Here is a 57,671-nt window from a genome sequence, read left to right on the forward strand (position 1 = left end):
GTTCTTCGGTAAATCGCTTCTTCACGTCCAATCTCCGTCAGTAGGGGGATTGGACTCCAAACCTATGTGCTACTCAAAATCGGGGGGGCGTCGCCACTCTTATAGTCCTTGAAAGATTGGTGTTGCCATAGGCCGGAAGAACAGTAGTTGAATGCCGTTTCCCGTGCTCTTTGCATATGCAAGAAGTGGGCATGCCTTTGGGGATTGGCCTGAAGGGCCGGTGTAGCCACTACGGGCAAATGAAACGCCAGTAATAGGTCAATGTGCTTTTCTCCACGGATCAGAGACAGGCGTGCATTCACCCAGCTGGCAAACTTTAGCTTCGAAGCACTATCCTCCGACTCGGATGGGCAGTAACGATTCAGTATGGCCTCGTAGTTCAAAATTGCGATCGAGCCAATTGAGACCTGTTCGTCACGGTAAACCACTTGATGGAGAAGCGCCTTGTCCGCCAGTTCGGCTATGGCAGGCAACAGGTTGCAGAATGGATGCAACGAACTTATCACGAGCAAAAGTCGCCAGAAGCTCATGGCGCAATAGCGTGCGTTCCTCGCATCATCTGCACGCAGAGCCTCTCGCATTAGTAATGCAGTAGCTGCCAGCGCATCGAATGTTCCGAGCTTTTCCAACGGTTGCAGCGGTGCTGTGGTGAGGGTATTGCGTCGCGCTCGAACCTCGATGGCAGAACGTCTGGGTCGAAATATGATGCGTTGCACATCAGGCGCTAAGCGCATTAACCATGCATCTGCGCAGGCAGACACGTCCTGATTCGGGTCGAGGATTTCCCAATAGGGGTGTTCAAGCAGCGCACGTCCCCCGGGATACAGAATCTCGGCCCGCTCCACAAGGTTGGGGCGGGGAACATGTTTGCCGTCCCGATAGTGAAGCATCCGATTGCGGTGTGACAGGGCGCCATCGACCGTGTGGGCGAATCCCTCTGGTAGCAATCGCCTCTCGAGCGCGTAGGCCGTAGGTTCCCCTGAGCACCAACGCAGCCAGCTGTACCACATGCGCACACGTTGCTCGTCGATGGTCTGCTTCAGAGGGCTTCGTGGCTGCTTCAAGCCGCCTTTCCTTCAGTGATCCAAACAGCGTTTCTGATCACCGGATCATGCTTTCAAGTTCAATGGGTTAGGCCGAAATATAGAGTAAAACATACCCCTGGATATACAGGCTGGCGGGATAAGGGGGCCATCCCTAGCATGTGTTGCGATATGACCCAGCGTGACTGTGACCCATGACGACACCCTCCTTGGCTGAGCTGCTCGAACGTGACCTACTGGTTCGCTACGGCACGCCGCTGCTGGGTGGCGACGATTTACGTTCAGCACTCGGCTATCCGAGTGTCGAAGCGCTGCGGCAGGCAATTTCCCGCGGCACCGTACCCGTGCCGATTTTTTCAGTGGAGCATCGCCGCGGCAAATTTGCCCTGACGAAAGATGTGGCCGCATGGCTGGCCGCGCTGCGGCAAGGGGCTGAGCGTCCCGCACCTAACAAAGGTGCTGGTGGGGTGCCGCCATCCAACTAAGTTTGCCAAGTAGCGAGATGGCATCTGCGCAGCAGAGATGTCTGCCCACATACGCCCAAAGGATGAGAAAGGAGGCCACATGACATAGCCTCGGAACCCCATAAATCCGGGAGCCGGATGCACGAAAGCCCAGAACCCTTGCAGGGGTGATCTGGGCTTCCGCGGCGATGCAAGTTTGAGGCCTGCATCCCCATTGTGCGTCACCGCTCAGCTTTCCGCAACACGCCTTTTTGAAGGTGTGCAGTGGTGCTGCGCGCCCGGTGGACTGCTCTCAGTCCGGCGGCCCGTCTCAAGGCGGGCCACTGCATCCCTTTGCCCGGGCTATATGGATGACGCAGCATCACTTGCATTCAAAAGAATCGCGAAATCTAGCTAAAACACTCAACGGCATGAACGCCGAGGCAGCAGCCGAGCAATGGCTGGCCAAGGCTCGATGGGGCGACGATGACAAGCAAGGATGTCCTGCGTGCGGCTTGTTCCGCAAGCACTATCGCCGGAAAGCGAGACAGCAATGGCGCTGTGCCAACCCCAACTGTTCACACGAATTCAGCGTGACCAGCGGCACCCCGTTTCATGGGCATAAGTTGAGCTTTGTCAACATCCTTCGATTGTTCTCGGCGTTCGAAAACGGCGCCAAAGGCCAGTCACTTCTTGAAGCATCGCGTCGCGTAGGGTGCACACCCAAGACCGTTCAAGCTTTCTTCGGGAAGATCCGAGAATGGATGGTGGGCACGATGGATCTGCGCCCTTTGGATGGAACCGTACATATCGATGGTGGCTATTTTTGTGGCAAGCCCCGCAAGCCTAACCGCAAGATCCGTATGCCCAAGGATGCCTTGAAAGTACGCTTCGGAAGGAAAGCTCCTGAGAATGCGAGCCAGCCGTGGATTGAGGCGGGCATGACGTATCGGAACTGGTGCAAGCGAGCCAATAAGCGCGTGGTGATTTCACTGTGCCAATCCGCAGGGCACAGGATGGGCTCCGGTCGTAGCATGGCCTTCATTTGCACTGCCGAGAACGAATCGGAGGTGACGCGGCTGGCAAAGCATTTCATCCATCCCGAGTCGCGCGTGATGACGGACGAGAGCAATGCCTATGGCGTCCTCGGTGCATATGTCGCTGAGCATTACACAGTCTCCCATGCCCATGAATTCAGCACGCCGGAAGGCGTCTCAGACAACATGTGCGAGACGTTCTTCAGCCGCTTTCGTCGAAGCGAATACGGTACGTTGCACGGCTTCCGCCCAAAGTACCTGCAAGACTATGCCTGCGAGTTTGTGTGGCGAGAGAATCACCGCCGACACGCGCAGGACAAGCGGTTCAATATGCTGCTGACGGGATTGATGACTTCTTCGGTATCCCAGTGGTGGGCCGGCTATTGGCAAGGGCGGCATCGGAAGGAAGAGCTCGGGCTCGACTATTTCCTGGCCCGCCTTCCTTCTACTAAGTGACGGGGTAGTCGTGCGTGCAAGTGAACCGCCAATAAGTTTCGCTGCTCCCATCGTTTACACCGATGGCAGAAATGCCATTGGTGTGCCGGTCAAGCAGCCCTTTCCTAGCCAAGGTTCTAAGTCGCTTACGCACGCAATGCCGTATTGGTTCGACGGGAAATCGTTCTCGTTCTGGAAGATGCCACAAGATTCGAGCAACCACTTCCGTCGTTGAAAGCCAGCCACCCGCGAGACGAAGTTCTGTGAAGATGATCCGGCTCAATTGCCCATAGGGCAGTAGTCGCGCGCGCGCGTGTGGGCGAACTGGCCGAATATTCTGGGGGTCCATAGGTATCTCATGGAGACCAATAGTTTGGTCAAGCGCAGCCAATTGCTTAAGCAATGCTCCTGCACGACAGTCAAGCGAGGCTATCCTGTCGTGCAACTTGGCTCGCTCGTCGTCAAGCTTGAGCAGCGCTCCCGACAAGCGGGAGCGCTTGGTAATCAACCACTTCAGTGCCGATGGGGTGCGCCAAGTCATGGCTCAACCTATCGAACTTCAATGCTTGACGCTTGGGGCACTAGCTACCAAATGGCGGTATCAAAGCAAAAGGCCCGTGGAAAACCATGGGCCTTTTGCGTGACGGTCGCTGACGCTGCAACTCAGTTCGGCAGCGACAGATCGTCCAGCATGGCTTTGAGGAAGCGGGCCGCTTCACCGCCGGTGGCGGCGCGGTGATCGAACGTCACCGACAGCGGCATGCGGCGATGCACCTCGATACCGCCGATCACGGCGACGACGTCGTGGCTGAGCTTTCCCGCGCCGATGATGGCCACGGTCGGCGGCACCACCACTGGCGTCGCATAGCGGCCGGCGAACATGCCGAAGTTGGACAGGCTGATGGTGTAGCCGGACAGCTCCGATGCCGGGATGCTGCGATCTTCGACTTGCGTGCGCAAACGCTTGATCGCCGAACGCACGCCGGCCGCGTCGAGCACGTCGGCATTGCGCAGGGCCGGCACGAACAGGCCGTCGTCAGTGTCCACCGCGATGCCGATGTCGACGTGCGGATGCAGGGTGCGCGTGAGGTTCTTACCGTCGAACCAGGCATTCAGCGCCGGCACGGTCTTGCAGGCAAACACAATGGCGCGCACCAGCCGGGCGGTGATGTCCTGCTTGCCGATCCAGGCATGCAGGTCGGCATCGTCGACGAGGGTGGTCGGCACGACCTGCGCATGGGCGTCGGCCATGACGCGCGCCATGTTGCGACGCACACCCTTGAGCTGCTCGGGCTGGCCGCTCGCCTGTGCGCCGGGCGACGAGGTACGCACCGGCTTGCCGGCGAGCGAAATCGGGCCGCGAGCCTGCTCCTGTGGCACGGGCTGCGGCAGCTCGGGGGCGAGATGCCTTCCGGCCGACGCGGGGACCGCGCGTGCTGGCGCGGCACCGAAGCCGGCCGAGCCGCTGGCGGCGGCATCCTTGACGTCCTTCAGCGTCACCACGCCGTCGGCACCGGTGGGCGCGACGCGGGCCAGGTCGATCTTGAGTTTCTTGGCCAGCGCACGCACGGCCGGCACCGCCTTCACACCGCCGACGCTGGCGGCCTGTTCGACGTGCACGTGATTGCCGCTGACCATGGCGCCGACCACGGTGCCCTCGTCTTCGCGCACGGCCGTGGTTTCTTCGACTGCGCCACCTTCATCGGAGGCGACCACTTTTTCGCTCTCCTGTGGTGCCGGGCTACCCACACTTTTCTTCGGGCCATGCTGGTGGCCGGTAGACTCGGCTTCCGCGCGCTGCTTGGCATTCGGGTCGGGCTCGAACTCGGCCAGCGCGGCGCCGGTCTCGATGATGTCGCCCGGCGCGCCGTGCAGCTTGGTCACCTTGCCGGTGTAGGGCGAGGGCACGTCGACGACCGCCTTGGCGGTTTCCATCGAGCACAGCGGCGCGTCCAGCTTGATGCTGTCGCCGACCTTGACGTGCCACTCGACCACGGTCGCGTCGGGCAGGCCTTCGCCGAGGTCGGGCAGGTAGAACGTTTTGATATCAGCCATTGGATTTCATCCAGCAATGGGGAACAAAAAAAGGTGGACGGGAAACGGTCGGGCTACCGAGGACTATACGTTCCTCGTTCCCTGTTCCCCGTTCCCTAAAGATCAGCTTGCCGCCAGCGTGCGCTTGGCCGCATCGACGATGCGCTCCACGCTGGGCAGGTATTTCATCTCGAGGCGGAACAGCGGGATGTGCGTGTCGAAACCGGTCACGCGCTCGACCGGCGCGAGCAGGTCGTAGAGGCATTCCTCCGATAGGCGCGCGGCGATTTCGGCGCCGAAACCGGCGGTCTTCGGGGCTTCATGCACGATGACGCAGCGGCCGGTCTTCTGCACCGACTCGGCAATGGTGTCGAAGTCCAGCGGCGTCAGCGTAGCCACGTCGATCACTTCGGCGCTGATGCCTTCGGCGGCCAGCTCGTCGGCGGCTTCCAGGCATTCCTTCACCTGCGCGCCCCAGGTCACCAGGGTCACGTCGGTGCCGTCGCGCAGCACGAAGCAGACGTCCAGCGGCAGCGCCTCGCCGTCGTCCGGCACCTCTTCCTTGTACTGGCGATAGATGCGCTTGGGCTCGAAGAACATCACCGGATCGGGATCGCGGATCGCGGCGAGCAGCAAGCCGTAGGCGCGCGCCGGCGACGACGGCAGCACCACGCGCAGGCCGGGGATATTGGTGAACAGGTGCTCGTTCGCCTCGGAGTGATGCTCCGGCGCGCGGATACCGCCGCCCCAAGGTGCGCGGAACACCGCCGGCACGGTGATGCGGCCGCGCGTGCGGTTGCGCAGGCGCGCGGCGTGGCAGGCGATCTGCTCCATCATCGGATAGATGAAGCCCTCGAACTGCGCTTCGGCGACGGGCTTCATACCGGCAGCGGCCAGTCCCACCGTCACACCGGCGATGGTGGTTTCGTCCAGCGGCGTATCGAGTACGCGCAGCTCGCCGAATTTTTCCTGCAGCCCCTGGGTGGCGCGGAACACGCCGCCGTTCAAGCCGACGTCTTCGCCGAGCACGACGACGCTGTCGTCGTGGGCCATTTCATACGCGAGCGCCTGGGTGACGGCTTCGATAAGAGTGATTTGTGCCATGACTTTAATGGGCCCTGTTTTTATTGGATGCGGATTCGAGGGAAAGGACGTAATCCCGCTGTTTGGCGAGATCGGCAGGGATTTCGGCGAAGATGTAGTCGAACATCGCCGATACCGGCTGCGTCTTGGTTTCGAGGTAGGCGTTCACCTCGTTGTCCATCCACTCGTCGCACTCGGCCTTCCAGGCCTCTTCTTTCGCGTCGTCCCACACGCCCTTGGCCACCAGCCAATTGCGCAGGCGCTTCATCGGTTCGCGCTCCCAGCCGTCCTTCACTTCCTGCTCGCCGCGGTAGCGACGGGCGTCGTCGGCGGTGGTGTGATCGCCGAGGCGATAGGTCACCGCCTCGATCACGCTGCCGCCCTGGCCGCTGCGCGCGCGTTCGAGTGCATCTTCCATCGCCTTGCGCACGGCGATGATGTCGTTGCCGTCCACCTGGATGCAGAACAGGCCGGCCGCAATGCCTTTCTGTGCCAGCGTCGGGGCGCCGGACTGGATCTTGCGCGGCACCGAGATCGCCCACTGGTTGTTGACGATCACCGCCACCAGCGGCAGGTTCTGCGCGCCGGCGATATTGATGGCGCCGTAGAAGTCGCCCTTGGACGAGCCGCCGTCGCCGATGGTGCACACGGCCACGCGCTTTTCGCCGCGGATCTTGAAGGCCAGTGCAGTACCCGCCGCGTGCAGGCACTGTGTGGCGATCGGCACCGACCAGGCGAAGTCGTGTCGCGCGGGCTCCTTCTGATAGTCGTTGCCGCGCTCGTCGCCGCCCCAGTACATGTAGACCTCGCGCGGCTGCACGCCGCGATAGAGCTGAGCGCCGTATTCGCGGTAGCTCACCGCGAGGACGTCTTCGGGCCGCATCGCGCTGCCGATGCCGACGTGCGAGGCCTCGTGGCCCAGGCAGCTGGCGTAGGTGCCCAGCTTGCCGGTGCGCTGCAGGGCGATGGACTTGGCGTCGAACACGCGGGTCGACAGCATCAGTTTGTACAGCTCGACCATATGCGGCAGGTCTTTGGCAAATTCGGGAAGGTCGTCACGAACTTCCTTGCCCTCGGCGTCGAGGTATTGCAGGTATTCAATTTCAAACTTGGCGGCGATGGTCACGACTCGCTCCGGCGTGGGGGGATACGGGAAAGGCGGCTGAAGATCATGCGCGCGGCGGCTGCCCGCGCGCGCAAACGATCAAACAAGACCGCGCTTGATAACAGGCTCCCATGTTGCACTGCAAGGTTCGGCGCAGCAATGCGGCAGCGTATCGGGGCTGTTGCATCGACTCCCTGAAGTGCCATGAAGTTCGGTAGCAGGGGGAACTATTCAAGCCAGCACAGGCTTCGTTGGGTCGAATCAAGACCCGGCGCGGGCGTAACCGCTAACATGACTGCTTTATAAAGTGCGTTGACCTGTCCATGGCTGAAAACCAGCGTGACCTCGAAGCCGGCATCGAAACCGATCTCGAAGGCAAGATGACGTACGGCGGCTATCTACGGCTCGATCTGCTGCTGGCCGCCCAGCAACCCCGCAGCCAGCCGCCGCATCACGACGAGCTGCTGTTCATCGTGCAGCATCAGGTCAGCGAGCTGTGGATGAAGCTGATGATCCACGAACTGGGCTCGGCGATCGATTTTCTGCGCCGTGATCAGGTCTGGCAGACGCGCAAGGTGATCGCCCGCTGCAAGTCGGTACTGCGCCAGCTGACCGAGCAGTGGGCCGTGCTGGAGACGCTGACGCCCTCGGAATATCTCGAATTCCGCGAAACGCTGGGCCCCTCGTCGGGCTTCCAGTCGCTGCAGTACCGGGTGATGGAGTTCATGCTCGGCAACAAAAACGCGGCCATGCTGAAGGTGTTCGAACACGATCCGGACGGGCAGGCGGCCTTGCGTGAGGTGCTTGTGGCGCCCAGCCTTTACGATGAGTTCTTGCGTTATCTCGCGCGCTTCGATCATGCGATCCCGGCCAAGCACCTCGATCGCGACTGGGCCGAGCCGCATGCTTCCGATTCAGACCTGCTGCCGGTGTTCGAACGCGTCTATGGCGATACCGACCGCTACTGGCGCGAATACGCGCTGTGCGAGGACTTCGTCGATCTGGAGACGCAGTTCCAACTCTGGCGTTTCCGCCATTTGCGCACGGTGCAGCGGATCATCGGGTTCCGCCGTGGTACGGGTGGTTCATCCGGTGTGTCGTTCCTGAAAAAGGCGCTGGAACTGGAGTTTTTCCCTGAACTCTTCGAGGTGCGTACCACCTTGCGGCCCAAAGGAGCTTAGTCGGATGGACCTGGCGATGTGCCGGGCCGTTGCCGGTCTAGTTTTCGAGCGGCGCCGCCTCAGCTCTGCAGCTTGTCCAGAATGCGGTTCAGCCAGAGGCGCTCCTGCTCGTCGAGCTTGGCCAGCACCTCGCGTTCGCGCTGGCGGGCCATCGGCGCCACTACGTCGTGGATGGCCCAGCCCGCATCGGTGAGATCGAGTACGGAGCGCCGCTTGTCATTGTCGTGCGTGTGCCGGCTGACCCGACCGGCGTCGACCAGTCGCGACAGCGCCCGGCTGACGGCCACCTTGTCCATCGCGGTGCGTTCGGCCACTTCACGCGCCGACAGGCCCGCGAAGCGGGCCAGCACGGCCATGACGCGCCATTCGGTCACACCGATGTCGTAGCGTTGCTGATAGTCGTCAGCGATGGCCTGGCTCACCCTGTTGGAGAGGATCGAAAGCCTGTAGGGCAGGAAGTTTTCCAGCTCGATGGGCGCGTGCTCCCCGGGTTTTCTTGCATGCGGCGGTTTCCCGGTAGCCGGTTTGACGGATGCAGGTTTCGGTATCGGAGAGGCGGGCATGCTGCAATCGTCCTTGCAAATGGTTTCATATGTAACTATAACGTCGGTTACGCAGATTCTTTGCGCAAGCTCGCGCATGCTTGCGTCGGTCTTCGCCATCATCCAACGGATAGCGGGGGAGCGCCATGAATGGCGTAGCCCGCCGCGTAAAGAGCTAGCCATGAATGGCGTCTTTAACTTCGGGAGCTTGCCATGAATGGCGTTGTCGACTTTTTAGAAGCTTGCCATCAATGGCGTCATCAACTTTAGGAGCTTGCCAATGAACGCCCAGCCCAATCTCGGTATGCAAGTCACCACCTTCGACAACCCCATGGGTATCGACGGATTCGAATTCGTCGAGTTCGCCGCGCCGGTCGGCCGCGCGGCCGAGCTGCACACGCTGTTCGGCAAGATGGGTTTCAGTGCGGTGCTCAAGCACACGTCGCGGCCGATCACCGTGTATCGCCAGAACGGCGTCAACTTTCTGCTCAACGAAGATCCCGATTCCTTCGCCGCGGATTTCGCCAACGCGCACGGTCCCTGCGCCTGCGGTTTCGCTATCCGCTTCAAGCATCCTGCCGCGGACGTGCTGAAAACCGTGCTCGGCAACGGCGGCGAAGAGATCACCCACAAGGCGGCCAGCAAGGCGGTCGATGCGCCGGTGGTCAAGGGCATTGGTGACTGCATGCTGTATCTGGTCGATCGCTACGGCAGCGCCGGCAGCATCTATGACGGCAACTATGCGCCGATCGTCGGTGCCGAGCCGAACCCCAGCGGTTTCGGTCTGACCTTTATCGACCACCTGACGCACAACCTCTACTTCGGCAATATGCAGAAGTGGTCGGACTATTACGAGCGGTTGTTCAACTTCCGCGAGATCCGCTACTTCGACATCAAGGGCGTCAAGACCGGCCTGGTATCCAAAGCCATGACCGCGCCCGATGGCGTGGTGCGCATTCCGCTGAACGAGTCGAACGATCCCAAGTCGCAGATCAACGAATACCTCGACGCGTATAAGGGCGAGGGCATCCAGCACATTGCCTGCTTCACCGACGATATTTACGAGACGGTGGAGAAGATGCGCGCGCAGGGCGTGGAATTCCTCGACACGCCGGACACGTATTTCGACGTGATCGACCTGCGCGTACCGAACCATGGCGAAGACGTGCCGCGTCTGCGCAAGAACAAGATCCTGATCGACGCCGACAAGGAAACCAAGCAGCGCAAGCTGCTGCAGATCTTCACCCAGAACAATATCGGCCCGATATTTTTCGAGATCATCCAGCGCAAGGGTAACGAGGGCTTCGGCGAAGGTAATTTCCAGGCCTTGTTCGAGAGCATCGAGCGCGATCAGGAGCGTCGTGGCGTGCTGTAATTCCTGGCCCGACACGAGTGGCGGCGCTGCCGTCACTTGGCCCTCCTTTTTTGGCACCGCGCGCGTCGTCTAAACCAGGATTACCGACCATGAATTATCAGTCCGGCTTCGGCAATGAATTCGCCACCGAGGCGCTGCCCGGCACGCTGCCGGTGGGACAGAATTCGCCGCAGCGCGTAGCGCACGGCCTGTATGCCGAGCAGCTGTCTGGTACGGCGTTCACCGCGCCACGCCACGGCAATCGTCGCAGCTGGTTGTACCGCATTCGTCCGGCTGCCGTACACGAACCGTTTGCGCCGCTGGCGCATGCCACGTTACACAACCGTTTCAACGAAGCGCCGGCCACGCCGAACCAGCTGCGTTGGAATCCGCTGCCGCTGCCAGACGCGCCGACGGATTTCATCGATGGATTGGTCACGCTGGCGGGCAACGGCGGCGCTGACGAACAGGCGGGCGTGGGTATCCACGTCTACACGGCCAATCGCTCGATGCAGGGGCGTTTTTTCTACAGCGCCGACGGCGAACTGGTGATCGTGCCGCAGCTCGGCAAGCTGCGGCTGGCCACTGAGCTTGGCGTGATCGAGATCGAGCCGCAGGAGATCGCGGTGATTCCGCGCGGCGTGCGCTTCCGCGTGGAGTTGCCGGATGCCGAAGCGGCCGCTACTGCGCATCCTGCACCCGCGGCACTTGCACATCCATGTGCGCGCGGCTACGTCTGCGAGAACTTCGGCGCCTTTCTGCGCCTTCCCGATCTGGGTCCTATCGGCTCGAACGGTCTGGCCAACGCGCGCGACTTCCTGACGCCGCATGCGGCCTACGAAGACGTCGACGGCGCCTTCGAGCTGGTCGCCAAATTCCAGGGCGCGCTGTGGTCGGCGAAGATCGATCACTCTCCGCTGGACGTGGTCGCCTGGCACGGCAACTACGCGCCCTACAAATACGACCTGCGCCGCTTCAATGCGATCGGCTCGATCAGCTTCGATCATCCCGACCCGTCGATATTCACGGTTCTTACGTCACCCAGCGATACTGCCGGCACCGCGAACGTGGATTTTGCGATCTTCCCACCGCGCTGGCTGGTGGCGCAGCACACGTTCCGTCCGCCGTGGTTCCATCGCAACGTGGCCAGCGAATTCATGGGCCTGATCGCCGGCGTCTACGATGCCAAGGCGGAAGGTTTTGTGCCGGGCGGTGCGTCGCTGCACAACTGCATGAGCGGCCACGGTCCGGATGCGGCTACGTTCGAAAAAGCGTCGACGGCGGATTTATCCAAGCCGAACGTCATCGAAGGCACCATGGCTTTCATGTTCGAAACGCGCAAGGTCATCCGCCCTACGCAGCAGGCGCTGGATTCGCCGCAGCTGCAGGGCAACTATTACGAGTGCTGGCAAGGCATAGCCAGGCATTTCGATCCGTCGCAGGCATAAGCACCATCCATTCTGTCGAGAGAAAAACATGAAGCTGGGAAGTCTCAAGGAAGGCGGCCGCGACGGTACGCTCATCGTGGTAAGCCGCGATCTGACCAAGGCCGTCAAAGCGAGCGGCATCGCCAACACCCTCCAGGCCGCACTCGACGACTGGTCGAACAGTGCGCCGCGCCTGAATGCGCTGTACGAGCAGCTCAATGAAGGTCAGGCCAGCGGGAGCTTCGCACTCGACATGAGCCTGCTGGCATCGCCGCTGCCGCGTGCTTACGAGTTCGTCGACGGCAGCGCCTATCTGCCGCACGTCGAGCGGGTGCGCAAGGCGCGCGGCGCCGAGGTGCCGGCCAGCTTCTACACCGATCCGCTGATGTATCAGGCGACCAGCGCGGGCTTTCTCGGCCCGCGCGATCCGGTGATCGTGCCCAGCGAGGACTATGGCATCGATCTGGAAGCCGAAGTCGTGGTGGTCACCGACGATGTGCCGATGGCGCCGACCGCCGCGCAGGCTGCCGAACACATCCAACTGATCGGGCTGGTCAACGACGTCAGCCTGCGCGGGCTGATTCCCGGCGAGCTGGCCAAGGGCTTCGGCTTCCTGCAGAGCAAGCCACGTTCGGCCTTGTCGCCAGTACTGGTCACGCCCGACGAACTCGGCGATGCCTGGCAGGGCGACAAGCTGCACCTGCCCATGCGTACCTGGTTGAACGGCGCCTGGTTCGGCGAGGCCGAATGCGGCGTGGACATGCAGTTCAGCTTTGCCGAACTGGTGGCGCACGCGGCAAAAACCCGGCCGCTGACCGCTGGCACCATCGTCGGTTCGGGCACCATCGCCAACCAGGACACGAGCAAGGGCGCCTCCTGCCTGGCCGAGCAGCGCACCGTGGAAACGCTGCGTGACGGCGAAGCAAAGACCCCCTTTTTGAAGTTCGGCGACAGCCTGCGGATGGATGTCACGGATGCCGCAGGGGCCAGCATTTTCGGCGCCATCGAGCAACGTATCGCGCCGCTGAAACCATGATGCGGTCGGACTGACCCAGCGCGCGGCGGTCGGGATAGGCGCGGGTCGCGCCGACGCGGTATCGTGACGGTTCCTTCCCCTTCGTTCTCTTCGTTCAAGGAAAACCTCATGTCTCAAGTCACTCTCCGCGGCAACCCGGTCAAGGTCGACGGGACCTTTCCCACCGTCGGCAGCAAGGCACCGGCATTCAAGCTGGTCGGCAAAGATCTTGCCGATGTCACGCTGTCCAACTTCAGCGGCAAGCGCAAAGTGCTGAATATTTTCCCAAGCGTCGATACGCCGACCTGTGCCACCTCGGTGCGCCATTTCAACGAGTCCGCCAGCCAACTCGACAACACTGTGGTGCTTTGCATCTCGGCGGACCTGCCGTTCGCACAGGCGCGCTTCTGTGGCGCCGAAGGCCTGGATAACGTGGTGACGCTGTCCACGCTGCGCGGCCATGAGTTCATCAACAACTACGGCGTCGCTCTGGCCGAGGGTCCGCTGGCCGGCCTGACCGCGCGGGCTGTAGTGGTGCTGGATGAGCAGGACAAGGTGATTCACACCGAGCTGGTCGGCGAGATCGCCAACGAGCCGAATTACGAGGCGGTGCTTGCCGTACTGAAGTAACCGGCGGTTGCTCCGCATGTCGTCGCTCCAAGAAAAAAGCGCCTCATGGGCGCTTTTTTCTTGGTCAGTTTGAAGCCCAATTACTTGGCGACAACCCGTACCATTTCCAGGCACTTGTTCGAATAGCCCCACTCGTTGTCGTACCAGGACACCAGCTTGACGAAGGTCGAGTCCAGCGCGATGCCGGCGTTGGCATCGAACACCGAGGTGCGGGTTTCGCCGCGGAAATCGGTGGCGACCACGGCGTCTTCGGTATAGCCCAGCACGCCCTTCAGCGCGCCTTCGCTCTGTGCCTTCATTTCGGCGCAGATCTCGGCGTAGGTGGCCGGCTTTTCCAGTTCGCAGGTCAGGTCGACCACGGAGACGTCCGAGGTCGGTACGCGGAAGCTCATGCCGGTCAGCTTCTTGTTGAGTTCCGGAATCACCACGCCCACGGCCTTGGCCGCGCCGGTGGAGGAAGGAATGATGTTTTCCAGAATGCCGCGGCCGCCGCGCCAGTCCTTGGAGGACGGGCCATCGACGGTTTTCTGCGTCGCGGTGGTGGCGTGCACGGTGGTCATCAGGCCGCGCTTGATGCCCCACTTGTCGTTGATCACCTTGGCCAGCGGGGCCAGGCAGTTGGTCGTGCACGATGCATTGGAGATGATCGCTTCGCCCTTGTAGCTCTTGTCGTTGACGCCGTAGACGAACATCGGCGTGTCGTCCTTCGACGGCGCGGACAGGATCACCTTCTTGGCGCCGGCATCGATATGCTTTTGCGCGCCTTCCTTGGTCAGAAATATGCCGGTGGATTCGATCACCACCTCGGCGCCGACTTCGTCCCACTTCAGCGCGGCCGGGTCGCGCTCGGCGGTGAGGCGAATTTTCTTGCCGTTGATCACCAGCGTGCTGCCCTCGACCGACACGTCGCCCTTGAAGCGGCCGTGCACGGAGTCGTATTGCAGCATATACGCCAGGTAGTCGGGTTCCAGCAGATCGTTGATGGCGACGATCTCGATGTCGTTGCCGAAGTTCTGCACGGCGGCGCGCAGTACGTTGCGGCCGATGCGGCCGAAGCCGTTGATGCCTACCTTGATCGTCATTGCTGGAAACTCCCGCGCGCAGCGCAGCTCGTTGAATGAACCCCGGATTCTAACAGGGCATGCGGGCGAGGCCACCTGCCTGCCGAAAGAACGTACGGGTCGAGAGCTGTCATGCGCCTGTGGCAGACTTCTCAGCCCGTCTGTTGCCATCGTGGTCGAACTTCATGAACCTGCGTCCGAATTGCCTTGTCGTCGCTGCCTGTGCTGGCCTGCTCGGCCTAGCCACGCCTTTGGCCATGTCCTGGGGCCCTGAAGGGCATGCCATCGTGGCGGATATCGCTCAGGCACATCTGGACTCGGCCGCCGCGGCCGAGGTGGCGTCATTGCTGAAGCTGGAGGGGCTGGACCGGTTGGATCAGATTTCCTCGTGGGCCGATGGCAACCGCAAGGAGTTTCCGCACACCGGCACCTGGCACTACGTCGATATTCCCCTGAAAGCCGAGCGCTACGATGCCGCACGCGATTGCAAAGAGGGCAATTGCGTCGTCGCCAAACTCGATGAAAACGTCCACGTGCTGGCCGACAAATCGGCCTCGCCGCAGGCGCGGCTGCTGGCGCTGAAGTGGGTCGTGCATCTGGTTGGCGACATTCACCAGCCGCTGCATGCCGAAGACAATGACGACAAGGGCGGCAACACCGTGCAGGTGCAGTTTTTCGGTCAGGGTACCAACCTGCATGCCATGTGGGACGGCGGCATTCTGCGCCACGCGCTCAACCTGCAGCCCGGGCCGAATTACAGCTTCGATCACGCGGCGGTGCAGGCCGATGCGATGACGCTGGACGCGGCTATCTCGCCAGTGCAGCGTGCGAACTGGGCGACGCACAACCTGTTGCCCCAGATTGCCGATGCTTCGATCGTCTGGGCCGACGAGTCGCACATGCTGGCGCGGAACGTGGCTTACATGGATATCGACAAGCCGTCCGGCGAGGCGTGGTCGCAGCGCTATCAGCAGAAGGCGTGGCCGGTCGTTCAGACCAGGCTGGAGCAGGGTGGCGTGCGGCTGGCCGAGGTATTGAACGAAGCGTTGGACTGACGGGAGAAAACGTGACGTCGTGACCGATTGACGTGTCGATTCGCTAAAAGCCTCTGTAGAGCGGCGGCTGATATTTTTTCTCACCTGCATTTATGAAAAGCCTCGAAAAGTCTGGGTTGCGGTGCTGCATCGTGGTAACGCCGGACCGAAATTGCTAAGTTGTGCGGATGACTAACGAACTCATCCAGACTCGCCGCACCAAGATCGTCGCCACCCTTGGCCCCGCCACCGATGCACCCGGCATGCTCGAACGCATCATCAGCGAGGGCGTCGATGTGGTTCGCCTCAACCTCTCGCACGGCCAGCCGGACGATCATCGTGCACGCGCCGCGGCGGTCCGCGAAGCGGCCGCGAAAGTAGGCAGGGAGGTCGGCATTCTGGCCGATCTGCAGGGTCCGAAAATTCGCATCGAGCGGTTTGCCAACGGACCGATCGAGCTGCAGACGGGTGCAGCTTTCGTGCTTGAATGCCGACCCGATGCGGCTCCCGGCACGATCGACCATGTGGGTGTCAGCTACTACGGCCTGCCGCACGACGTGCATGCCGGCGACGTGCTGTTGCTCGACGACGGACTGGTCGCGCTGGACGTGATCAGCGTGCAGGGCGCGGACATTCACTGCGTCGTGCAGATTGCCGGCAAGCTGTCCGATCGCAAAGGCCTCAACCGCCAGGGTGGCGGGCTTTCGGTGGAGGCGTTGTCGGACAAGGATCGCAACGACATCAAGCTCGCGGCCGAGATCGGTGCCGACTTTCTGGCCGTGTCGTTCGTGCGCTCCGCCGCGGACATGAATCAGGCTCGCCAGCTGCTGCACGAAGCCGGTGGCAACGCTGCACTGGTGGCAAAGATCGAGCGCGCCGACGCGATTCCCGTGCTGGGCGAAATCATCGACGCGTCCGATGTGGTGATGGTGGCGCGCGGCGATCTGGGCGTAGAGATCGGTGACGCCGAATTGCCCGGCCTGCAGAAAAAGATCATCCGCGAATCGGTGGAGCGTAACCGCGCCGTGATTACCGCGACGCAGATGCTGCAGTCGATGGTGCGATCGCCGATTCCCACCCGCGCCGAAGTGCTCGACGTGGCCAATGCGGTGATCGACGGCACCGATGCGGTGATGCTGTCGGAGGAGACCGCCGCCGGTGCCCATCCGGACAAGGCCGTAGCTGCGATGCGCCGTATCTGCCTCGGTGCCGAACGCCAGTTCGAACCCAAAGACGATCTGGCCGGCCAGGGCCGCACGATCGATCGCACGGATCAGGCGATCGCGCTGGCTGCCATGCTGCTGGCCAGCGAGCTAGGCGTGCGGGCCATCGTCGCGCTCACCGAAACCGGTGCGACGGCGCAGTGGCTGTCGCGCTATCGCAGCGCCGTGCCGATCTACGCACTGTCGCCGTTCGACGATGCGCGTCGCCGCATGCTGATGCTGCGCGACGTGCAGCCGGTCAAGTTCAACCATGTGGGGTTGACCAGCGCATCGTCCGCGCGGGCGGCCGTGCAGCAGCTGTTCGGCGCGGGCAAACTGAGTGAGGGCGATCGTGTCGTGCTCACCCACGGCGACCACGTCGGCCGCGGTGGCGGCACCAACACGCTGAAGCTGCTTTCCGTGGGTGCCGAAGGCATGGTCGAGAGTCTGCGCGATCTTTGATGAATGGGGCGCTCGATCTTTATGCCGGCGGTTTCGCCAGGTATCGAAGACGCGACTACACTTCGAGTATCAGCTTGTCCCGCGCCCATTCAGGAGATCGCCATGAAATCGATATTTTGCCCGCTTGGTAAAGGCCTTTTGTTGGCACTGGCACTGGGGAGCGCCGCGCCGGTGATGGCGCAGGCGCGCAGGCTGGACCCGGAGCACCTCTCGCACGATTGGATTCTGCTCAATACCAATGTGCAGATGAATACGCCCAACAGCGGCCTGAATCTGGACAAGCCCGGTTGTGTGGCGGTGACTTACACCGTGGGTTCGGGTGGCGTGCCGATGAACGTGAAGGTGGCCAAGGTCGTGCCGCGCAGCGATCTGGGTCCGGCGGCGGCCAGTGCGGTGGCCAATTTCCGCTACGGGCCGTCGCTGACCAACCGCCAGGGTGATCCGGTGGATACCTATTACGTCGTAGCGTTCAATTCCCCCGACGACAAGGCCAAGCGCCAGGCGCTGACGGATGCCTGCAAGCTGCCGGGTTACGGGCAGTAATCAGCTAAGCCGAGCCGCAAAACCCCGCCGGCGAATTGCGCGCGAAGCCTTGATACGGCGCCTGCAGGTCGGTTTTGCCGATCTGGCCTATAATTGATGTTTTGAACCACGCCGCTTCGATCCCGAAGCGGCGGTCTTTTTTGCGGTCCCGCATCGCCTTCGCACTACGGAGTCAGCATGAGTATTGAAGATCTCGAAAGCATCGCCCTGGCAATGGTCGCGCCCGGCAAGGGCATTATCGCCATCGACGAGTCGACCAACACGATCGCCAAACGCTTCGACGCCGTGGGCATCGAAAATACCGAGGAAAATCGTCGCGCCTACCGCGAATTGCTGCTGACCACGCCCGGTCTGTCCGAGCATATTTCCGGTGCGATCCTGTACGACGAGACGATCCGCCAGTCGACCAAGGACGGCGTGCCGTTTACCCAGATCATGAAGAAGGCCGGCATCATTCCCGGCATCAAGGTCGACAAGGGCCCGCAGCCGCTGGCCGGTTTCCCGGGCGACGTCGTCACCGAAGGCCTCGATGGCCTGCGCGAGCGCCTGCAGGAATACGCCAAGCTCGGCGCGCAGTTCGCCAAGTGGCGCGCCGTGATCAACATCAGCGAAGACAACCCCAGCTCCAGTGCGATCGAAGCCAACTGCCACGTGCTGGCACGCTACGCCGCGCTGTGCCAGGAGGCGGGCATAGTGCCGATGGTCGAGCCGGAAGTGATCATGGACGGCGACCACAGCATCGAGGTGAGCTACGAGGTGCACGAGGCCGTGCTGCGCAGCCTGTTCAACGCGCTGTACGAGCAGAACGTGATGCTGGAAGGCACCATTCTGAAAGTCAGCATGGTCATTCCCGGCAAGGATTCGGACGAGCAGGTCGATGTCGAGGAAGTGGCCGAAGCCACCGTGCGCGTGCTCAAGACCACCGTGCCGGCTTCGCTGCCGGGCATCGTATTCCTCTCCGGCGGTCAGACGGATGAGCAATCCACTGCGCACCTCAATGCAATGAACCGCATCGGGCCGCATCCCTGGCCGCTGTCGTTCTCGTACGGTCGCGCCATGCAGCAGGCGGCACTGAAGCTGTGGGCCAAGGACATGAAGGCGAATTACGTCGAAGCCCAGAAGACCGTGCATGCGCGAGCACGCGACAACGGCTTGGCCGCCTTGGGCCAGTGGCACGCCAAGTAGCCGAGCGCTTCTTGTCGAACGCGATAAAAAACGGGCGCTTTGGGCGCCCGTTTTTTTTACTGCTTTCAGAAAGCGCGTCGACGATACCCGACGCGCATCGAGAGCTTCTTTTTAGAAGCGGTACTCGGCGCTGGCCGTCAGCGTATTGGTGTCCAGACCCACGCGCGTGCCGGCGATCTGGCCGTTGGTCAGGCTCGGGTCGCGGTTGATGCCGTAATAGGTGTAGTTCACACCCACCGACCAATTCCGGTTGATGTCCCAGCCCGTTCCCAAACCGGCGTAGTAGCCGATGTTGTTGGAGAAGCTGCGACGCACCGGGAACTGCGTGTCTTCCGACAGTGCCGAGCCGTGCGCGTCAAACACACCGCCGCGCAGGTTGATGTACCAGGCCTGCGTGAGGTTCAGGCGCATCGCGCCGCCCAGGGTAGCGCCGCGCAGGTTCGAACGTGCACCACCGATGCTGCCACCGTTGGCCAGATAGTTCTGGTTGACATCGGACTTGGCGTCGAACTTGCCCAGATACACGTAACCCAACTCGGCACCGACCGACATGTCAGGGCTCACGGCCCAGCGGTAGCCGCCAGTCAGCGCGCCGGCATAGTTGGCCTTGCGGTAGGTCTGGTTGTCGTTGGCGCGGCTGGTGCCGAGATCACCATCGATATACCAACCGGAATGGGACTTCCAGCCAGCCTGGGTGCTGCTGTCGGTGGAAGCATCTTGCGCAAAGGCGGCAGGAATGGCGAGGACGCCGGCTGTGGCGAGTGCGATGGCAAACAGTGTCTTTTTCATGGGGGCGTACTCCTAACTTTTTTGGGTCCGTCCGCGCTGCCGGGGGTTCGGCTGGCGCAGACGTCGCACCTGCTCTGGGCGGTGCTGGCGTATTAGATGGGAGTGCACCTGAAGAGTTTCAATACCGTTAAGTACATAATTAAGCCGGCGTTAATGTCAATATTTTTTAAGGCTTTGTAGCCAATTTCTTGAGGCGGTCGAGCAGTTCAGGCTGATGGCAATGCGAGGTACGGGAGATCATGAACAGGCTCTTAGGCATCCAAAAAAACGGGCGCCTGTGGGCGCCCGTCAATATCATGTGGTTCGTTCTTTAAAGCGTTTCAAAACACAGCTTAGAAACGGTATTCCGCATCCAGCGACACGATGCCGGTGGTGCGACGGACCGCAAAGTCCGAGTTCGTCGGCGTGTCGTGAATGTTGCCGGCCGACACGTGGTAGTAGTCGTACTTCACGCCAATGCCGAAGTGCTCATTGACATCCCAGCCGGTGCCCAGGCCGGCGTAGAAACCGCCACGATCGCCGCCGTGGAACAGGTCCTGGCTCAGCGTGTCGTTGTAGGCGCCGCCGTTGTTATTGGCATGGAAGTAACCACCGTGAGCGCTGATGTACCACTGCGGCAGCAGGTTGATGCGGCCGTTGACGCCGGCCACCCAGCCGCGCAGGGCATTCTCGCGGTTGCTCTGATTGACCGAGCCATTGCCGCCACCGATATTGCTCAGCTTGTAATTGCCCAGATCGGTGTAGCCGGCTTCCAGACCCAGACCGAGATCCGGGCCGACCTTCCAGCGGTAACCGCCGAGCAAGCCGTAACCCGTGCGGCGGCCGTTCCTGTTGCTGAACAGGCTGCCGGAGCCGTTGCTGAAGCCGCTGCCGAAGTCGCTGTTCTTGCTGTAGCCATCGGTGCGTCCGGCGCTGAGGTCGACAAACCAGTTGCCGCTGCCGACAGCCTGGCTGGACTGATAGTTGCCGGTGGCAGGGGCCGCGGCGTCTTGCGCGAAAGCGGGCGCAGTCACCAGGCCGGTCGTCACGAGGGCAAGGGCGAGTAGTGTCTTTTTCATGGGAAGCTCCTTTCTTGAATTCTTATGCTTGGTTTAGGCAACTACCCGTCGAGCGCCTGGGGATGCGTTCAACGGTGGTGCGCGGGGATCGCACAACACGCATTTAACACTTGGAAGTCTGAAGCCAAGCGATATCCGATTCGGAGAAATTAAGGATGAGTTAATTCGCTAATTTTTTGTTGTCGTGCAGCAACATGCACGTGCAGCGGGCGTGACGGTGGCTGACCAAGCGGCGCGGTTTGCAAATACGCGCGCAGCGGGTCGGCGACAGCGCACGGCCGATCGGCGACAATTCACGTTTGCCGAATCTTCTGGAGATCTGCCGATGACTAGCCGACGCGAACTGGCCAACGCCGTGCGTGCCCTTGCCATGGATGCCGTCGAGGCCGCCAATTCCGGCCATCCGGGCATGCCTATGGGCATGGCCGATATCGCCGAAGTGCTCTGGAACGACTTTCTGCAGTTCAATCCAGGCAACCCGAAGTGGGCCAATCGCGATCGCTTCGTGCTTTCCAACGGCCACGGCTCGATGCTGCAGTACGCGCTGCTGCACCTGACAGGATTCGATCTGCCGATCGACCAGCTCAAGCGATTCCGCCAGCTGCATTCGCATACCGCCGGGCATCCGGAGTTCAACGAAACGCCGGGCGTGGAAACTACAACCGGTCCGCTCGGACAGGGCTTGGCCAACGCTGTGGGTTTCGCTTTGGCGGAGAAGGCGCTGGCGGCGCACTTCAATCGCCCAGGGCATGCGGTGGTTGACCATCATACTTACGTCTTCCTCGGCGACGGTTGCCTGATGGAAGGCATTTCGCACGAAGCCGCTTCGCTGGCCGGTACCTGGAAGCTCGGCAAGCTGGTGGCCGTGTATGACGACAACGGCATCTCGATCGACGGCGAGGTACATGGCTGGTTTACCGACGACACGCCGGCGCGCTTCGAGTCCTACGGCTGGAACGTGATCCGCCACGTCGACGGCCACGATGCCGAAGCGATCAAGCAGGCGCTTGCCCAAGCCACCTCGCAGCACGACAAGCCGACCCTGATCTGCTGTAAAACCATTATCGGCTTCGGCGCACCGAACAAGCAGGGCAAAGAAGAAAGCCACGGCGCCGCGCTAGGCAAGACCGAGATCGCCGCGGCCCGCGAGCAGCTCAACTGGCATTACGCACCCTTTGAAATTCCCGCCGACATTTATGCCGGCTGGAATGCGAAAGAGGCCGGTGCCAAGCGCGAACAGGACTGGAACACGCTATTCGACGCCTACGCCGCGGCGCATCCTGAACTGGCGGCCGAGCTGAAGCGTCGCCTCGCCGGTACGCTGCCGGCCGACTGGGCGGAAAAATCGGCCGCCTATGTGGCAAAGGTGCAGAGCGACGGCCCGGAGGTCGCCTCGCGCAAGGCCTCGCAGATGACGCTGGACGCGTTCGGCCCGCTGTTGCCGGAACTGCTCGGCGGCTCGGCCGACCTGGCCGGATCCAACCTGACCAAGTGGAAGGGCAGCGTCGACATCAGCGAGAAGGACGGCAACTACGTGCACTACGGCGTGCGCGAGTTCGGCATGACCGCGATCGCCAATGGCGTGGCCCTGCATGGCGGCTTTATCCCGTACGACGCCACGTTCCTGGTGTTTTCCGACTACGCGCGCAACGCCGTACGCATGAGTGCGCTGATTCCGGCGCACAACATCCACGTCTACACCCACGACTCGATCGGCTTGGGCGAAGACGGCCCGACCCATCAGCCGGTCGAGCACATGGCCAGCCTGCGCTACATTCCCAACAACCATCTGTGGCGGCCGTGCGATGCGGTGGAGTCGGCGATGTGCTGGAAGCTGGCGATTGAGCGCGCTGGTGCGCCGAGCTGCCTGATCTTTTCCCGGCAGACGCTCAAGCATCAGCAGCGCAGCGAGCGGCAGGTCGCCGACATCGCGCGCGGCGGCTACGTGCTGTCCGATCCGCTCGATACCCAGTTCAAGGCCATCATCATCGCCACGGGGTCCGAGGTGGAGCTGGCGATGGAAGCGATGCGCTCGTTGGCGCAGCAGGGCGTGCCCGTGCGCGTGGTTTCGATGCCGTGCGCCGAGGTCTTCGATGCGCAGCCGCTGGAATATCGCGAGGGCGTGCTCCCCGGTTGGTGCCGTGCGCGCGTGGCGGTGGAAGCGGGTATCGCCGACTACTGGCGCAAGTACGTCGGCCTCGATGGCGACGTGATCGGCATGACCACCTTCGGTGCCTCCGCACCTGCCGCGCAGCTTTACGACTATTTCGGCATCACCACGCCCAAGGTCATCGACGCGGTGAAGCGGGTCGTCGGCTGAGCTCGATGAGCGAGCCGACCAAGGAGCCTTTCCTGATTTTCGGCGCCCCGAAGATCGGCGAGGAGGAAATCGCCGAAGTCGAGGCCTGCATGCGCTCGGGCTGGCTCGGCACCGGTCCGCGCGTCGCCCGGCTGGAAAAGGATTTCGCCGCCTACCGGCGCGTGCAGGCCAGCCAGGTCGCCGCGGTCAATTCATGTACCGCGGCTCTGCACGTGAGCATGGTGGCCGCGTCGCTGGAGCCGGGCGCCGAAGTGATCACCACGCCGTTGACCTTTTGCGCCACGGTCAATGCGATTTTGCATGCGGGGTTGTCGCCGGTGATGGCGGACGTCGATCCGCGCACGCAGAACATCGATCCGGCCGCGATCGAGGCGGCGATTACGCCGCGCACGCGGGCCATCGTGCCGGTGCATTTCGCCGGCCGGCCGTGCGACATGGACGCGATCATGGCGATTGCCGCCAGGCACGATCTGGTGGTGATCGAGGATTGTGCGCACGCGATTGAAACCGAGTATCGCAGCCGGCCAGCCGGCACTTTCGGCGACTTCGGCTGCTTCAGTTTCTACGTCACCAAGAATGTGACCACCGGCGAGGGCGGCATGATTCTGGGGCGCGACGAGGAGCGTATTGCGCGGGCTCGGATTCTCGCCCTGCATGGTATGAGCAAGGACGCATGGCATCGTTTCGGCGACGCCGGCTACAAGCATTACCAAGTCGTCGAGTGCGGTTTCAAATACAACATGATGGATCTGCAGGCGGCCATCGGCCTGCATCAGCTGGCCAAGGTCGATACGCACTGGCAGCGCCGACGCGAGATCTGGGCGTTTTATCAGCAGGCGCTGGCGGATCTCCCGCTGGAATTGCCCTCGGAGCCCGACGCCGACACCCGTCACGGTTTCCATCTGTACACGGTGATGATCGACGCCGCACGCTGCGGGGTGACGCGCGATGCATTTCTCGACGCGATGAACGATGCGCGTATCGGCACCGGCGTGCACTACCTCTCGGTGCCCGAACACCCGTATTACCAGCAGCGTTTCGGCTGGCGCCCCGAACAGTGGCCGCACGCGATGCGGCTGGGCCGGCAGACAGTCAGCCTGCCGCTGTCGCCGGGCTTGAGCGATGGCGACATCGAACGCGTTGTCGCCGCGGTGCGGCGCATCGTCGGCTGACGTTGCCTCTGAACTAGCGTGGTATTGAGCCAGGCGGCTGCGGGGCGGCTCAAAGACGTCCCAGCTACTGGCCCTTCATTCCTCGCTACGCTATTACCGAGCCCGCGCCTTCAGCGCCGTGACCGCCGGCAATTCCTTGCCTTCGAGGAATTCCAAAAACGCGCCGCCGCCGGTGGAGATGTAAGAAACGTCTTTGGCGATGCCGTATTTTTCCACCGCTGCCAGCGTGTCGCCGCCGCCGGCAATCGAGAACGCCTTGGACGCCGCGATCGCTTTCGCCAGCGTTTCAGTGCCCTTACCGAAGGCGTCGTACTCGAACACGCCAACCGGGCCGTTCCACACCACCGTGCCCGCCTTGGCAATCAGCTCGGCGTAGCTCGCGGCGGTTTCTGGTCCGATGTCCAGAATCATCTCGTCGTCCTTGACCTGATGCACCGGCCTGATGGTGGCGGTGGCATTGGCCGAGAACTCCGTCGCCACGACCACGTCGACTGGCATCGGCAGGTCGACCTTGCGACGCTTGGCGTCGGCGATGACCTTTTTGGCGGCGTCGATCAGGTCGGGTTCGCACAGCGAGTTGCCGATCGAATGGCCTAGCGCGGCGATGAAGGTATTGGCGATGCCACCACCGACGATCAGCTGATCGACCTTGCCGATCAGGTTTTCCAGCAGGGTCAGCTTGGTCGACACCTTGGAGCCGGCGACGATCGCCAGCAGCGGATGCGCCGGATGTTCAAGCGCCTTGCCCAGCGCGTCGAGCTCGTCGCACAGCAGCGGGCCGGCGGCTGCGATGGGCGCGAACTTGATCACACCGTGCGTTGAGGCCTGCGCACGATGCGCGGTGCCGAAGGCATCCATGACGAAAATGTCGCACAGTGCGGCATAGCGTTTGGCCAGCGCCTCGTCGTCCTTGCCTTCGCCGACGTTCATGCGGCAATTTTCCAGCAGCACCACTTCACCGGCAGCCACCTCGACGCCATCGAGATAGTCCGCGACCAGCCGTACCTCGCTGCCGAGTTGCTTGCTCAGCCACTCGGCGACCGGTGCGAGCGAAGATTCGGCGTCGAAGCGGCCTTCCTTCGGCCGACCCAGGTGCGACAGCACCATGACGCGCGCGCCGGCGTCGCGCGCCGCGACGATCGTCGGCAGCGAGCTTTCCAGGCGCTGGGTGGAGGTCATATGGCCGTGGTCGTCGATCGGCACGTTCAGATCCTCGCGAATCAGCACGCGCTGGTTGCGCAAATCAAGGTCGCTCATGCGAATAACGGACACGGCGTAACTCCGGTGAAGGTTGAAAGCTGAGGTTGGAAAGAGAGCGCTGAACGGCTGTTCAGCCGGCTATTGTCGGCCGCCGCGGAAGTCGATGCAAACCGATTCGATGCATGCGCGTCTGGAACGGGGCTTTATCGACGCCCGCGCTTGGCTACACTGCGCCTTTGGGAGGGCGGCCGGCAATGACGACGATGGGCTTTGTGCTTTACGACTATTGGCGCTCCAGCGCGGCCTATCGCGTACGTATTGCGCTGAATCTGAAAGGACTGAGCTACGCCTCGCGTCCCGTGCATCTGGTTCGTGACGGCGGCGAGCAGCATTCGGCCGATTACCAGGCGATCAATCCAAGCCAGCTGGTTCCCTCGCTGCTCGACGGCGAGCGGGTCGTCACCCAGTCGCTTGCGATCATGGAATACCTCGACGAAACGCATCCCGAGCCGGCGCTGCTGCCGGCCGATGCGCGGGGCAGGGCGCGCGTGCGGGCGCTGGCCATGACGGTGAGCAGTGACGCCCATCCGATCGGCAATTTGCGCGTTTTGCAATATTTGCAGTCGACGTTCAATGCCGACGAGCTGCAGCGTGCCGATTGGTCGCGGCACTGGATCGCGGTGAGCTTCACCGCGCTGGAAACCATGCTGGCCAACAACGCGGCGACCGGCCGTTACTGCCACGGCGACGTGCCGGGCATGGCCGACGCCTGTCTAGTGCCGCAGTTCTACAATGCGCTGCGCTGGAAGCTGTCGCTGGAGCCCTACCCGACGCTGCAGCGCATCTACGACGAGTGCAGTGCGCTGGAAGCGTTTCGGCGGGCGGCGCCCGAAGCGCAGCCGGATGCGCCGGCTGCGGCGCCCGCTTAACGCAGGTTCGGCTGCGGTCGCAGATGCGGACTGCCGCAACAATCCGAACCTGGAAGCAGGCTCCTCAAAAGCCCATGCCGTATGGGTCGTTGCCGGCCAGTTCCTGGTTGTCCGTACCGCCTTCGGCCAGTCGAATCTTCAGCGACAGGCCATCGCGCGAATCGGACTTGTTGAGCGCTTCCTCCAGCGACACCCGGCCATCCTTGTACAGCCGGTACAGAGACTGATCGAAGGTCTGCATGCCTTCCTGCAGGCTGCGATCCATCGCCTCTTTGATTTCGTGGATCTGGCCGCGGCGGATCATGTCGCGGATCAGCGGCGTGTTCAGCAGCACCTCGGCCGCGGGAATGCGCCGGCCGTCCTTGCCCACCACCAGGCGCTGGCTGATCACAGCGCGCAGGTTCAGCGCCAGGTTCATCAAAACGTTCTTGTGCGAGGCCTCGGGGAAGAAGTTGAGGATGCGCTCCAGCGTCTGGTCGGCGTTGTTCGAATGCAGGGTGGCCAGGCACAGGTGGCCCGTTTCGGAAAACGCGATCGCCGCTTCCATGGTTTCGGTATCGCGGATCTCGCCGATCATGATCACGTCGGGCGCCTCGCGCATCGCGTTTTTCAGCGCCTCGTTGTAGCTGTGCGTGTCCAGGCCCACTTCGCGCTGGTTAACGATCGATTTCTTGTGCCGATGCAGATATTCGATCGGGTCTTCGATAGTCAGAATATGGCCAGGCGAATGGATATTGCGATGGTCGATCATGGCCGCCAGCGTGGTCGATTTGCCCGAACCGGTGGCGCCGACGACAAGAATCAGCCCACGCGGCTCCATGATCAGGTCGCGGAAGATATTCGGCAGCTGCAGTTGATCGACGCTGGGAATCTCGCTCTTGATCGCGCGAATCACCATGCCCACTTCGCCGCGCTGCTTGAACACGTTGATACGGAAGCGGCCCGCCTCCTTCACAGCCAGCGCCATGTTCAGTTCCAGCGTACGCTCGAACTGCGGCACCTGGCCCTCGTCCATCAGCGAATAGGCGATCTTTTTGACCATGCCGGCGGGCAGCCCGGTATTGCCCAGCGGGTAAAGCCGGCCCTCGACCTTGATATTCACCGGTGCGCCGGTGGTCAGGAACATGTCCGACGCACCTTTGTCTACCATCAGCTTGAGGAAGTAACCGATATCCACGTCTAGCCCCTGTTAGGAATGCGCCGGTTACGATGATCGCCTGATTCGATCTTGCGTAATCTCACGCTATGTAGCCATTGTGCGTGTAAATGATGCATCAAGGCGACGCGTCGAGAAATTGCGCGTTGCAATCATGGATTATGCCCGCCCACAATACGTCGCGACACTCTATGAGGAATGTGATGGTGCACATCTTTTTCCGAACGGCTGGTTCTACGAGCCGTCTTCCGGCAGCCACGGCGCTGTTGGCCGTGGTCTTTGCTTTGGGTGGCTGCGCCTCCGCGCCGCCGCCGAATGACTCGATGAACGAGGCGCAGGCTCGTCTGCAGAGCGCGCGCGATGCCGGCGCGGCGGATTACGCGCCGGTCGACCTGGGTTTTGCCCAGGACAAGTTCCAACAGGCGCAGGCGGCATTCGCCAATCGCAAATATGCCGATGCGGAAAATCTGGCCGAAGAATCCCGCGCCGACGCCGAGTTGGCGACCGCCAAGGCGCGCCTTGCCGCGGCACGGTCGCAGATCCAGAACAAGACGCAGGAAAACGCCAGCCTTCGCGCCGAAGGCCAGCAGGTGGTAGCGGCGGCTGCGCAGCGCGAACAGCAGGAACAGGCCCAGCTACAGCAGCTCCAGCAACAACAACAGCAGCAACAGGCCGATCCGGCCGGCGCGACATCGAGCAGCATCCCGACGCCGCCGCCGCCGGATATGCCGGCGCCGTCTTCGTCAACGCTTTCCCAGCCTTCGCAGGGTGGCGGCTTCCAGACGATGCCAGAACAGCAACAGCAGACCTTGCCCGACCAAACGCTGCCGCAACCAGGCCAGTCGCCTGCGTCGGGTCAGCCAGCGGATTCGAACAACCCCGATACCGGCAACCAGGGAGGCCATCCATGAGGCGTTTCACGGTTACCTTTGCCGCCGCGGCAATGGCCTTGGCCGCCGCCGGTGCGCATGCCAAGAACGACGATATCGACATCAACCGCCTGAACGGCAACCTCGACCAGCTGGCCAGCGATCCTGTACTCGGCAGCTACGCGCAAGCAGAGCAGGCGCGCGCGCGCGATGCCATCAATCGGCTGGCCCAGGCCAAGTCGCGCGATCGCGCGCACGATCTCTATCTGGCCGAACGTCGCGTGGATCTGGCCAGAGCGGCCGCACAGTTGCAGGACGCTCAGGTCAAATCGACCCAGCTGGATCGTGAGCACGATCAGATCCTGCTTGAGAACAGCCGCAACGAGGCCGACATCGCGCAGCGCGAGCTGGAGCGCCAGCGCATGCAGTACCAGCTGGCGCAGGAAGAGTCCGCCCGCCTGCAGCAGCAGGGTGAAGCCGCTTCGCAGGCCGCCGAACAAGCCCGTGCCGAGGCAGATCAGGCGAAGAAGCTCGCTGCTGCCCAGAGCAAGGTTGCCGGTGCCGCCAAGCGCGAGGCTGCGCTGGCCGCGCAGGCGGCCAAGGCGATGCGCTCTCAGATGCAGGGCGACTCGTCGTCGTCCGATACGCCAGCACCGGCGACGCATAAAAAAGCCAAGAAGCCGCCGGCGGACGATCAGCAGTGAAACGACGCGTGGCGGCCTTTGTCCGCCACGCAATACCTGTATCGAGCGTTTTCTCGTTGTTGCGTCTAGCGCCAGCTCTGGCGGCCTGTATACCTGTATACAGCGTTTGCTTGCGCGCCTGATTCGGCCCAGGCCATATGTCATCCACGCCTCGGAGCGGCCAACTTGCGCGCTCCAGGTGGGCGGAGTACGGTCGAATTCCCATCGCGGCTTCCCCAAGTATGGGTAATGCTTGATTTGCTGAAGGTTTTGGTTTTGCATCGGTGCTCAATCCAGCCCGCTACCAAACAAGCCGCGGCAGGTATTCCACGCATTGGCGGATGCCCGGTTTCAGGGCATCCGCTCATCCACTCCCAAGGAGGTCGGATCATGTTCGAAAACCAGCATCGCGATGATGTCGAAGCATTGATGAAAACAGACGCCGAGTTTCGCCGGCTCTACCAGCACCATCAGCATCTGGACAGCAAGGTGCACGACGCCGATATCGGCGTACTCCCGATCGACGACGCCACTCTCAGCAGCATGAAAAAAGAGAAGCTGCAGGCGAAAGTGCGGCTGGAGCGCATGTGGGCAGCCAGGGCACCGCTCATCCACTGATTCGCGCTGTGCGCGAGTCATCACATACCGCCTGACTCGACGAAACCCTGGCCGCGGTTCTCCGCGCGACTGGAGAGGCCGGGCCGCTGCGTTTGGACGCTGTGAGCGGGCATTCGCGTGGCTCGGTTATCATGGCCGTCTTTTCGGGCCGCCGCAGCACGTGTCGGCCCAGCCCTTTCGCGGAGTTTTCATGACGGTCCACCAGAGTGTTCTCGAACTGATCGGACGTACCCCGGTGGTGCGTGCGCAGCGGCTGGATACCGGGCTGTGCGAGCTGTTTCTCAAGCTCGAAAGCACCAATCCGGGCGGCTCGATCAAGGATCGTATCGGCCTGTCGATGGTCGAGGGCGCCGAGAAGGCCGGCAAGATCAAGCCCGGCGACACCCTGGTCGAGGGTACGGCGGGCAATACCGGACTCGGGCTGGCTCTGGTCGCGCAGCAGAAGGGTTATCGGTTGATTCTGGTGGTGCCGGACAAGATGAGCCGGGAGAAAATCTTCAATCTCAAGGCGATGGGCGCCGAAGTGGTGCTGACCCGCTCGGACGTCGCCAAGGGTCACCCCGAGTATTACCAGGACATGGCCGAGCGCATCGCGCAGGAAACGCCCGGGGCGTATTTCATCAACCAGTTCGGCAATCCGGACAACCCGGCCGCGCATATTCAGACCACCGGTCCGGAAATGCTCGAACAGATGGACGGCAACGTGGATGCGGTCGTTGTCGGCTGCGGCTCGTCGGGCACCATCACCGGTCTGTCGCGCTATTTCGCCGAGCACTCGCCGCACACCGAGCTGATTTTGGCCGACCCGGTCGGCTCGATCCTGACCCAGTACATCAATGAAGGCACGCTCTCGACCAAGTCGGCCAGCTGGATGGTCGAAGGCATCGGCGAGGATTTTCTGCCGTCGATCAGCGACTTCACCCGGGTGACCAAGGCCTTCGCGATCACCGACAAGGAAAGCTTTCTGACGGCACGCGAGCTGTTGGCGAAGGAAGGACTCCTTGGCGGCTCGTCCACGGGCACGCTGGTGGCGGCGGCGCTGAAATACTGCCGCGAGCAGACCCGGCATAAGCGCGTGCTGACCTTGGTCTGCGATACCGGCAACAAGTATCTGTCCAAGATGTACAACGACTACTGGATGCTCGACAACGGTTTCCTCGAGCGTGAGCCGCAGGGCGATCTGCGCGACCTGCTGCTGCGTCCGTTCGCGCAGCGAGACACCGTGGTGATCGGCCCGCACGAGTTGTTGATCACTGCCTACAACCGCATGAAGCTGTACGACGTGTCGCAGCTGCCGGTCATGGACGGTCACAAGCTGGTCGGTATCGTCGACGAGTCGGACGTGCTGATGCACGTGCACGCCGACGAGACGCGCTTCCGCGATCCGGTATCCACCGCGATGATGAGCAACCTGCAGATGCTGCCCGTCAGCGAACCGATCGAATCGCTGCTGCCGGTGTTCGAGCGCGGTCACGTGGCGATCGTGGTCGATGGCGATCAGTTTCTCGGCCTGATCACCCGCATCGATCTGTTGAATTATCTGCGGCGCAAGGTGAACTAGCGGCGTTGCTGGCCGGCGCAGGGATGAAAGCTGGCAGCAATGCGCGCTCGCCAAACTCAGTACTTCAAGGGAGCCGCGCGCTCCGTCAAACCATCAAGGTCGCCCATGTGTGGAATCGTTGCTGCCGCCGCCCAGCGTGATGTTGCGCCGCTGCTGATCGTCGGACTGAAGGCGCTGGAATATCGCGGCTACGATTCGTCCGGCGTGGCCGTGCTCGACCACGGCACGCTTCGGCGCGTGCGGGCCAAGGGCAAGGTGCGCGAGATGGAAGCGCTGTATCTCGCCGATCCGTTCCCCGGTGGCACCGGCATTGCGCACACGCGCTGGGCCACACACGGCGTGCCGAACGAAGCCAACGCGCATCCGCATGTCGCTGGACGCGTCGCCCTCGTGCATAACGGCATCATCGAGAATTACGTCAGCCTGCGCAGCGAGCTGCAAGCGGGCGGTCACGTGTTCACCTCGGAAACTGACACCGAAGTGATGGCCGCTCTGATCGAGCGCCATATCCTGCAAGGCCTGAATCTGCGCGAAGCCGTGCTCGCCACAGTGCGCAGTCTCGAAGGCGCTTACGCGATCGCTGTGATCAGCCGCGACGAACCCGGCCACGTGGTCGGCGCCCGCCGGGGTGCGCCGCTGCTGGTCGGCCTGGGCATCGGCGAGAACTTTCTCGGCTCCGATGCCCAGGCGCTGATCCAGGTAACCAACAAGATGCTTTATCTCGACGAGGACGATGTGGTCGAGATCACCCGCGACAGCGTGCACGTCTACGGTCTCGACGGTAGCCCGGTTCAACGCGCGGTGCATGAGAGCGAGCTGTCTTCCGATGCGGTGGAGCGTGGCGAATATCGCCACTACATGCAGAAGGAAATCTTCGAGCAGCCGCGCGCGGTGGCCGACACGCTCGAAGCTCGCATCGGTCCGAAAGGCGTGCTGCCGAATATCTTCGGCATCGACAGCGACGCGCTGCTGCAGCGCACCCGCGCCCTGCACATCATCGCCTGCGGCACCAGCTATCACGCCGGCCTGGTGGCCAAATATTGGATCGAGGAATACGCGCGGTTACCCGTCAGCGTCGAAGTGGCGAGCGAGTATCGCTACCGCGATGCGGTGGTGCCGGCGGACTCGCTCTTTGTCGCTATCTCGCAGTCCGGCGAAACCGCCGACACGCTCGCCGCGCTGCGCGAGTCACGCCGGCGTGGCTACCTCGGCACACTGGCGATCTGCAACGTGCCCGAGTCGTCCTTGGTGCGCGAAGCGGACCTAAAGCTGATGACGCGTGCTGGTCCTGAAATCGGCGTCGCATCGACCAAGGCCTTCACCACGCAGCTTGCCGCATTGGCGCTGCTGGCGCTGGAGCTGGCTCGCCGCAACGGCTTGGATCCCGATCGCTATGCCAGTCTTTGCACTGAACTACAGCACCTCCCGCGCGCGATCGAAAACGCGCTGAAGCTTGAGCCCGCGATCATGGCGCTGGCCGGCGAATTCATTCATCACGAGCACGCGCTGTTCCTCGGCCGGGGGGCGCAGTATCCGGTGGCTCTGGAAGGCTCGCTCAAGCTCAAGGAAATTTCCTACATCCACGCCGAGGCCTATCCCGCCGGCGAACTCAAGCACGGGCCGCTGGCACTGGTCGACGAAAACATGCCGGTGGTCGCCGTCGCGCCCAACGGTCCGCTGCTCGACAAGCTCAAATCCAACCTGCAGGAAGTCCGCGCTCGTGGCGGCCGGCTGATCGTCTTCGCCGATGGCGCCGCCGGCATGGACGATATGGCCACTTACGGCGCCATGCTGCGCGTCGACGCCGGCGGCAGTTTCATCGCTCCAGCCGTATTTACCGTGCCGCTGCAACTACTGGCTTATCATGTTGCCGTACTGCGCGGCACCGATGTCGACCAGCCGCGAAACCTGGCTAAATCGGTGACAGTGGAGTGAGGTGGATTGAAGTGCCGATGGGGTCTGGCGAGTGAGACAGGCAATACCCGTCCGAGAAATTTCGCATGAGTAAGACGCGCCGCATTTTCGTAGCTGCCGAGAGGGCGGATCGTTGAAAGAGCATGTCGATAGTCCGAATGCTGAGGATTTCCCTTTGCCGGATCAGAAAGCCGGCTCCGCGAACTCCGAAACCGGGATCCCCGAATTCGACGTCAGCTGGCTAGGTCTGGTCGATGCCGGGCTCAGCGGCTGGTATCTAAACGACAGCGATGAAGTATTTCGCGGTGTTCACATCAGCGCCGACGACGTAGTGGTTGATGTGGGCTGTGGCGACGGTGGCGCAGTTTTGTTTTGTGCCCAACGCGGCGCGGAAGTCGTCGCGGTGGATATCGATGCCAATGTCATTGCCGACATTGCTGCCCGCTTGGTGAATTCGTCAGCGAGAGCTCACGCGACCCACGTCAGCGACTCGGATCCGCTGCCGCTGGCCGATGGCATAGCCACTCGCGTGATCTGCTCCGAGGTACTGGAGCATGTCGACGATCCGAGTCGGGTATTGTCCGAACTGGTCAGGATCGGCAAGCCCGGAGCGATCTATTTGCTGACGGTACCCGATCCGTTGCATGAGGCGATGCAGAAACATGTTGCGCCCGATTCTTATTTCGAAAAGCCGAATCACATCCGCATTATCGAAAGAGAGCAGTTCGCCGAGATGGTTCGCCAGGCCGGACTGATCGTCCAGGAACAGACCTATTACGGATTCTATTGGGGTATGTGGTGGGCACTTTTCTGGGCTTGTGGCGTCGAGCTGGGCGAGAGCCATCCCATTCTGGATAACTGGAACACGACCTGGAAAATGGTGCTCAAGACACGGCGGGGGTTGGAGCTAAAGCGGAAACTCGACCAGTTCATGCCCAAGAGCCAGCTGATCATTGCCCGCAAGCCCCAGGTTGATATGTCCCTCTGATCTCCGATGGACGGTGGTTGATCACACTGGCTGAAGTAACTCTGGGTCTTTTCAGGATCGACCGTAGACATCGTCAAAACGCACGATGTCGTCTTCCCCGAGATAGCTGCCCGATTGCACCTCGATCAATTCCAGAACTACCTTGCCAGGGTTGCGCAAACGATGCACGCTTCCAAGGGGAATATAGGTGCTTTCATTCTCAGCGAGCAGGAAAACTTTTTCATCGCATGTCACCTCTGCGGTGCCCGACACCACGATCCAGTGTTCGGCGCGATGATGATGCTTTTGCAGGCTCAGCGCGGCCCCCGGCTTGACCACGATGCGCTTGACCTGAAAACGGTCACGCGATTCTAGTGAGTCGTAGCTTCCCCATGGCCGGTGCACGACACGGTGCAGCGAGTGCTCGGTGCGGCTGGATGCCTTCAGCTGCTCCACGACACGCCTTACGTCCTGTGCCGCGCTGCGGTGGGCGACCAGTGTGGCGTCTGGCGTGGTCACCACGATCAGATCATCGATGCCGACCGTGGCCAGCAGGTGGCGATCATGCGAACGCAGCAGGGAATTATGGCTATCGATGCTCAGCGTGTCGCCTTCGCTCAAGTTGCCGTCGGCGTCCTTTTCCCCGGTCAGCCAAAGTGCTGACCATGAGCCAATGTCGCTCCAGCCGCAACTCACCGGAATAACCGCTGCGCGCAGGGTTTTTTCCATCACGGCATAGTCGATCGAGCGATCCGGCACCAGAGAAAAAGCTTCCTGATCGATCCGCACAAAATCCAGATCGGCTGTCGTCTTCGCGTCGGCGTCGCGTACCGCAGCCAGCATCGTCGGCGCATGCTGTGCCAGTTCCTCCAGGTAACGCGATGCCTTGAACAGGAACATGCCGGAATTCCAGTCGTAGCGTCCATCGGCTAGATAAGACTCAGCTGTCGCCAGATCGGGCTTCTCAACGAATTGCCCCACTTGGTAGCCGTCTACGTTGATCGCCTGCGCACGCCGTATATAGCCGAAGCCGGTTTCGGGTCGATCCGGGCGAATGCCGAAGGTTACCAACCAGCCCTGTTCGGCCAGAGGCGTGGCTTGCCGTACCGCATTCAAGAAGGCGTCCGTGTCGCCGATCAGGTGGTCCGCGGGCAGCACCAGCAGCAAAGGATCGCCGCCGCGCCGCAATGCCTGCAGGGCGCCCAGGGCGATCGCCGGGGCGGTGTTGCGCGCCAGCGGCTCGAGCACGATCGTTGCATTATCGATACCCAGTTCGAGCAGCTGATCCGCGGCTAGAAAGCGATGGTCATCGCTAGCCACGACGATGGGCGCAGCCAGGTCAGGCAGTTGTCGCGTCCGTTGCAGCGTTTGCTGGAACAAGGTGCCCTTGCCGGCCAGGGCGAGAAATTGCTTCGGCAGGTTTTTGCGCGACACTGGCCATAACCGAGTGCCGCTACCGCCGCTGAGGATCAGTGGAATCAACATGGTTGCCGGGCCCCGAATCAGTGGCTGGAAACAGCAAGCTTCGACATGACCTCATGCAGGCCTTGCTGCCAATCGGGCAAGCTGAAGTCGAAGCTCTCCTGAAAACCGCGGTTATCCAGAAGTGACCAAGCCGGCCGAGCGGCTGGGGTGGGGAACTCGGCACTGGAAATTGACGTGACCTTGGGCCGGCGAGCCAGTATTCCCAAGCTCATGGCAGTGTCGAAGATCGCTTCAGCAAAGCCATGCCACGTGGTTTCGCCGCTGGAAACCAGATGATAGGTGCCACCTTTAATGTGTCCGTCATCATCCGATAGCCACCGGTCAAGTGCCGCGAGGCTGCCTTTGACGATGAGTGTTGTATCGGTAGGCGCTCCGTGCTGATCGGCAACGACGCGCAATTCATCGCGCTCGCTGCCCAAACGAAGCATGGTGCGCAAAAAGTTTTGCCCGTGCGCGGCATAGACCCACGCGGTGCGCAGGATAATGTGGTCCGCGCCACTGTCGCGCAGTAGCTGTTCCCCGCGCTGTTTGCTGCGTCCATAAGCGCCGAGCGGCGCTGTATGCGCATCCACGGCGTACGGTTGAGATTGCAGCCCGTCGAAAACGTAATCGGTGGAATAGTGAATGACCTTCGCCGAATGAGCGACGGCCCACTGCCCGATTTCGCCGACCGCTTGACCATTCACGCGATCAGCCAATTCTTCTTCCTGCTCGGCGCGATCGACCGCGGTGTACGCAGCGGCGTTCACGATGATCTCGGGCTGCACTCGATCAAGCAAGGCAGCGAGTGCTTCTGGCGCAGAAAGATCGCCGATCTCGGCTCGGCCACCATCTACCAGCGTGCCGTCACGGCTGGCGACGACCAATTCGCCGCGAGCGGCAAGGTTGCTTTCGCCGATAAAGCTACGGCCCAATTGTCCGTTGCCGCCAAGCAGCAGGATCCTCACTGTTGAAACACCGGCAGTCGATCGTCTGCAATATCTTTCAGCAGCGGCGTCTTACCATCCTTATCGGATAACAGGGGCTCACTTACAGGCCAGTCGATGCCGATATCTGCATCGTTCCAGCGAACGCCGGCATCCGCCGCCGGGTCATATAGCGCGGTACACTGGTAGGTAAACGTGGCAAATTCCGACAGCACGCAGAAGCCGTGTGCAAAACCTTCCGGTATCCAGAAGTGGCGGTGATTGTCGGCCGTGAGCATTACGCCGACCCACTGTCCGAAATTCGGCGAGCCACGCCGGATATCGACGGCGACATCGTATACCTCACCTTCGAGAACGCTGACCAGTTTGCCCTGTGGCTTCGGCCACTGATAGTGGAGACCGCGCAATACGCCCTTGGCTGAGCGCGAGACATTGGTCTGGACGAAGTCTCCTAGGACGCCGGCGTCTCGATAACGGGCTTGATGATAGCTCTCATAGAAAAAACCGCGGCTGTCGCCAAACACCTGTGGCTCCAGAATCAGCGCCCCGGGCAACGTGGTTTCGATCACTTTCATCGGGCGTACTCTTGACGGGTCAGTTGCTGCAGATACTGGCCATAGCCAGTCTTGATCAGCGGGGCGGCCAGTTTCAGCAACTGCTCCGCGTCGATCCAGCCGTTGTTGTAGGCAATTTCTTCGGGACAGCACACTTTGAGCCCCTGTCGATTTTCGATGGTCTGAATGTAGTTGCCTGCTTCCATCAGGGAGTCATGGGTGCCCGTATCCAGCCACGCGAAGCCGCGGCCCAACTGCTCCAGATGCAGCGATCCGTCGTCCAAGTAGCAGCGATTGAGATCGGTGATTTCGAACTCACCACGGTGCGATGGCTTGAGATCGGCAGCGTAATCGCATACGCGACCGTCGTAAAAATAGAGGCCAGTGACGGCATAGTGCGATTTTGGCTGGCCCGGCTTTTCTTCCAGGCCGATGACCTTGCCCGTGGCGTCGAATTCCGCCACTCCGTAACGCTCGGGGTCTTTCACCCAATAACCAAAAACGGTGGCGCCACGGTCGCGCGAAGCCGCGCGATGAAGTTGTTCACTCAAGCCGACGCCATAAAAAATATTGTCGCCAAGCACCAGGCAACTGGATTTGCCGTTGACGAAATCGCGACCTATAGTGAAAGCTTGTGCCAGCCCATCGGGTGACGGCTGTACGGCGTAGTGAATATCGATACCCCATTGCGAGCCATCGCCTAGCAGGCGTTGAAACATCGCTTGCTCATGCGGCGTATTGATCATCAATATCTGACGAATGCCCGCCAGCATCAGGGTCGCCAGCGGGTAATAAATCATCGGCTTGTCGTACACCGGCAGCAGTTGCTTACTGACGGCGCGCGTAATGGGATAAAGCCGAGTGCCGGAACCGCCCGCTAGAATGATGCCTTTCTCGGTCTGACTGACGGTATTGGTCTTCACGAGCCAAGGCGCTCCATGCGGTAGCTGCCATCGAGTACGCGCCGGGTCCAGTTTTGGTGCGATAGATACCAATCGACAGTCTCGCGAATTCCTGTTTCAAACGTCTGCGACGGCCTCCAGCCGAGTTCGTTTTGTAGCTTGCTCGAGTCGATCGCGTAACGGCGATCGTGCCCAGGACGATCTTTCACGTAGGTGATCAGCGATTCGCGCGTGCGCCCATCAGTCAGCGGCTGGAGTTCGTCCAGCAGCCCACAGATAACTTTCACCACGACGATGTTTTCACGCTCTGCGTTGCCGCCGACGTTATAGGTTTCTCCCACACGTCCAGAGTCCAGTACGCGACGAATCGCGCTGCAGTGATCGCCGACATATAGCCAGTCGCGGATATTCAGGCCATCGCCGTACACCGGAAGCGCCTCCCCGGCCAGCGCCTTTTGAATGATCAGCGGGATGAGCTTTTCAGGGAACTGGTAAGGGCCGTAATTGTTCGAACAGTTGGTCGTCAGCGTGGGCAGGCCATAGGTGTGATGAAACGCACGTACCAGATGATCGGAGGCGGCTTTCGACGCGGAGTAGGGCGAATTGGGAGCGTAGGCGGTCTGCTCGGTGAAACTGCCCTCGGCGCCCAGCGAGCCGTAGACCTCATCGGTCGATACGTGCAGGAAACGAAATGCGTCGCGTTTAGTCTCATCAAGGCCGCGCCAATAGTCGCGCGCACTCTCCAACAGCGCGAGGGTGCCAACGACGTTGGTTTGCACGAATTCGGCAGGGCCGTCTATTGACCGATCGACGTGCGACTCGGCAGCAAAGTTGACCACAGCATCCGGCCGATGCTCTGCAAGGAGTCTGGCCACAAGCTCACGGTCGCCGATATCGCCCTGTACAAAGACGTGCTGGCGATTATGCTGCAACGAGGATAGGGTGTCGGGATTACCCGCATAGGTAAGTTTGTCAAGATTGACGACCGTCAGCCCGTCGCTGACAGCCTGCAGGACAAAATTTGCCCCGATGAACCCGGCTCCACCGGTGACCAGCAATGTTTTCATCTATATCTCCAAGGTCAACTTGGCCATTTTGACATAGGAGGGCGTGCCGCGCTGCGTGCTTCTTCTGGTCTTGCGGGGTTTGTTCACGCCGGATAATTTAAAAACGCAAAATTTCCGAACCTCGGCGTGTATCAGGTCAAGCCGTTTTCGTAATTATCATGACCGCTCCACTTGGAGCGATGCGTATATTGCTCAAGTTTCAGTTTTGCTGAGGTAGTTTGCCGTTGACACAACGCCAATCGATACGTTCCCCATTGCGTGCGCTGCTGATTCGGGCGGCATCGAGTGCTTTCATGGCTCCCGTGCGCCGGTTGCTGCCTTTTTCCTTCAAACACTCGATGCGCCAAGCGCTGGAGCGATCGGCCGTGGATGCGCTCCAATTTCGGCGTACCGGTGAGTGGTTGAAACGTTCAGCATTGGCGCAGGCCCCGACGCTCTCTGATTCGTTTAACAAATGGCGGTATGACAGTAGTGCGGGTATCAACCTATATGGCTATTTTTCCCGCTGGCTCGGCCTAGGAGAATGCGCGAGGCTTTATGCAAACGCCATGCTTGTGTCGGGATATCCGGTTGCCATCCACGATGTCGATATCGATATTCCGCATGAGCGCAACGACAATACGCTGGCTCCCCACCTTGGCGGGGCGGTCCGGTTCACGCATGACCTTATTTTTGTCAATCCCGATCACTGGAAAGATACCCAAATAAGCATCGGTCGAGATGCCACATCCCGACAGCATGTGATCGGATTTTGGTTCTGGGAGCTGGAGAATTTTCCTGAGGGATGGCTGCACGCGCTTGATGACGTTGACGAAGTGATGGTGTCTTCGGCCTTCGTCGAACAATCCATTCGCAGGATTTGCAACAAGCCAGTGACGCGCGTGCCTTTGCCCGTCGTGCCGGGTGAGGATAGTGGCCTGCAGCGAAGCCACTTTGGTCTTGATGAAGACAGCTATATCTACTTTTGCGCCTTTGATTTCAATTCAACGATCGCGCGAAAAAATCCCCGGGCGGTGATTGAGGCTTTTTGCCTTGCTTTCCCCCGGGGCGATGAGAAAGTGACCCTGTTGATCAAATCCAGCAACGGGCATCGCCATGCGCCGCAGCTGATTCAGCTGCTGGCAGCGGCATCGGTGGACCGACGCATTATCATTCGCGATGACATGCTTGAGCGGGCTCATCTTCAGGCGTTGCACCGCTGTGTCGATGTTTACGTCTCATTGCATCGCAGCGAAGGTTTTGGTCTCGGCATCGCCGAAGCCATGTGCATGGGCAAGCCGGTGGTGGCAACGGCCTATTCGGGGAATATGGAGTTCATGACACCGGCAAACAGCTGTCTGGTGAATTATCGGATGATCCCGGTTGGGGCGAGCGACTATCCACATGCAAAGGGACAGCAGTGGGCCGATCCCGATCCAGGCCACGCGGCGCATCATTTCAGAAGCTTGCATTATGATCGCGCACTGGCCAAACGCCTTGGTGCGCAAGCTTCGATCGATATAGCGCGCGATTTTTCTATCGCCGCTTGCATGCGTGTCTTGTCGGAACGACTGCGATTCGTTGGAGCCTCTCGCGATGTGATCATATGAACGGTATTCAATGTCGATCTACCGTAAGTCTGCTCATTCAAGCGCGTAATGTTGTTCTATCGCTGGTGGTGATAAACGGTGCGGCGCTACTGCCCTTACGGAAATACGAATCATGAGTGACGAGCATGGCGAGAGGATCGACACGGCTGAGTCAGGGGTGCCGCGTATGCTGGATTGGAAGGCGCTCGCCGATCAACGGCTCAACCGTCTGGTGAAAGTGGAAAACGATTGCTCGGTGATGCATGATCGCCTCGATCGGCTTCGCAGCGAGCACGATGCGTTGCTGCTGGTCAATCACGATTATCTGAAGCGCTTGCATGCGCTTCAGAAATCGGCTGAGCGATGCCATCAGGCCCTGATCGAACTCGATCGGAGATGCGCTTCCATGGAGGCTAGCCGTTCCTGGCGCATCACAGCGCCGCTGCGCAACTTCTCGATGCGAACGCGGCGCATAAAGCCTGTCATCTTGGATGCTGTGCGTTGGGTGATACGTCGCACGCGTCTGGGTCCTGCCTTTTCGCGCATTGCACCGGCTCTTCATGCGCGTGCTCGGTCCAGACTGTATCCGTAATCGACTTGCTCCCGATGGCTAAAATCACTGGCTCGTTCACCCTGTCGATCGTAGGAAAGACTTCGCCAATCGCTCCATGGACATCCGAAGGGTGCCGATGAAAATCGTGCTTGACCTCCAGGGCGCACAGTCAAACAGCCGGTATCGTGGCATCGGACGCTATACGTTGGCGATGGCGAAAGCCTTTGCTCAAGAGGCGACGCATCACGAGCTTTGGTTGCTGCTCAATGGGCGTGAAAATGAAACGTCGCTCAGCCTGATGGAGCAGTTCGAGGAATTTGTCCCGCGTCGGCGAGTGGTGATCAATGAGTTGCCAGTTGGCATAGCCGGTTTCCACGTCGGGAATGGGTCGAGTCAGAGGATCGCGGCGGCCGCACATGCCGCCGCCCTGGATGGCATGCAGGCGGACTGCATTTGGCACAGCAGCCTGTTTGAAGGCTGGGGCGATGATTCGACAGCGGCACTGGGCTCGGGCCATACGGATTGCAAGCATGTCGCCACGCTTTACGATCTGATCCCTTTTTTGCACTCCCATCGATATCTTCAGAATTCCCTATATCGGGAATGGTATTTGCGGCGTGTGGGTTTGCTGAAACGCTGCGATTTGCTATTGGCAATTTCGGAATCTTCCCGTCATGAGGCCGTCGAGCATCTGCATATTCAGGCAGATAGCATTGCCGTCGTACATGGGGCCGCAGATCCCGTTTTCTATCGTCGTCCAGCAGATGCAATGACCTGGGATCGATGGAAGCAGCAGTGGAACTTGCATCCGGGTTTTCTGCTCTACGCCGGCGGTTTCGACAGTCACAAAAATGTGGATACGTTGATAGCTGCGTTTGCCGATCTGCAGGCATCCGCTAGGTCAAGTCATCAGTTGGTGCTGGCCGGACGCTGCAGCGACGAAGACAAAAAAAGGCTGGCCCTGATAGGCCGTCAGAACGGTCTGTCAGGGACAAATCTCGTCTTCACTGGTGCGCTGGATGACAACGACCTGACCAGTCTGTATTCGAGCTGCGAGCTTTTCATATCGCCCTCGTTGCACGAAGGACTGGGGCTTCCGGTACTTGAGGCCATGGCCTGTGGAGCCGCAGTCATCTGTTCGGATGCCGCCAGTTTGCCGGAAGTGGTGGGGCGATCGGATGCATTGTTCGATCCGCGCAGCCAGAGCGCGATAGCGAGCAAGCTTCAACAGGCGCTCTCGGACAGCGGTTTTATCGATAGTCTGCGAACTCACTCCGAAGTACAGACGCTTCAGTTCACCTGGCCGGCCAGCGCGCGCAAGGCACTGGCGGCCATCGAGCGGTTTTCGAATCGCTCAAAAACAACCGAGTTTCGTACTAGACCACGGCCTAGGCTGATCTATGTCTCGCCACTGCCGCCTGCACGTTCGGGGATTGCCGACTACAGCGCTCGCCTTTTGCGTGAGCTGGCTAGCCACTATGTGATTGACGTGGTGATCGACTCGGCAGAGGTGGTCGATCCATGGATACAAGCCAACTTTCCGGTCCGCTCAGTGCGCTGGTTTAGCCAGCAGGTAGATCCCTGCGCAAGAGTTTTGTACCACTTCGGCAATTCGCCGTTTCATGCCCATATGTTCGGTCTGTTGGAGCAGCATCCGGGAGTCGTCGTATTGCATGACTCCTGGCTGGGGGCCGCCCGGAACTGGATGGCGAATCAGGCGGGAGACGCGGCCGCCTTTTTGCGGATGCTTTACGAAAGCCACGGTTATGCGGGACTTTCGCACGACTTGATGCACGGGCGCTCGTCGACACTGAATACCTACCCGATCAATCGCGATGTCATTGATGGGGCGCTGGGCGTGATCGTGCACTCGCGTTATGCCATACAGCAGGCAGCGCGCTTCTTTGGCCCAGCCGCCGCCGACAAATTCCGGATCGTCCCCTTCCCTCAGGGGCAAAGGTTATGTCAACAGCCAGCAGCGCGCCGGTTGCTGGGTATCGGGCAGGATGATTTCGTCGTATGCAGTTTCGGCATGCTGGCGCCCACGAAGTTGAATCATCGCCTATTGGAGGCATGGTTGCAGTCTTCGCTGGCCAGAGATGTTCGCTGTCATTTGGTTTTTGTCGGTGAAAACCATGGGGGTGACTATGGCGATGCGTTGACGGCAGCCATCCGGGTGGGCGGTAGCGGGCGTATCCGCATCACAGGCTTTGTCAGTGCCGATACCTATGCCGATTATCTGGCAGTTGCCGACCTTGCCGTGCAGTTGCGGACCGATTCGCGTGGGGAGACGTCTGCAGCCATCTTCGACGTGCTTGGCCACGGAGTTCCTGCCATCGTCAATGCAAATGGTTCTGCTGATGAGTTGCCTGACACCGTAGTCTTGAAGATCGGCGATCGCTTCAGCGACGCAGAGCTGGTGGCCGCTTTGCAGTCATTGCGCAAAGATGCATCGCGCCGGGCGGAATTGGCTGAGGAAGCTTCCCGCTGGATTGAGCGAGAGCATCATCCCTCCACCGTAGGTTTGCACTATCGCGATGTCATCGAACAGTTCACGCTCGATTCGCCTTCGGCTTCCCGGCAGCGTCTGATGGCGGAGGCGATGCGAACATCCGAGGCGTTCGCCGTTGGCAGTGTGGACTGGCACCGCATGCGTCGTAGCTTGGTTGCGAACCTGCCACGTGTGGAGTTGCCGAGTCTATACGTCGATGTCACGGCAACGGCGTCCAGCGTTCTGCATACCGGTATAGAGCGTGTCGTGCGTGGCGTACTGCTGTCGTTGCTTCAGATCGACCAGAAGCACTACCGGATCCAGCCGGTGCGTATGGAGGGCGGACGCTATCTTCTGGCCAATCGCTATGGCTTGAAGCTGCTCGATTGCCTCACGCTCGAATTACCGGAAGATGAGGTAGTACCGCGTGCCGGAGACCTGCTGCTGGGGCTGGACTGGGTGGCGGATATCCTGCCGACGCAGACGGCGTTGCTTGATGCTTGGCGAGTACGCGGCGTTCGGATGTTTTTTGTGGTTTATGACCTGCTGCCGGTGCGGATGCCGGCACGGTTTCCCGAAGGTATTGCCGAGATGCATGCCGGCTGGCTTCGGTGCATTGGCAGTTATGCCGAGGGATTGATTGGTATATCGAAGTCGGTGACCGAGGATCTGCGTCGATGGTTCGACGAACATCCGCCGAATCGTCGGCGCGACTTACGCCTGGGCTATTTCTACCCCGGCAATGACCCAGACTCTACGCGCCCAAGTTTGGGCGTGCCTGAAGATGCATCGCGGGTTCTGGCTCGGCTTCGTGCCGCTCCAACCTTTCTGATGGTTGGCACTGTCGAGCCCCGCAAAGGCCACGCGCTGGTGCTGGATGCCTTCGAAGAGTTATGGGAAGAGGGTTCTGCGGCTTGCCTGGTCGTCGTTGGACGACAGGGCTGGATGGCCGACGAGGTAGCGGCCAGAATGCGCTTGCACAGTCATGCTGGAAGCCAGCTGATCTGGCTGGAGCATGCCAGCGATGAATATCTCGCGCAACTATACGATGTCGCGCGCGCCCTTGTGGCGGCTTCGGAAGGCGAGGGTTTCGGGCTACCGCTGGTCGAGGCCGCGCAGAAAGGGTTGCCCGTGATTGCGCGGGATATTCCGGTTTTCCGCGAGGTTTCCTCCGCATTTGCCGAGTACTTCGATGCAGAACAGCTTTTTACTCTGGTGGATGCGCTTCGATCCGCGGCCGCCTCGGATCGTCCCGCCGAGCAGCCTCGCGCCGACGCGACGCTCAGCTGGAAAGAGACGACCGATCGGCTGCTTAACCTGCTTCTCGACCGCCATCATGAGCAATGGCAGGAACCTTGGAAGCTTGCTTGAGATACTGGCCCGTCTCCTGATTTGCGCGATATGTGGTTTATCCCTTCCTTGGACGCCTGCCTGTCATCCCCGTAACATGCGGGGATCGAAAAGGTGCAGGAGTGCTAGATGAAGTCGGCTTTAATCACGGGTATCACCGGACAAGACGGCGCCTATCTGGCGGAGTTTCTTCTGCATAAAGGCTATCGTGTGGTGGGCGCGTACCGTCGCACCAGTTCCACTAATTTCTGGCGCGTTGAAGAATTGGGGATTTCCGATCATCCGCAGCTGCAGCTGGTGGAATTCGATCTCAATGACATGGGCTCTGCCATTCGACTCTTGGACAAATACGCGATTCGAGAGGTGTATAACCTCGCGGCACAGAGCTTTGTCGGCGTGTCGTTCGATCAGCCGGTCACCACGGCGCAGATCACCGGTGTGGGAGCTCTGAACCTTCTTGAGGCGATACGCGTGGTTGATTCAACCATACGTTTCTATCAGGCCTCGACATCCGAGATGTTCGGCAAGGTCCACGCCATACCTCAAAATGAGGAGACGCCCTTCCACCCCAGAAGCCCCTATGGTGTCGCCAAGCTTTACGCGCACTGGATCACGGTCAATTATCGCGAGTCGTACGGGCTTTTCGGCGCCAGTGGGATTCTTTTCAATCATGAATCGCCGCTGCGTGGGCGTGAGTTCGTGACTCGGAAGATCACCGATTCGGTGGCCAAGATCCGGCTCGGCAAGCTTGGTGTCCTTGAGTTGGGCAATCTGGATGCCCGGCGCGACTGGGGTTACGCCAAAGAGTATGTCGACGGCATGTGGCGGATGCTGCAGGCGGCGGTGCCTGACACGTTTGTGCTGGCCACCCAGCGCACGGAAACGGTCCGCGATTTCGCCAGCATGGCGTTTGCGGCGGCCGATATCGAAATCGCCTGGCAAGGTCAGAACCTCGCGGAAATAGGAGTCGATACGAAAACAGGCAGAACGCTGGTGCAGATCAATCCCCGTTTCTACCGGCCCGCCGAGGTGGATCTGTTGATCGGCGATGCACGCAAGGTCAAGGATGAGTTGGGTTGGGCGTCACAGACCTCGCTGGAATTGCTTTGCCGGATGATGGTGGACGCCGACTTACGCAGGAACGCGCATGGTCTTTCCTTCTGAGCGACCTTCCGCACGAGTACTGGTGACGGGCCTCGAAGGGTTCACCGGGCGCTATGTTGGTGCCGAGCTCAGGCAGGCAGGGTATGAGGTCTTTGGTCTGTCCTCCAAAGTGGGAGCGGATACGGACGATCTGGTCGACTTACTTGACGCAAACGCCTTGGCGCAGATCGTGCAAAAGATCCGTCCGCAGGCCGTCATCCATCTGGCGGCTATCGCTTTTGTCGCCCACGGCGATACGGAGGCGATCTATCGCACCAATATTATGGGGACACGCAATCTGCTGTCTGCGCTGGTCAGTTTGCAGGAACATCCGTCGTGCGTGTTGCTGGCCAGCAGTGCGAATGTCTACGGCAATGCCCAAGGATGTGAAGGTCCGCTGGACGAGCTCACTCCGTTGGCTCCGCTCAATGACTACGCCGTCAGCAAGCTGGCCATGGAATATATGGCCAGGACCTGGGCCGAGCGTTTGCCGATACTGTTCAGCCGACCGTTCAATTACACCGGAGTAGGGCAGAGCCCGCAGTTTCTTATTCCGAAAATCGTGGATCATTTCCGGCGCGGCGAACGCCATATCGAGCTCGGCAACCTGGATGTCTGGCGTGAGTTCACAGACGTACGTGCCGTGGCGTGGGCTTATCGACGTCTGCTTGAAACCCACAATGAAGTCGACACTTTCAATATTTGCACCGGAAGCACTTATTCGTTGCGCGAGGTGATCGCAATGATGGAAGAAATTGCCGGCTATTCGATCGATGTCAGCGTCAACCCAGCGTTTGTTCGCACAAACGAGGTACGGCGCCTGCAAGGTAGCAGTGTGCGCCTACAAGGCCGCATCGGAACGCTCCCCCCTTATTCGCTCAGGGAAACGTTGCTCTGGATGTATCAGGCTCCGCCGCACGGCTGATATCTACTTTTGCATCGAGCCAGCTGGTGCCGACGAAATTTTCCTGACGCGTATTGACGACGTGGAACATCCAGGCGTTGTCGCGCCACTCGTAGTTCGTGTCCAGGTGCGAGTCTTCGCGTGATAGCGAAAGTGATATCGAGTAACTGCCCTTTCCAAGGTTTGCCGGAAAGCGATAGCGATAGAGTACTTCCTCGCCCGGCAAAAGGTCGGTCAACGGTTGGTCAAGGCGATGCGTGTTGATACCGTACATGCACTGGCCCAGACGATCGGTGATCATGAAGCCAAGCACCAGTCGCGGTATGGGTGCTTTGATCGCAACCCTTACCTGAAGTTCCAGGGCATCGCCCACTTCGACGCTGTCGGCGGTTTCGTCGTTTTCATTCAACAGCCTGACTTCGGCAACGGTCGCCTCGCCACTGCCGGAAATGGTTTTCATGCGGCCATCCGCCAGTTTCTCCTGACGTACGAGCAACTGATCGCGTTCGGCCATCATGGCGTTGTAAAAGTCCAGTACGTCGACCGGCAGACCTTCCTTGATCAGCTGCCCTGCCTGCAGGAGTATTGCTCGATCGCAGATCGTCTGGATGGCATAGCGATCGTGCGAGACGATCATCAGTGTGGTGCCGGCGCGGCGAAACTCACGAATGCGTTCAAAGCTTTTGTGTTGGAAATACGAGTCGCCGACCGACAGCGCCTCGTCAACGATAAGTACATCTGGCCTGCGCGCGGTAGCGACGCTGAAAGCCAGGCGCATCTGCATGCCACTGGAGTAGGTACGCACGGGCTGATCGATGTACTCGCCGATCTCCGCAAAAGCCTCGATGGACGGCATCAATCGAAGGATTTCCTCGACGGAAAGGCCGAGCAACTGACCGCCCATCATGGCGTTCTGCCGGCCGGTAAAGTCCGGATGAAAGCCCATGCCCAGTTCAAGCAGCGCCGCGACGCTGCCGTTGACCGAAATTTTACCGGTCGTCGGCCGTGTGGTGCCCGTCAATAACTTCAGCAGGGTGCTTTTACCGGCACCATTGGCTCCGACAATACCCACGGCTTCGCCGGCACGCAGGTGGAAATTGATGTCCCGCAGCACCCAGTGCAGCCTGTGCTTCGGTTTGCCCGAGGGATTGATCCACTCGGCCAACCTCGACCATTGACTGGGATAACTCTTGTAGGCCTTGCCCAGGCCGCTGACGACAATATCGCCCATTACAGTTCATCCACCATTTCAGCCGAACGGTTGCGGAACAGGCTCAGCGCAAGTACGCACAGCACGGTTGCCAAAACAATGCTCGGCCACAACGTCGACCACTGTGGCCACGTACCATTGACGAAAATACCCTGATACGCCTGTGCAAACGGTGTCAGCGGATTCAACCGAATCCATGGCCTGACCACGGCCGGCAGCGTGGCGGTGGAGTAAACGATCGGCGTAAACCAGAACCAGAACTGCAACAAGATGTTGACGAACTGTCCGACATCCCGAAAAAACACGTTGAGAACCCCGACCGCTATACCCAGGCCGGCGGCGAACATGGTGTGGAATAACAATAACGGGATCATGCTCAGCACAACCCAACTGGGGAAATGGCCGGTAATCAGCAGAAATGCGAGAAACACCGCAAAGGTAATCGCAAAATTGACCAGCGCACTGCTGACAACGATGGTTGGCAGGCAAATACGCGGAAAGCTGAGCTTCTTGATCATGTTGCCGTTGTCCAGAAAAACGGTCTGGCACCGTTGCACGATTTCCGCAAACAAACCCCAGGTCAGGAGCCCAGCGCACAAATAGATGCTGTAGGCGAAAGGGTCATTGACGCCCGGTAGTCGCGCCTGCATCAGCTGGGAAAAGACCACCGTATAGACGGTGATCATCGCCAGCGGCTGCAACACCGTCCACGCTGCGCCCATCAGAGAGTTGCGGTAGCGCGCCTGGAATTCGCGCTTGACGCTGCCCAAGACAAATCCGCGATAACGCCAAAGGGCACGACCCAGCTTCAGGGACATTCGAACACCTCGTGTAACAGGTTCATTTCATTTTTTACCGGGCGATCCGTTGATGCAATCCGTCCAGTGCATGATGGTGCGGACTACGCATCGTACAGGTTGGATGGGGTCACGCCATGTCCGCAGAAGGTTTTGCGATGCGATTGGCCACACGTCTTCCAACTCGCCGTAGCGGCCGTTCAACCATCCGGAAGTTGAACTCTGCCAGCAATGCGATGAGCGCGCCCGCCGCAATAGCGAAGACCGCCGTCGGTATCAGACCACCTTGCGGTGGCGTTCCGATGAGGCGAAACCAGCATTCGCGGATGAAAAAGAATGCGGGCACATGAATAAGATAAATCGCATAAGAGCGTTGGCCGGTCCAGATCATGATGCGTTTGATCGGGCCATCGAGCCCACTGAGAAAATCGTGGTTGTAGGCGGCCAGCCAGACAAGGATGGCGGCCAGCACCGCGATCAGTGAGACGCGGTGCCCTATCGTCAACGATTCGCGCGCGGAAACCGCGGCAATCGCCACGACAAGCAAAAGAGTGATCGCACGCTGCAGCCAGCGTCGGCCATGCAGCCAGCGTGGTTCCAGGCGGTCAAATATCGGAAGTCGACTGGTCAGCGCCAGCAGTACTCCCCAAGCCAGGGCATCGGTGCGAAGGGACATCGTCAACAAGGTGCGTGGAAGGATCGCCTGCACAATAATAAGAAGCACCAACAACCAGGCTACATGGCGTCGCAGCAGCAGTGCGACCAGCGGCAGCGCCAGGTAAAACTGTTCCTCGAGAGACAGGCTCCAGTAAGCGAAGCTGGCGCCGTAAGGATAGTTGGCGAAGGCATCGGCGAAACGAAAGTTGGCCACCTGAAAGATGCCTGCCAGTGCAGCCATGGCGTTGGTGTGCACGCTGCCAAAGGCGCCAAGCCGGTTGAACTGCCATGCGCCGATCAGGATCAGAGCCAGCCAAAGCCACGCCGAGGGCAACAACCGAAACGCACGGGCTATCCAGAATGCGCCGACTTGTCGACTCGCCGCTCCAAGCTCGCTCTGGCACACCTGCAGCTTAGGCAGCAGACTTCGTGCGATGACGAAGCCCGAGATGGCAAAAAAAATGTCGACGCCAGACCACATGTCGAGATGGCCGAGCAGATTGCCGAGCCACGCTGGGTTCCAGTTGAACAGGTTGCCCTGCGCATGGTGCACGACCACGCCCAGTACCGCGACAGCGCGGAGCCATTCGATATCGTCGATGCGACGTTGATGACTCTCGATGGTAGGCGTCACCGTAGTGGTCACAGTGGCGACAGACTCCCTGCCTGCTGTAGATCGCTGGCAATGACTGCCTGCAGAAATCCAGCGAGACGGGGACCCACCACGGCATGCGAACAATAGGCCCGCAGCGATTCCCTGGCGGCCGCGGCCATCGCCCGATAGGTATCCGGTTCCTGTTTGGCAACGTAGTAGCTCGAGCGATAGGCATGGATCAGGGAATCGACTCGAACATGCTCGCGCAAGGTTCGAAATGCCTGGCGCATATCGTGCGGCCACGTTCCCGGTTCCAGGAAACTGTCGACCACAAAGGCGCAGGATTCGTCGATGTAGTCGAGCATGGCCGTATGCCGGGGGGAGATGGCCGGCTTGCCGCTGGACATGTATTCCATCAACGGCAGGCATTGACCTTCGCCGTGCGAGGTGTTTACCGCATACGTAGTGGCATCGACCATGCACTCATAGTCTTCCTGGCGAAGATAGCCATGAACAATCACGACTCTGCAGGCGAAGTTGTCGCCCTTGTGCATGCATTCGAGCATTTTCGGCACGACTTCGCGGATGTCGTGGTGACTCAGCTTCAAAAGAAGGGTCGCGTCCGCGGTGCGGGCGAAGGCGACGCAGAAGGCGCTGATCATATCGACCCAGTTTTTTCGGCCGTCTCCGGGGTTGAATACCGAAGTATAGACAATGCCATCGAGTTCGAGCTCCGAGGCGCCTTCGCATCGTTCGCGGGGTAACGGAAGAGGCTCTGGAGCGCAGGCCAGTTCATTGGCCTTTGAATAATTGCTGAGATCGATGAGCCGGCTGTCGATGACCATGCCGTCGACGCGCAGGCGCGAGGAGCGTGCGCCTGGGGGCGAGGCAGGGCGGTTTCCCGCAGCAAGTCGGTCCCACAATGGCGCAGGTGCTGCGATGATGGGAAACGCTCCATCCACCGCGCGTTTCACCGCTTCAACGGTAAACGTCGAATGGGTGATGGCGGCGCCAACCTGTTTGAGCACACGCCGCCAGTCGTTGCGCGTCTTGCCGCTGAAATCTTCATCCGGGATGTTGGGGTATTCCCAGGCAAAGACAGGAATGGTCGGGCAAGCCAGGCCCAGTGGTGTCTTGTTCGGGGGTAGGAACGACAGGAACACGCACGGAACGCCACGCTTCAGGCAGTTTCGGTAGATGACGTCCACATCACGCTCGGGGTTGTGGATATCGATCACGATGCCGAGCTGTTCGAGCATCGGGCGAAATTCGCGCAGCACGAAATAGTAGCTGTACTCCGGTTGCCCAAGGTTGGAGGCGACATTGCCGCCGTGAAATGCCGTGTGCACAAGGATGATCATGACGCCAATGCCGTCCAATCCATCCTGTCCTCTTCGATGCTGAAGTCATGCAGGCGCGCCGCAAGGAACTGATGAAGTTGCTTGGAGATTGCATCGGTGGCGCAGTAAGCCTGCATGGCGGCCATGGCGCTTTCAGACATGGTGGTATACGCCGCTACGTCACTCTTGGCGACGAGGTAACTTTGCCGATAAGCAAGCATCAGCGAGTGCCAGTTGATCTGATGGCGGGAGGTTTTATAGACCTGATGATCGCCGTGGGGCCATACCGTGGGAAGGTTCGGGGTACTGTCGACCACGAAGGTAAAGTCGGGGCTGATGTAGTCAGCCATCGAGGTGTGGTCCGGTGCGATGGCCGGCACGCCGCAGCAGAGAAACTCCAGCAGCGGCATGCACAATCCCTCGCACAGCGACGCGTTGACGTAGTAGGTGCTGGCACCGATCAGCTGGTGGTAGTCAGCCTCGTCGAGGTAGCCATGCAGCGCAACGATCCGGCATTTCATGGGCGACAGTTTGGACATCAGCATCAGCATCTGATGATGATGCTTCACTCGATCCGGTCCGCCCAGCTTGAGTACCAAAGTCGCGTCCTCGACATCGCGGAAGGCCCAGCCGAAGGCGGTAATGATGTCTTCCCAGTTCTTGCGGCCATCCGACGGTGTGAGCACGGCCGTATACACCACCCCCGAGAGGCGGGTACTGACATCGTACAGTGGCGGAATATCCCAGCCGGCGCCAACTGGAAAGTTGCCTATCCGTGAGCTTGCGTCCACCACTTCAGAGTTCTTCGGTCGGCCACTCAGTGCCGCGAGCCAGCCGTCTTGCGCAGCCGCCGGCACCGCAGGCAGGATCGCATCCACCAATGGGTTCACGGGTGTGCCGTCATCAGGATGATCGGTCATCAATCCTTCGGCGGATAGCCCGAGCAGTCTACTGTCGACCAGCTGCGTGTTGAGACACACGTCGACAGCCTCACGATCGGGTGCCAGCACGCCACGGCGACGCATGAGCCCGAATTTCTCCCACAGGGGCGTGGGCACCGCTTCGATCGGGTACGCATCCCCCAGGCTGTCCCTTACCGCCCGCTTCGTGTGCGTGGAGAGTGTGATTGCTGCGCGGCAATTCAGTAATACCATTGGCCAGTCGTGCCGAGGATCGTCCCGCCAGCTCTCCTCATCGGTGGTAACGGGCAGGTTGGGATATTCCCAGGCGAATACGGGAATCGTCGGGCACTGCACACCCTGCAGGGTCTTGTTTGGCGGAGCGAACGACAAGAGCATGCAGTCTTCGCGACGAGCTCTGGATTCAACCCACGCAGCGTTAGCTTCCCCAGACGAGTGAATGCGCCGCACCTCGGCAAATTTTGTCAAAGCCTCATGAAACGACTCGAGCACGAAGTAATAGCTGTACTCCGGCGTGCCAAGGCGCCGGCCAATATCGCCGACCTCGACATCGCAGTAAGTGAGAATCCGCATCGATAAAGGTCTCTCTCGTGGCCATCGGCGCGGGCCGTCTGCCAGTATAGTGGCTTGAGCCAGGACCGATTACAGATTGCCATAGCATGCCGCGGCATTTCTGGCGCATGTGTTTTATAACAAGGGGCAATGGCGTGATGGGCGAGCGATGAATTTTCCGAAAACGGGATATGACTGGACGCTCTGGCTGACGCTGCTGATGGGGCTGATGGCCTTCTGGATTTGGGGTGGCGCCTATACGATCGCGCCAGGCCACGTAGGTTGGGTCATGTCGGGCCTCGATACGCCGACTCATTACCAAGGATGGCAATTCTTTCGCCATTCGACCTGGTGGCAGTGGCCGATTGGCAACAATACAGCCAATGGCAGTGATGCGCCTGGAACAATTGTCTTGTCCGACAGCATTCCGCTGGTCGCCATTCCATTCAAGCTTTTATCGCCGCTGCTACCCAAGGATTTTCAGTACTTCGGCTTGTGGGCGCTTTCATGTTTCTTCCTGCAGGGATGGTTTGCCCGAAAGTTGTTGGGTAGGCTCACCAATGACCCCGTAGTGAAACTCTTGGGTACGGCTTTTTTTCTTAGCGCCACCATCTTTCTGATGCGCGTCTATTTGCATCCAGCACTCTCCGCGCAGTGGGTGTTGCTTGCTGCCTTCTATCTATTTTTTGACACTCGGTTCCGCGCACTTCCCTGGTCCATTCTTCTATGTGTAACCGTTTTGGTGCACGCCTATCTCTTTGCGATGCTTTTGGTGCTGTGGTTCGCCGATCTGATTCAGCGCCTATGGCGCGGTGAATACACGCTCACCAAGGTATGCGTGCACTGTCTTATCACCGCTTTCGCGGTGTTAGCGCTGATGTGGGCGGCCGGTTACCTGGTTCACAGTTCCACGATAACCGCAGGCATCCGCTCGCATCTGGACTTGTTTTTTCCGCTGTGGACAGGTATTCGGGTGTGGGGTGAATGGTCGAGGTTCCTCCCCGCATCGGATATGGATTTGCTTGCCTATGATGGATTTGGCTACTTCGGACTTGGGTTTATTCTCATATTGCTTGTCGCTATCGCCAGCTGCGTGGCGCACGCCGCCGGCAAAATTCATCGGCAAGGCAGCGAAGTACAGCCACCATCGAGTTGGATAGCGGCTTCTGTCGCTTGCGGCGCTCTATTTGTTTATGCGTTGGGCAACAAGATTTATTTTTCTCAGCGGCTTCTTTTTTCTTATCCGCTGGTACCTTGGCTTGATCATTTCTACGACGTATTCCGTGCTTCCGCGCGCATGATGTGGCCGACGTGGTATCTCCTGCTATTTGCGGTCCTATATATTTTGCTGCGAAGTATGCCCTTGCGTTACGTGCGCTATTTGTTGGCGTTTTGCTTGATAGTCCAATTCGCCGATCTGTCGAAACCAGTGATGGATATGCGCAACAAGCTCGCGGCTAATCACACGTGGCATTCGGTGATGACATCCCCGCTCTGGGTTGACCTTGCCGTGCGTTACAAACATGTCGGTTACCTGCAACCTGCCACCATTCCTGTCGAGTGGGTGACGTTCGTGCCCAGTTATCACAGTGTGGCTGACTTTGCGGCGATCAATGGCATGACGATAAACATCGCCTATCTTGCGCGTCAAGACCAGGAGCAGATAGCCAAAGCCCGGGCCGCGCGCATTGCTTTGCTGAAGCGCGGGTTGGCCGAGCCGGAAACGTTTTACATAGTCGAAGACGAGCCGCTGTGGAAACAGTTGATTTGTGTTCCCGGATCGACATTATGGTATGGAACGATCGACGGTCTGCACATTGTGGTGCCGGATAGTCTGCCTGACCTCTCCTTAGAGTCTCGAGCCGCGTGCGGTGTCTAGCAATGCCGTCAACCGCTGTGACTTATCTTGCCTCATCCCTGAAACACTGTCGTGGGCAGCGGCGCGTTTTTCGTCTTTGCTGATCCGAATTCGGGGAAAAGTGACATGAAAACGCTTTCCGAAACGCTTGAGCGTGGGAATAACAATTTCGACCTTATCCGCCTTGTCGCCGCGCTGGCGGTGATGCTAGGACATTCGTACGGGCTGCAAGCCGGCAGCAAGATGGAATCGATGTTGATATTCACGCATCGGGAATCATTTGGAAGCCTGGCGGTTTATGGGTTCTTCCTGATTAGCGGCATGCTCGTTTCCGCCAGCTTCTTTAAACAGCCGTCACCGATGCGTTTTGTTTTGCTGCGCGCTTTGCGAATCTGGCCCGGAGCCATTGTTTGCGCATTGTTTATCGGTTTGTTCATCGGCCCCCTCTTCTCGAGCATGACAGTCTCCGCCTATTTCGCCAACCCGCAAACATTGTCTTGGCTGCTGCACAACACTTCCCTGATCGGGCATGTGGGAGGAGTGTTGCCAGGACTGTTCGAATCCAACGTTCTCAAGGGTTTTGCCAATGCAACTGTTTGGACGTTACCCGTTGAATTGGACTGCTATGTCATCGTTTTGCTGGCGGGACTGGCGGGTGTGATCGGTTCAAAGCGAGGGACCCTGTTATGGGTCGGCGTGGCTGCGGCGATTTTCACGATGTTCGCCAACCATCCGCCAGCCTTTCTGCCGACGGGCAATTTTTTTCTGCTCCCATTGGCGTATTCTTTTTATCCCGTGCCGTTTTTTCTGCTCGGTATGCTGTTGTACACGTACAGGGAAAATGTACGATTGAGTTGGATACCTGCTGCTCTGCTGGCGGTCGCCTATGTGGTTCTCCGGTTTTCCATGATCAGCACGATTCTGCTTTATCCGGCTTTTGCTTACGGCCTGTTGTGGCTGGCATCCGCGAATTGTCTGAAAAGACTCAAGCCGAAGCACGATTATTCGTATGGTATTTATCTTTACGGGTTCGTGGTTCAGCAGATCGTTGCGAGCATCAGTCCTTCATTGAACAATTATCTGGCGTTCTTCATTTCCGTTCCGGTAACGGTTGCACTGGCCGCGGCATCCTGGCACTGGGTCGAGCGTCCCTGTCTGTCCGTATACAGGCGTCGAACGATGAAGGCGGCTGGGAACGCAGCGCTCCCCCCTGAAGCGCGCCAATCCTGATACGACGCCGGGCGAAGTTCGCGATTCAGTTGGTTTGCATAGCAGCGGCGCCCCATGGCTGCTTACGGTCTTGCAGCTGCTCGAGAATTTCCGGTTCCACAGTGAACCTGGACGGTATGGCAGTGTCCTGCTTGCCCGGGCTCGGCCCTGAAAGCAGGTAATATATGCAACCTTTTATGGTAGTCGCCTGCGGAGGTTTGCCGCGGTGGCACAAGACGGCTGATAACTTATGACACCAAGAAAAACCGCCGATAAGCTCGGTCTGGGCACCCGTGCCATCCACGCCGGCCAGCAACCCGATCCAAGCACAGGCGCCATCATGACGCCGATTTACGCGACTTCGACGTATGTTCAGGAGAGCCCGGGCAAGCACAAGGGCTTTGAGTATTCTCGTACTCAAAATCCCACCCGCATGGCCTACGAGCGCTGCGTGGCCGATCTGGAAGGCGGTGTGGCCGGCTTCGCCTTTGCTTCGGGGCTGGCTGCCGCCGCCACCGTGCTGGATCTACTCGATTCCGGCAGCCATGTCATCGCGATGGACGACCTTTACGGTGGCACCTATCGCCTATTTGAAAAGGTGCGGCGCCGCTCCGCCGGGCTGGACTTCAGCTTCATCGATCTGAACGACACCGCAGCATTGAAGGCGGCGCTTAAGCCGAATACCCGGATGATCTGGGCGGAAACGCCGACCAATCCCATGCTGAAGCTGGTGGATCTGGTCCGGGTCGCAGCGTTTGCCAAAAAGCACGGCTTGATTCTGGTAGTGGACAACACCTTTTGTTCGCCGATGTTGCAGCGACCGCTCGAGTTCGGCGCCGATCTCGTGCTGCACTCGGCCACCAAATACCTCAACGGTCATTCTGACATGGTCGGTGGCATCGTGGTGGCTGGTGATAAAGAGCTGGCCGAGCAGATGGGTTTTCTGCAGAACTCGGTAGGTGCAGTAGCAGGGCCATTTGATTCATTCCTGGCCATGCGCGGTTTGAAGACCCTGCACCTGCGTATGAAGGCGCATTGCGCAGGTGCTTTGGAGCTCGCTGGCTGGCTGGAAAAACATCCTGCGATTGACCGTGTGATCTATCCGGGTTTGAAGAGTCACCCGCAGCATGCGCTCGCCAAACGTCAGATGGACGGTTTCGGCGGCATCATTTCTGCCGAAATAAAGGGTGGGCTGAAAAAGGCAAAGCGTATGCTCGAGCGCTGCGAGCTATTCGCGCTGGCCGAATCGCTCGGTGGTGTCGAAAGCCTGATTGAGCATCCGGCAATTATGACGCATGCTTCGGTGCCTTCCGCTAACCGCAAAAGGCTAGGCATCAGTGATGGCTTAGTGCGGCTGTCCATTGGCGTGGAGGATGTTGTGGATCTCATTGATGAGCTTGAAGAGGCGTTGCGATGAAAAAAGATTCCGCTCCTAGTGGTGCTGGAATTGTGTGGTATGTGTCTGGAGCGTTTATTTCAATTCTCCGCAATCGCTCTTTGTACGGAAGATTGGTCGGACGCGATATTCACAACCGGTA

The 57,671-nt window shown here is 60.1% G+C and carries 49 protein-coding genes (1 of these 49 running past the window's edge); 29 read left to right on the top strand and 20 right to left on the bottom strand.

The annotated features are described in order from the left end of the window. Window positions 1-62: 62 nt before the first annotated feature. A complete protein-coding gene (locus HDE76_RS19745) occupies window positions 63-1,064 on the bottom strand; it encodes a hypothetical protein (RefSeq protein WP_184510094.1) in 1,002 nt (333 codons plus the stop codon). A 188-nt stretch (window positions 1,065-1,252) separates the two neighbouring features. On the opposite strand from HDE76_RS19745, the gene HDE76_RS19750 reads away from it, so the two are divergent. Together HDE76_RS19750 and HDE76_RS19755 are read left to right on the top strand one after the other, a co-directional pair. Next, window positions 1,253-1,528 (top strand): hypothetical protein, encoded by a 276-nt coding sequence (locus tag HDE76_RS19750; protein WP_255481705.1) that lies wholly within the window; start codon window positions 1,253-1,255, stop codon window positions 1,526-1,528. Window positions 1,529-1,857: 329 nt separating this feature from the next. Next, complete coding sequence (locus tag HDE76_RS19755) at window positions 1,858-2,979, top strand: IS1595 family transposase (RefSeq protein WP_184510099.1); 1,122 nt, start codon at window positions 1,858-1,860, stop codon at window positions 2,977-2,979. Between the two features lie 642 nt (window positions 2,980-3,621). Here the strand turns inward: HDE76_RS19755 and HDE76_RS19760 are convergent. The 3 genes from HDE76_RS19760 to pdhA form a co-directional block, all read right to left on the bottom strand. Continuing rightward, window positions 3,622-5,013: a dihydrolipoamide acetyltransferase family protein gene (locus HDE76_RS19760; RefSeq protein WP_184510101.1), complete on the bottom strand. Its 1,392-nt coding sequence runs from the start codon at window positions 5,011-5,013 to the stop codon at window positions 3,622-3,624. Between the two features lie 102 nt (window positions 5,014-5,115). Then, entirely contained in the window at window positions 5,116-6,096 is a 981-nt protein-coding gene (locus tag HDE76_RS19765; RefSeq protein WP_179481217.1) for an alpha-ketoacid dehydrogenase subunit beta, read from the bottom strand. 4 nt (window positions 6,097-6,100) lie between these two features. After that, window positions 6,101-7,201 carry a pyruvate dehydrogenase (acetyl-transferring) E1 component subunit alpha gene (gene pdhA, locus HDE76_RS19770; protein ID WP_179481215.1) on the bottom strand — a complete coding sequence of 367 codons (1,101 nt, stop codon included), beginning with the start codon at window positions 7,199-7,201 and terminating at the stop codon, window positions 6,101-6,103. Window positions 7,202-7,497: 296 nt separating this feature from the next. On the opposite strand from pdhA, the gene HDE76_RS19775 reads away from it, so the two are divergent. Continuing rightward, complete coding sequence (locus HDE76_RS19775) at window positions 7,498-8,361, top strand: tryptophan 2,3-dioxygenase family protein (protein ID WP_184510135.1); 864 nt, start codon at window positions 7,498-7,500, stop codon at window positions 8,359-8,361. A 59-nt stretch (window positions 8,362-8,420) separates the two neighbouring features. Here HDE76_RS19775 and HDE76_RS19780 read toward each other — a convergent pair whose 3' ends face one another. Next, a complete protein-coding gene (locus HDE76_RS19780; protein WP_184510104.1) occupies window positions 8,421-8,924 on the bottom strand; it encodes a MarR family winged helix-turn-helix transcriptional regulator in 504 nt (167 codons plus the stop codon). A 259-nt stretch (window positions 8,925-9,183) separates the two neighbouring features. Here HDE76_RS19780 and hppD point away from each other — a divergent pair, with 259 nt between their 5' ends. From hppD to tpx, 4 genes are all read left to right on the top strand, one after another. Next, entirely contained in the window at window positions 9,184-10,278 is a 1,095-nt protein-coding gene (gene hppD, locus HDE76_RS19785; protein WP_184510106.1) for a 4-hydroxyphenylpyruvate dioxygenase, read from the top strand. A gap of 89 nt (window positions 10,279-10,367) precedes the next feature. Further along, window positions 10,368-11,705, top strand: a complete 1,338-nt coding sequence (gene hmgA, locus HDE76_RS19790) for a homogentisate 1,2-dioxygenase (protein WP_184510108.1) — start codon at window positions 10,368-10,370, stop codon at window positions 11,703-11,705. Between the two features lie 28 nt (window positions 11,706-11,733). Further along, window positions 11,734-12,720, top strand: coding sequence for a fumarylacetoacetate hydrolase family protein (locus tag HDE76_RS19795; RefSeq protein ID WP_179481207.1), 987 nt, complete (start codon window positions 11,734-11,736; stop codon window positions 12,718-12,720). Between the two features lie 108 nt (window positions 12,721-12,828). Beyond that, window positions 12,829-13,329: a thiol peroxidase gene (gene tpx / locus HDE76_RS19800; protein ID WP_179481205.1), complete on the top strand. Its 501-nt coding sequence runs from the start codon at window positions 12,829-12,831 to the stop codon at window positions 13,327-13,329. 80 nt (window positions 13,330-13,409) lie between these two features. Here the strand turns inward: tpx and gap are convergent, their stop codons facing one another. Continuing rightward, entirely contained in the window at window positions 13,410-14,411 is a 1,002-nt protein-coding gene (gene gap / locus HDE76_RS19805) for a type I glyceraldehyde-3-phosphate dehydrogenase (protein WP_179481203.1), read from the bottom strand. Between the two features lie 236 nt (window positions 14,412-14,647). Between gap and HDE76_RS19810 the strand changes: the two genes are divergently transcribed. From HDE76_RS19810 to HDE76_RS19825, 4 genes are all read left to right on the top strand, one after another. Continuing rightward, the gene (locus HDE76_RS19810; protein ID WP_184510110.1) at window positions 14,648-15,445 is read left to right on the top strand and encodes a S1/P1 nuclease; all 798 of its coding nucleotides are present in this window, start codon (window positions 14,648-14,650) and stop codon (window positions 15,443-15,445) included. 167 nt (window positions 15,446-15,612) lie between these two features. Further along, a complete protein-coding gene (gene pyk, locus HDE76_RS19815; RefSeq protein WP_179481198.1) occupies window positions 15,613-17,088 on the top strand; it encodes a pyruvate kinase in 1,476 nt (491 codons plus the stop codon). A gap of 102 nt (window positions 17,089-17,190) precedes the next feature. Further along, window positions 17,191-17,631: an energy transducer TonB gene (locus HDE76_RS19820; protein WP_179481196.1), complete on the top strand. Its 441-nt coding sequence runs from the start codon at window positions 17,191-17,193 to the stop codon at window positions 17,629-17,631. Between the two features lie 177 nt (window positions 17,632-17,808). After that, on the top strand, window positions 17,809-18,816 hold the full coding sequence (locus HDE76_RS19825; protein ID WP_179481194.1) for a class I fructose-bisphosphate aldolase: 1,008 nt from the start codon (window positions 17,809-17,811) through the stop codon (window positions 18,814-18,816). A gap of 111 nt (window positions 18,817-18,927) precedes the next feature. Here HDE76_RS19825 and HDE76_RS19830 read toward each other — a convergent pair whose 3' ends face one another. Together HDE76_RS19830 and HDE76_RS19835 are read right to left on the bottom strand one after the other, a co-directional pair. After that, window positions 18,928-19,605, bottom strand: coding sequence for an outer membrane beta-barrel protein (locus tag HDE76_RS19830; protein ID WP_179481192.1), 678 nt, complete (start codon window positions 19,603-19,605; stop codon window positions 18,928-18,930). A gap of 332 nt (window positions 19,606-19,937) precedes the next feature. Next, complete coding sequence (locus HDE76_RS19835; protein ID WP_179481190.1) at window positions 19,938-20,663, bottom strand: outer membrane beta-barrel protein; 726 nt, start codon at window positions 20,661-20,663, stop codon at window positions 19,938-19,940. Window positions 20,664-20,988: 325 nt separating this feature from the next. On the opposite strand from HDE76_RS19835, the gene tkt reads away from it, so the two are divergent. Beyond that, window positions 20,989-22,983: a transketolase gene (tkt, locus tag HDE76_RS19840; RefSeq protein ID WP_184510112.1), complete on the top strand. Its 1,995-nt coding sequence runs from the start codon at window positions 20,989-20,991 to the stop codon at window positions 22,981-22,983. 5 nt (window positions 22,984-22,988) lie between these two features. Continuing rightward, entirely contained in the window at window positions 22,989-24,155 is a 1,167-nt protein-coding gene (locus HDE76_RS19845) for a DegT/DnrJ/EryC1/StrS family aminotransferase (protein WP_179481186.1), read from the top strand. A gap of 93 nt (window positions 24,156-24,248) precedes the next feature. Here the strand turns inward: HDE76_RS19845 and HDE76_RS19850 are convergent, their stop codons facing one another. Further along, window positions 24,249-25,427 (bottom strand): phosphoglycerate kinase, encoded by a 1,179-nt coding sequence (locus tag HDE76_RS19850; RefSeq protein WP_179481184.1) that lies wholly within the window; start codon window positions 25,425-25,427, stop codon window positions 24,249-24,251. A gap of 182 nt (window positions 25,428-25,609) precedes the next feature. Here HDE76_RS19850 and maiA point away from each other — a divergent pair, with 182 nt between their 5' ends. After that, window positions 25,610-26,284: a maleylacetoacetate isomerase gene (maiA, locus tag HDE76_RS19855; protein ID WP_255457857.1), complete on the top strand. Its 675-nt coding sequence runs from the start codon at window positions 25,610-25,612 to the stop codon at window positions 26,282-26,284. Window positions 26,285-26,348: 64 nt separating this feature from the next. On the opposite strand, the gene HDE76_RS19860 is transcribed toward maiA, so the two are convergent. After that, window positions 26,349-27,461, bottom strand: a complete 1,113-nt coding sequence (locus tag HDE76_RS19860) for a PilT/PilU family type 4a pilus ATPase (RefSeq protein ID WP_179481182.1) — start codon at window positions 27,459-27,461, stop codon at window positions 26,349-26,351. Window positions 27,462-27,763: 302 nt separating this feature from the next. On the opposite strand from HDE76_RS19860, the gene HDE76_RS19865 reads away from it, so the two are divergent. The 6 genes from HDE76_RS19865 to HDE76_RS19890 all read left to right on the top strand — a co-directional run bounded on the left by HDE76_RS19865 (window position 27,764) and on the right by HDE76_RS19890 (window position 34,073). Continuing rightward, window positions 27,764-28,351, top strand: coding sequence for a DUF4398 domain-containing protein (locus HDE76_RS19865; protein WP_255457855.1), 588 nt, complete (start codon window positions 27,764-27,766; stop codon window positions 28,349-28,351). Next, window positions 28,348-29,013 carry a hypothetical protein gene (locus tag HDE76_RS19870; RefSeq protein ID WP_179481178.1) on the top strand — a complete coding sequence of 222 codons (666 nt, stop codon included), beginning with the start codon at window positions 28,348-28,350 and terminating at the stop codon, window positions 29,011-29,013. The genes HDE76_RS19865 and HDE76_RS19870 overlap by 4 nt, the downstream gene beginning before the upstream one ends. 369 nt (window positions 29,014-29,382) lie before the next feature. After that, window positions 29,383-29,610, top strand: coding sequence for a YdcH family protein (locus tag HDE76_RS19875; protein ID WP_179481176.1), 228 nt, complete (start codon window positions 29,383-29,385; stop codon window positions 29,608-29,610). Window positions 29,611-29,800: 190 nt separating this feature from the next. Beyond that, window positions 29,801-31,171 (top strand): pyridoxal-phosphate dependent enzyme, encoded by a 1,371-nt coding sequence (locus tag HDE76_RS19880; protein WP_179481174.1) that lies wholly within the window; start codon window positions 29,801-29,803, stop codon window positions 31,169-31,171. 105 nt (window positions 31,172-31,276) lie between these two features. Then, window positions 31,277-33,106 carry a glutamine--fructose-6-phosphate transaminase (isomerizing) gene (glmS, locus tag HDE76_RS19885; protein ID WP_184510116.1) on the top strand — a complete coding sequence of 610 codons (1,830 nt, stop codon included), beginning with the start codon at window positions 31,277-31,279 and terminating at the stop codon, window positions 33,104-33,106. A 112-nt stretch (window positions 33,107-33,218) separates the two neighbouring features. After that, on the top strand, window positions 33,219-34,073 hold the full coding sequence (locus tag HDE76_RS19890) for a class I SAM-dependent methyltransferase (protein WP_179481170.1): 855 nt from the start codon (window positions 33,219-33,221) through the stop codon (window positions 34,071-34,073). A 51-nt stretch (window positions 34,074-34,124) separates the two neighbouring features. Here HDE76_RS19890 and HDE76_RS19895 read toward each other — a convergent pair whose 3' ends face one another. The 5 genes from HDE76_RS19895 to rfbB are packed head-to-tail and all read right to left on the bottom strand — an operon-like array spanning window position 34,125 to window position 38,986. Next, window positions 34,125-35,537 carry a mannose-1-phosphate guanylyltransferase/mannose-6-phosphate isomerase gene (locus HDE76_RS19895; RefSeq protein ID WP_179481168.1) on the bottom strand — a complete coding sequence of 471 codons (1,413 nt, stop codon included), beginning with the start codon at window positions 35,535-35,537 and terminating at the stop codon, window positions 34,125-34,127. Window positions 35,538-35,554: 17 nt separating this feature from the next. Continuing rightward, window positions 35,555-36,484, bottom strand: coding sequence for a dTDP-4-dehydrorhamnose reductase (gene rfbD, locus HDE76_RS19900; protein WP_179481166.1), 930 nt, complete (start codon window positions 36,482-36,484; stop codon window positions 35,555-35,557). Next, window positions 36,481-37,038: a dTDP-4-dehydrorhamnose 3,5-epimerase gene (gene rfbC, locus HDE76_RS19905; protein WP_179481164.1), complete on the bottom strand. Its 558-nt coding sequence runs from the start codon at window positions 37,036-37,038 to the stop codon at window positions 36,481-36,483. Before rfbC ends, rfbD begins: the two co-directional genes overlap by 4 nt. After that, entirely contained in the window at window positions 37,035-37,940 is a 906-nt protein-coding gene (gene rfbA, locus HDE76_RS19910; RefSeq protein ID WP_184510118.1) for a glucose-1-phosphate thymidylyltransferase RfbA, read from the bottom strand. Before rfbA ends, rfbC begins: the two co-directional genes overlap by 4 nt. Further along, complete coding sequence (gene rfbB / locus HDE76_RS19915) at window positions 37,937-38,986, bottom strand: dTDP-glucose 4,6-dehydratase (protein WP_184510120.1); 1,050 nt, start codon at window positions 38,984-38,986, stop codon at window positions 37,937-37,939. The genes rfbA and rfbB overlap by 4 nt, the downstream gene beginning before the upstream one ends. A 293-nt stretch (window positions 38,987-39,279) precedes the next feature. Between rfbB and HDE76_RS19920 the strand changes: the two genes are divergently transcribed. The 5 genes from HDE76_RS19920 (at window position 39,280) to HDE76_RS19940 (ending at window position 47,016) form a co-directional block, all read left to right on the top strand. Beyond that, window positions 39,280-40,575 (top strand): glycosyltransferase family 4 protein, encoded by a 1,296-nt coding sequence (locus HDE76_RS19920; protein ID WP_184510122.1) that lies wholly within the window; start codon window positions 39,280-39,282, stop codon window positions 40,573-40,575. Between the two features lie 112 nt (window positions 40,576-40,687). After that, entirely contained in the window at window positions 40,688-41,146 is a 459-nt protein-coding gene (locus HDE76_RS19925; RefSeq protein WP_179481157.1) for a hypothetical protein, read from the top strand. Window positions 41,147-41,243: 97 nt separating this feature from the next. Continuing rightward, the gene (locus HDE76_RS19930) at window positions 41,244-44,969 is read left to right on the top strand and encodes a glycosyltransferase (RefSeq protein ID WP_179481156.1); all 3,726 of its coding nucleotides are present in this window, start codon (window positions 41,244-41,246) and stop codon (window positions 44,967-44,969) included. Window positions 44,970-45,077: 108 nt separating this feature from the next. Then, window positions 45,078-46,112 carry a GDP-mannose 4,6-dehydratase gene (gene gmd, locus HDE76_RS19935; protein WP_179481154.1) on the top strand — a complete coding sequence of 345 codons (1,035 nt, stop codon included), beginning with the start codon at window positions 45,078-45,080 and terminating at the stop codon, window positions 46,110-46,112. Further along, on the top strand, window positions 46,096-47,016 hold the full coding sequence (locus HDE76_RS19940; protein ID WP_184510125.1) for a GDP-mannose 4,6-dehydratase: 921 nt from the start codon (window positions 46,096-46,098) through the stop codon (window positions 47,014-47,016). Before gmd ends, HDE76_RS19940 begins: the two co-directional genes overlap by 17 nt. Here the strand turns inward: HDE76_RS19940 and HDE76_RS19945 are convergent. The 5 genes from HDE76_RS19945 to HDE76_RS19960 form a co-directional block, all read right to left on the bottom strand. Further along, window positions 46,970-48,226, bottom strand: coding sequence for an ABC transporter ATP-binding protein (locus tag HDE76_RS19945; protein WP_179481150.1), 1,257 nt, complete (start codon window positions 48,224-48,226; stop codon window positions 46,970-46,972). The two genes, HDE76_RS19940 and HDE76_RS19945, sit on opposite strands and share 47 nt — an antisense overlap. Beyond that, window positions 48,226-49,023 carry an ABC transporter permease gene (locus HDE76_RS19950; RefSeq protein WP_179481148.1) on the bottom strand — a complete coding sequence of 266 codons (798 nt, stop codon included), beginning with the start codon at window positions 49,021-49,023 and terminating at the stop codon, window positions 48,226-48,228. Before HDE76_RS19950 ends, HDE76_RS19945 begins: the two co-directional genes overlap by 1 nt. A gap of 109 nt (window positions 49,024-49,132) precedes the next feature. Beyond that, window positions 49,133-50,398 (bottom strand): acyltransferase, encoded by a 1,266-nt coding sequence (locus HDE76_RS19955; protein WP_218862428.1) that lies wholly within the window; start codon window positions 50,396-50,398, stop codon window positions 49,133-49,135. Continuing rightward, window positions 50,302-51,615, bottom strand: a complete 1,314-nt coding sequence (locus tag HDE76_RS20615) for a glycosyltransferase (RefSeq protein WP_218862426.1) — start codon at window positions 51,613-51,615, stop codon at window positions 50,302-50,304. Before HDE76_RS20615 ends, HDE76_RS19955 begins: the two co-directional genes overlap by 97 nt. Continuing rightward, entirely contained in the window at window positions 51,612-53,087 is a 1,476-nt protein-coding gene (locus HDE76_RS19960) for a glycosyltransferase (RefSeq protein ID WP_184510127.1), read from the bottom strand. The genes HDE76_RS20615 and HDE76_RS19960 overlap by 4 nt, the downstream gene beginning before the upstream one ends. Window positions 53,088-53,235: 148 nt before the next feature. On the opposite strand from HDE76_RS19960, the gene HDE76_RS19965 reads away from it, so the two are divergent. The 4 genes from HDE76_RS19965 to HDE76_RS19980 form a co-directional block, all read left to right on the top strand. Continuing rightward, window positions 53,236-54,945 carry a DUF6311 domain-containing protein gene (locus HDE76_RS19965; RefSeq protein ID WP_184510129.1) on the top strand — a complete coding sequence of 570 codons (1,710 nt, stop codon included), beginning with the start codon at window positions 53,236-53,238 and terminating at the stop codon, window positions 54,943-54,945. Window positions 54,946-55,050: 105 nt separating this feature from the next. Beyond that, a complete protein-coding gene (locus HDE76_RS19970) occupies window positions 55,051-56,154 on the top strand; it encodes an acyltransferase (protein ID WP_179481140.1) in 1,104 nt (367 codons plus the stop codon). A 229-nt stretch (window positions 56,155-56,383) separates the two neighbouring features. After that, a complete protein-coding gene (locus tag HDE76_RS19975) occupies window positions 56,384-57,550 on the top strand; it encodes a PLP-dependent aspartate aminotransferase family protein (RefSeq protein WP_179481138.1) in 1,167 nt (388 codons plus the stop codon). Next, a protein-coding gene (locus HDE76_RS19980; RefSeq protein ID WP_179481136.1) for an ABC transporter permease crosses the window boundary here: on the top strand, window positions 57,547-57,671 show its beginning. The gene runs 709 nt beyond the window's last position; 125 of the gene's 834 nt are visible here — the first part of the coding sequence; its start codon is at window positions 57,547-57,549; its stop codon lies beyond the right edge, outside the window. The genes HDE76_RS19975 and HDE76_RS19980 overlap by 4 nt, the downstream gene beginning before the upstream one ends.

The organism is Rhodanobacter sp. ANJX3, assembly GCF_014200755.1.
GTDB lineage: Bacteria > Pseudomonadota > Gammaproteobacteria > Xanthomonadales > Rhodanobacteraceae > Rhodanobacter.

What these genes read in the sequence shown, in the direction of transcription:
- rfbB (WP_184510120.1), bottom strand. Translation starts at nt 38,986, where the DNA reads ATGAAAACATTGCTGGTCACCGGTGGAGCCGGGTTCATCGGGGCAAAT.
- HDE76_RS19795 (WP_179481207.1), top strand. Translation starts at nt 11,734, where the DNA reads ATGAAGCTGGGAAGTCTCAAGGAAGGCGGCCGCGACGGTACGCTCATC.
- HDE76_RS19755 (WP_184510099.1), top strand. Translation starts at nt 1,858, where the DNA reads ATGACGCAGCATCACTTGCATTCAAAAGAATCGCGAAATCTAGCTAAA.
- HDE76_RS19780 (WP_184510104.1), bottom strand. Translation starts at nt 8,924, where the DNA reads ATGCCCGCCTCTCCGATACCGAAACCTGCATCCGTCAAACCGGCTACC.
- HDE76_RS19880 (WP_179481174.1), top strand. Translation starts at nt 29,801, where the DNA reads ATGACGGTCCACCAGAGTGTTCTCGAACTGATCGGACGTACCCCGGTG.
- HDE76_RS19970 (WP_179481140.1), top strand. Translation starts at nt 55,051, where the DNA reads ATGAAAACGCTTTCCGAAACGCTTGAGCGTGGGAATAACAATTTCGAC.
- HDE76_RS19760 (WP_184510101.1), bottom strand. Translation starts at nt 5,013, where the DNA reads ATGGCTGATATCAAAACGTTCTACCTGCCCGACCTCGGCGAAGGCCTG.
- HDE76_RS19845 (WP_179481186.1), top strand. Translation starts at nt 22,989, where the DNA reads ATGAGCGAGCCGACCAAGGAGCCTTTCCTGATTTTCGGCGCCCCGAAG.
- gap (WP_179481203.1), bottom strand. Translation starts at nt 14,411, where the DNA reads ATGACGATCAAGGTAGGCATCAACGGCTTCGGCCGCATCGGCCGCAAC.
- HDE76_RS20615 (WP_218862426.1), bottom strand. Translation starts at nt 51,615, where the DNA reads ATGATCATCCTTGTGCACACGGCATTTCACGGCGGCAATGTCGCCTCC.
- HDE76_RS19975 (WP_179481138.1), top strand. Translation starts at nt 56,384, where the DNA reads ATGACACCAAGAAAAACCGCCGATAAGCTCGGTCTGGGCACCCGTGCC.
- glmS (WP_184510116.1), top strand. Translation starts at nt 31,277, where the DNA reads ATGTGTGGAATCGTTGCTGCCGCCGCCCAGCGTGATGTTGCGCCGCTG.
- tkt (WP_184510112.1), top strand. Translation starts at nt 20,989, where the DNA reads ATGACTAGCCGACGCGAACTGGCCAACGCCGTGCGTGCCCTTGCCATG.
- HDE76_RS19820 (WP_179481196.1), top strand. Translation starts at nt 17,191, where the DNA reads ATGAAATCGATATTTTGCCCGCTTGGTAAAGGCCTTTTGTTGGCACTG.
- maiA (WP_255457857.1), top strand. Translation starts at nt 25,610, where the DNA reads ATGACGACGATGGGCTTTGTGCTTTACGACTATTGGCGCTCCAGCGCG.
- HDE76_RS19875 (WP_179481176.1), top strand. Translation starts at nt 29,383, where the DNA reads ATGTTCGAAAACCAGCATCGCGATGATGTCGAAGCATTGATGAAAACA.
- HDE76_RS19940 (WP_184510125.1), top strand. Translation starts at nt 46,096, where the DNA reads ATGGTCTTTCCTTCTGAGCGACCTTCCGCACGAGTACTGGTGACGGGC.
- HDE76_RS19895 (WP_179481168.1), bottom strand. Translation starts at nt 35,537, where the DNA reads ATGTTGATTCCACTGATCCTCAGCGGCGGTAGCGGCACTCGGTTATGG.
- HDE76_RS19945 (WP_179481150.1), bottom strand. Translation starts at nt 48,226, where the DNA reads ATGGGCGATATTGTCGTCAGCGGCCTGGGCAAGGCCTACAAGAGTTAT.
- tpx (WP_179481205.1), top strand. Translation starts at nt 12,829, where the DNA reads ATGTCTCAAGTCACTCTCCGCGGCAACCCGGTCAAGGTCGACGGGACC.
- hmgA (WP_184510108.1), top strand. Translation starts at nt 10,368, where the DNA reads ATGAATTATCAGTCCGGCTTCGGCAATGAATTCGCCACCGAGGCGCTG.
- hppD (WP_184510106.1), top strand. Translation starts at nt 9,184, where the DNA reads ATGAACGCCCAGCCCAATCTCGGTATGCAAGTCACCACCTTCGACAAC.
- HDE76_RS19925 (WP_179481157.1), top strand. Translation starts at nt 40,688, where the DNA reads ATGAGTGACGAGCATGGCGAGAGGATCGACACGGCTGAGTCAGGGGTG.
- HDE76_RS19950 (WP_179481148.1), bottom strand. Translation starts at nt 49,023, where the DNA reads ATGTCCCTGAAGCTGGGTCGTGCCCTTTGGCGTTATCGCGGATTTGTC.
- rfbC (WP_179481164.1), bottom strand. Translation starts at nt 37,038, where the DNA reads ATGAAAGTGATCGAAACCACGTTGCCCGGGGCGCTGATTCTGGAGCCA.
- HDE76_RS19810 (WP_184510110.1), top strand. Translation starts at nt 14,648, where the DNA reads ATGTCCTGGGGCCCTGAAGGGCATGCCATCGTGGCGGATATCGCTCAG.
- HDE76_RS19830 (WP_179481192.1), bottom strand. Translation starts at nt 19,605, where the DNA reads ATGAAAAAGACACTGTTTGCCATCGCACTCGCCACAGCCGGCGTCCTC.
- HDE76_RS19920 (WP_184510122.1), top strand. Translation starts at nt 39,280, where the DNA reads ATGGCTCCCGTGCGCCGGTTGCTGCCTTTTTCCTTCAAACACTCGATG.
- HDE76_RS19870 (WP_179481178.1), top strand. Translation starts at nt 28,348, where the DNA reads ATGAGGCGTTTCACGGTTACCTTTGCCGCCGCGGCAATGGCCTTGGCC.
- HDE76_RS19960 (WP_184510127.1), bottom strand. Translation starts at nt 53,087, where the DNA reads ATGCGGATTCTCACTTACTGCGATGTCGAGGTCGGCGATATTGGCCGG.
- HDE76_RS19835 (WP_179481190.1), bottom strand. Translation starts at nt 20,663, where the DNA reads ATGAAAAAGACACTACTCGCCCTTGCCCTCGTGACGACCGGCCTGGTG.
- HDE76_RS19965 (WP_184510129.1), top strand. Translation starts at nt 53,236, where the DNA reads ATGAATTTTCCGAAAACGGGATATGACTGGACGCTCTGGCTGACGCTG.
- HDE76_RS19825 (WP_179481194.1), top strand. Translation starts at nt 17,809, where the DNA reads ATGAGTATTGAAGATCTCGAAAGCATCGCCCTGGCAATGGTCGCGCCC.
- HDE76_RS19865 (WP_255457855.1), top strand. Translation starts at nt 27,764, where the DNA reads ATGAACGAGGCGCAGGCTCGTCTGCAGAGCGCGCGCGATGCCGGCGCG.
- HDE76_RS19765 (WP_179481217.1), bottom strand. Translation starts at nt 6,096, where the DNA reads ATGGCACAAATCACTCTTATCGAAGCCGTCACCCAGGCGCTCGCGTAT.
- pyk (WP_179481198.1), top strand. Translation starts at nt 15,613, where the DNA reads ATGACTAACGAACTCATCCAGACTCGCCGCACCAAGATCGTCGCCACC.
- gmd (WP_179481154.1), top strand. Translation starts at nt 45,078, where the DNA reads ATGAAGTCGGCTTTAATCACGGGTATCACCGGACAAGACGGCGCCTAT.
- HDE76_RS19930 (WP_179481156.1), top strand. Translation starts at nt 41,244, where the DNA reads ATGAAAATCGTGCTTGACCTCCAGGGCGCACAGTCAAACAGCCGGTAT.